This window comes from Bartonella sp. MR110HLJHH, assembly GCF_042194225.1.
GTDB lineage: Bacteria > Pseudomonadota > Alphaproteobacteria > Rhizobiales > Rhizobiaceae > Bartonella > Bartonella grahamii.
Window position 1 is genome coordinate 57,672 of record NZ_JBHIMQ010000006.1, and the last position, 47,975, is coordinate 105,646.

The window sequence follows — 47,975 nt, forward strand, 5'->3', positions numbered from 1 at the left end:
CGTCGTATGAATGCGCGTTATCGTAAAGAAGGCGATAAAAAATTGCATTTTGTTCATAGCCTTAATGGTTCTGGTACAGCTGTTGGACGTTGTCTTATTGCCGTGCTTGAAAATTATCAACAGGCTGATGGATCAATTATTGTTCCAGATGTTTTACAACCTTATATGGGAGGCATGCGTTGTATTACTGCTTAATTTTACGAAAGGAGAGACAATATGCGTTTATTGCCAAGAGGTGATGATATGCAAACGCAAGTTTTTGCCATTTTAAAAGAAGCAGTTTGTCAGTATGATAAAAGTGCACCTCCATTGGAGATTGAATGATACTATGGGGCAAAAGGGTATTTTACAATTTCGTGAGGAGTTAGCCGCTCTTGTACTGAAAATGCGTAGCAAAGGCATTGATGACGTGCGATTTTTTTCGGCATTAGAGAAAATTCCGCGTCAACAGTTTGTTTCTGCTCCTTGGTTTAATAGTGCTTATGATAATAAAGTTATTCCCCTTGAGTGTGGTGAATATATGGAACGTTTGGAAGAACAACTCTTAATTCTTTCGGCATTATCGTTGAAAAAAAGGCATCGCGTTTTAGAAATCGGTACAGGATCTGGTTTTTGTACTGCGCTTATGGCATGTCTGAGTGACCGTGTGACAACGATTGATCGTTATAAAACGCTTGTTGATTTGGCACGCCAAAAATTTCAAACTTTAGGAATTGAAAATATTATTATACGGCAGATTGATGGAAGTCATAGTGTGACAGGTTTGGGATCATTTGATCGCATTCTTATTTGGCCATCACGTTTTGATGAACCCAAGGAATTTTTAGAACTTTTAGCTGAAAACGGAATTCTCATTCAGGCGATAGGACCTGACGAAGGGGTACAAGCGGTGACGCGCTATACAAAAATTGGTAGTCGATTTGAGTGTTTAGAACTGTTTCAAGTGCGTTACCAACCTTTTATTAAAGGCATTGCGGAGATACTTTAATTTTTAAAAGTTAAGAAATAGCCGCAAATAGCCTACGTTAAATTCATTTTGATCTTATATAAAGATATTTATGAATAAAACATCTCATTTTAACTCTTCGGTAATTTAAAAAAGCTTTAATGGAGTGAGTTGATTATTGATGAGTGAGCAAAACGATGCGTTTAAAAGCTTTGGATAATATTTTCCAGCATAATTTTCAGAGAATAACTTTTTTAGCGGTGGTAACTATTGTTGCTGGTTGTAGTTCTGGTACACAGCGTTTTTCCAATATTGTCTCTCATCGTACGGTATCATCTCAATCAAATATATCGAGTACTATGTCTACAGATCCGCGAATGCTATCGTACGGTAGCGGTATGATACAAAGCACTGAATTGCCACCTGTGGAATCAAGCGATGATTCGTGGGGAGATGACAATTCTCCCTATAATTTTCCACATCAAGGTAGGATAACTTCTTCTGATGGTCGCGTTATGGGAGTCCCTCCACGTAATCTTGGAACACTTTCCCGTTCACAAATGGATAAATCTCCTATTTTTCGGCGGAACTCTTATATTGTCCAGAGTGGAGATACACTGCTCAGTATTGCACGACAAATAGGGGTTAGTGTTGAGGCATTAAAATTAGCAAATGGTATAAACAGCAATTCCATTTATATCGGTCAGGTACTTGTTGTTCCAAGCAGGCGTACATTAGCAGCTTCAAATGCACACACTAATAACGATTGGGCAGTGTCAAAAACAGAATCTGCATTCCAATCTCAAGTGATGTCCTCTATAAAAAACAAGAAGTCCTCTCCTATATATAAAGCGCCTGTAACAACGCCCCCTTCTGCAAAGATGAACAAATCAAGTTCTGAGAAAAGTTTTTCTAAACAGATGACGCAATTGAATCATGAGACTGGTTTATCAAGTACTGTTACGAATACCGATAATATGACGACTCCGCAAGCCACAGGAATTTCTAAGATGCGTTGGCCAGTACGAGGGCGTTTATTAAGCCAGTTCGGTCAAAAAAAGGGAACAGTAATGAATCGAGGAATAGATATTGCAGTGCCGGAAGGATCTTCGGTAAAGGCGGCAGAAAATGGTGTTGTTATTTACGCGGGAGATGGATTAAAAGAGCTTGGTAATGTTGTGATGATTCGACATGAAAATAATATTATCACTATTTATGGATGTAACAGTAAGCTTGTTGTTAACAAAGGACAAAGGATAAGACGTGGTGATGAGATTGCTAAATCTGGTGTTTCAGGAAATGTTAAAACGCCACGTGTCTATTTTGAGATGCGTAAGAATTCATTACCTGTTGATCCCCTTAAATATTTAGAAAACTAATTTATTGATGATTTTTAAATTTAAATAGTCTTATAGTTTATAGAAACTTCATGAAAAACAATTGATTTTCTTAAATCAATAACACTGCAGCAAAAAAATCATTGCTTTAAGGAGAGCAGTTCGTTGGGGTCGTTAGATATTACCATCTTTGTGTCTATGAAAGTGTAAAACAATAGTATCATACTTATTTGTCAGCTTTCAGTGTTTCAACGGCTCTTGCATTTGAGAGAAGCATGAAAAGAGATATTTCACGCCTTTCTTAAAAAGTTTTTATCTACAGGCTCATTTCATATGTGAGACGTGCAAAAAAATCGTTTTGATTAATTCAGAGGGTTTGAAATGAGAGCATTTTACTGTATTTATGTCTGTCATTCGATATCAAAAACGATAAATTATCTATATAAATTAAAGTTTTTTCATTAGAAAAATTATCTTGTATCATTTATTGAGTTAGTGAAAAGGTTTACATTGTAGGATATATAATAGGGAAAAATGAATCTATTTTTAAAGATTTTTCTCATTGTATTTTGGTATTCTGTCTCTTAAGGATTTATTGCATTTTTGTAAAGCTGTGATTAGATTATGTAGTTATTGCTTTTTATAATGAATTCTTTAAGAATTTTTTCTGAATCGGAATTTTATTTTAATAGAGTGGGGAATACCTGAAGTTTAACTATAGGAGATAAAAATGTTTATTACGAACGCTTATGCTCAAGTTGCAGGCGATGTTTCCGGTGGATTTTCATTTGTTAGCGCTGTCCCACTCATTTTAATTTTTGCAATTATGTATTTTTTTATCATTCGTCCACAGCGTACCCAAATGAAAAAACGCCAAGAAATGCTTAATGCAGTACGTCGTGGTGATACAGTTATAACGGGTGGTGGTATTATCGGCAAGGTTACGAAGGTTCACGACGAGAGTGGTGAATTAGAGGTTGCAATTGGTGAGAGTATGAATATTCGTGTTATTCGCTCAACATTAGCTGATGTGCGCGTTAAAGGTGAGCCGATTGCAGAAAAAAAATCAAAGCTTAATGCTAAAGCAGAAACACCACAAAAGTCTAAATCTAAAACGACAACGAAAGAAAATATGAGTGTCTCTAAAGAGAAAAAAGCTATATCAAAAGAAAATGAATCTTAAGGTGTAATGGCAGTTTATTACATTTTTTAAGCATTTTTATAAAAAGCTTGGCAAGATCAAGACAATTTCATTGGAAAAGTGGCTTTTATAGTGGATACAGAAAATCGAGTTTTTGTTTCCTTGAGATTATTAAAATAGTTGCTTTATTTATAGAATATTACGCAATTTTTTTCTGTTTTTTAAACAAGATCATTGTTTCTATAAAAAGAAACTTGTGAGTAAATAAACTGAGAAAACTTTTTAAAAGGTAGATTTATTTAAGCAGGTAGAGCATTTGATCGCGGTTTATTATCAAATTTTCATATACTTGCTGTATGAGAAGATTAAGGTTTTATATAAAATTTTCACTTCAATACTAGGCTATGGTTAACATATCAATGTTTGTATCAGTCTTCCTTTAATTTTTATGGTAAGAAGTAGCAAAGACAAAAATAAAGGGTGCTTTTTCATGTTCGATGCAATTCAAATTCGTGAAGCACATTTTCCAAGTCGCGCACCTATTGATGCTTATGGAAATGGTGGATTTCGTTTTGCTGATATGTCTCATAGAGGTTCTATTATTTGTGTACCATCGGGTATTTATGGTATTGACATGGCAGGGCCTATTCCCACTCAAGGGGATCTATCTCGTATTTTAGAAGAAGCTTCTGAAATCGAAGTTTTATTAATAGGTACTGGAATTGAATTATTGCGATTACCTGAAGAGTTACGGGTGCTTTTATGGGAAAAACGTATTTCATCAGATACAATGAGTACGGGAGCGGCGGTGCGTACATTTAATGTTTTATTGGCTGAAGATCGCGCTGTTGCGGCATTATTATTTGCGGTAGAATAGAGTATTGTTTAATAAAACAAATGCTCTCGTCTAGTATGAAAGACTTGTGTGATTATTTTACTGCGCCGTAAAATACCGTCGTTTAAAGTGGTGATAGAAGGGGAATAAAATATACATAACTTAACACATTAAGTGTTTTTAAATACAGTAGCAAGTATTCAGGGCAGAGCTTGTTCGTAGTTCAATGAATCACATGAGTGATCAACTCTTGGCACTTGAGACAGTTCATAAGAGGCATTTTTAATTCTTTCTTATACAGTTTTTACCTACAAGCCAGCCCCGCTTGTGACGTGCAAGGGAATAGTTTTGATTGATTCAACATGGAATTGGTTTGAAATGAAAGCATATCTACGATATTTGAGATTCTAATTTAACATATAAAACAATGAATTATCATTATAAATAAATGCGTTGATAGTAATAGAAACTCACCGAGAGCAATTGGATTTTTTACAAATTGGTATTGGTAAGAATCTTTGTCCTTTAGGGTGGGGAGGAGGTTAATGATTTGATGAAGTTTTTGTGATCAGTGCATTTTTATAAAATAACATTGTCATCTATTTAGTGAAAAAGTGTTTTGCGTTGTTTGTTATTCTAAGTTTTACTATGCATGTTACGATTAGTTTTTAGCTTTTTTTACTGCAAATGAAAACTTGAAGCCCGATAAGATAAGTTTTATCAGAAAAGTTATTTATTTAATTTTTTTCTTTCTAAAACGAAAAGTGACTAGAAAAGAAATTCTAATTCATAATACAGTTAAAAGACACATTTAAAAATCTTATTTTCTGAACTGTATTTGCTTATCCCTCATTTTTTAATATGAATAAAAAGAGGATATTAATTTCATTACTAAAAAAGGGACGTTAATAGGTTCAAATGATAGGCTCTCTTCCTTATTGTCTTGATATTTTACGTACCATAGATCGTGATCGCTATATATCGGTTTTATTTGCACCTAGAAAAAAGCGCCAAGCATTGGCTGCTCTTTATGTATTTAATGCTGAAGTTTCTCGTATTCGCGAAAGTGTACATGATCCACTCATAGGAGAAATACGGTTACGTTGGTGGTATGATTCTATTGCTCATGGTGAAATGCAAACGAGTGGAAATAATCCGATTTTGAGTGATTTATTGAAAGCAATAACTCTTTTTAATTTACCTAAGACAGCTTTTTTACGTTATTGTAATGCACAAATTTTAGATCTTTATCACAATCCAATAGAAACGCTTCATGATCTAGAGCATTATTGTGGTGAGACAGCAAGCATAATTTTACAGCTTTCTTGTCAGATATTAGATCCTGATACTGCACAAGAGTTTACAGATATCTATGAACATGGAGGGATTTCTCAAGGATTAAGCGGTGTATTGCGTCTTTTATCATTCATGCAATCACGATATCAATATTATTTACCTACTGATATATTAAAGGCTGTAGGAGTGAATAGGGAAGATTTGGAATCTCATCGTCTCAGTGATCAACAAAAGGATCGTATTGTTGAAGCTATGGTAGCATTATCGCGCGATCATTATACCAAATTTTACGAGTATTCTTGTGCTTTACCTAGAGTTCTTAAGCCAGCTTTTCTTCCATTGGTCATTGTTCCAGCTTCTCTTCAAAAAGCTATACAGCTGGGTGCTGCAATTTTTCAAGAGAGTGCAACGTTGCCATTGATATATCGCTATTGGTTGATAACAAGGGCAGCAGTAAGCGGCAATTTTCCAAAGATATTGTAAAAGAATATTACCACGTTGGAATGCGTAACATATAGACTGATTTTCTCATATGAAGATAAAAGGAGCTATGGTGTTTCCAAACCATTTTTTGTTATAAAAAATGTTGATGTTTTGGTTGTTATGAGCGCAAAAGAATAAGAAATTTTATGAGAGAAGTTATCTTGGCAGTCTATAAGTCTATAAAAACTCTTATTTTTGAGAAATTATAAAATCATAATTGATGATTGTTATGATTTATGAATATATTGATTTATAATGATAATTCGTTTTTTCTCATATTGAATGAGAGTCTTGAATAGAAAAAGATTTCTTCATTTTTATAATGAATTTTAAAAATAGTTTTTTGTATACTATAAGTTGGGTGTGTAAATGAAATCATTTAAAGAAAAAGCAATACGCTCCTTATGAATGAGTATTAAGAGTAGCAATATGATAAGCTATAAATGAATGACGATAGGGATGACATTTATAGCTTAATGGGTATAGCTTAGTGTGCGACAAATTTTACAACCTTTGGATGGATAATATTTTTTAATGCGTTGCAAAAACGACTCTACATTCCATTGACTATTTTCTCGCAAATCCATACATGCACTGATTTGCGAGAGAATTAATCATTATACAAATGTTGATCCTAAGATATGCAAACAAGAGACCTATCTTACCTCTTCAACTATAGACGAAGAGCTGATGGAAACTTTATCAAATAAGTTCTTTAAATTATGTACAACCTTTTTATTGGAGAGCGTTAAAGATCTGATTATAATTTGTGCTATTAATTTCCAAAGGATGTTCTTTATTGGCAATTTGTAGCATTTCTAGCTTGAGATCTTCTCTTATCATCATATCTATATTGGCGCGGACCTCAGTTGAAAGAGTATGAGGCGTGATATCTTTAGGCATGGTGACAGTCTTTATTTGATAAATGATACGGTTTGTTGCAAGTGGACCTTTTATGATGCCATAATGACCTTTGGGAGCAGAAAATAATGCTTTAATCCCTTCAACGCCAAGAGGGTCAGATGAGTCTTGACGCCGGAGGGCTGGTGTTGTTTGTTTTGTAACACCAAGGGTACGAGCAAGAGCAACAAGACTTTTTCCTTCCGTGAGCTGTTTGAGAGCATTTTGAGCTTTTTCATCAAGAAGACGTTGGATTTCCTCACTTTTCCATTGAGAAAGAACATCTAGCTTAGCCTCTTCAAGTGTTTTATCGCGGGCAGGAATAATTTTATCGACCTTATACCAGAGATATCCACCATTTTGAAAAGAGAGAGGATCAAGATCGACTCCTTCATTTGATTGATAGATGGCATTCAGTAAAATATCTTTTTGAGGTAAATCCGTGAGTGCTGCACCTTCAAGCGTTTTTCCCGTTTTATCAATGGTAATTGTGCGCAAAGATAACTTGTATTGGTCAGCTAGCTCTTTGAGAGAAGCACCCTCAAAACGAGCATTTTCAATGGCTACATAATTGTTACGGATATCATCAGTAGCACGATTTTTGGCAAGTGTTTGGCGAATATTTTCTTCGACCTTTTCAAAAGGAAGAGAGCTTGAGGGTTCAATATGCGTGACGCGAATGATAATAGGTCCCTGTAAGTCATTTATCACAGTACTGACTTGGCCTTGTTGAAGTTCAAAAATTTCAGAGGCTAGATGACTAGGAAGTTCATTTTCTGCGAGAGGACCTTTTTTTATGTCATTAAGAGTCTTGTTTTCAGCTTTTACCAGTTCATCAAAACTCAATCCATCAGCTATTTTTTTTGCTGCATTATCGGCTTCTTCACGTGAGGGGAATTGCAGTTCCTCGAATGTACGCTTTTCAGGCGTTACAAAACGTGAAGCATTTTGTGTATAATAGGCTTTTGCCTCATCTGTTGAGATATCTTTAGGTTTTACAAAATCATTAAGTTCCATAGATAGCAAAGAGACAGTGCGGTATTCTGGAGCACGAAATTGACTTTGATGTGTTTTAAACCATTTTTGTAGTGTTTCGTCATCAGGATCAGCAATTGTTTCCTTTTCTTTTAGATCAATAACAAGATAATCAGCAATACGCATTTCTCCTTGATAAAGAGCAAGTGCTTTATAAAAGAGATTGGGTGCTTTCATATCAGAGAGTAAAGCTGAAATAAGTTGGTTACGCTTTTCTTGTTTGGTGTAATAATTAAGAAAAGCACTTTCACTAATACGTAAATGCTGAAGATAGTTATAAAATAAATTTTTATCAAAAGTGCCATTTACTTGGAACATCTTATCAGAACCAATCGTATGAGCTATTGTATCTTTTGAAAGACTTATTTTCATTTTACGTACTTGTTCATCAAGTAATACATTTTGTTGTAATTGATTAAACACAAAAGCAGGAATTTGGTATTGCTGCATTTCATTTGCTGTAAACATTCGTCCAAGATAAGCAGCATGTGCTAAACGAGCGCTTTGATCGGCAAGTGCAAGACGATAATCATCGACAGTTACTCTGGACTTTCCAGAAGTAATAAGATCTCTTTCACTTTTTTTGTGTAACTGCGGTATTCCCCATAGAAGAATGAAGCATAAGAGTAAAATAGCAAGGAAAATTCTAGAAATCCAAGAATTTGTAGCATTTCTTATGATGTCAAGCATTGTTCAAGTCCATTTTTAATGTGAGTTATTATCAAAGCTAATGGAATTTGCAATAAAGAGATGAAAGATGCAAGCTTTAAAGACTTGCTTTCATGTTATAATTTGGTAACTACAGATAAACAATGTATTGTAAGAGCTCTTGAGGTGAAAATATGTCTCCAAATACTCGGCCTTTTCTTGCTGGAAATTGGAAAATGAATGGAACGAGTGAATCGCTTGGAGAGTTGCGTGCTATTGCTACAGGCGTTAGCTCTGATCTCAGTCATCTTTTTGAGGCACTTATTTGCGTCCCAGCAACGCTTTTATCTCGTGCTTCTGATATGCTGGATGGTGAAAATCTCCTTTTGGGAGGACAAAATTGTCATTTTGATGATCATGGTCCCTATACTGGAGATATTTCAGCTTTTATGCTTAAAGAAGCAGGAGCAAGTCATGTCATTATTGGGCATTCAGAACGTCGTACAGTGTATCAGGAAAATGATGCGATTGTCTGTGCCAAAGTGCAAGCTGCGTGGCGAGCAGGTCTTGTGGCCCTTGTGTGTATTGGTGAAACATTGGAGGAGCGTAATGATAATAAAGTGCTGGATATTCTCACGCAGCAGCTTGAAGAATCTTTACCAGATGATGCAACAGCAGAGAATACCATTATCGCTTATGAACCTGTTTGGGCGATAGGCACCGGCAATACAGCGACTCCAGAAGATATTGCAAAAGTACATCATTTCATTCGTGATAAGGTGCGTTCTCGTTTTAGTGATGAAGGCAATAAGATACGTCTGCTTTATGGTGGGTCCGTAAAGCCATCCAATGCATTTGAGCTTTTAAGCATTCCTCATGTTAATGGTGCTTTGATAGGTGGAGCAAGCTTAAAAGCGATTGATTTTTTAACTATTTGCGATGTTTGTCGTAAACTATAGTAGAGAAATTTGAGTTTCCCCTTGGATTGTGTATTATTTATGTGTAAATAGCTATGAAAGAGTTATTTGAAGAGCAGGGTTTATGCAAACAGTACTTATAATTATTCATTTGTTGATTGTGATTACTTTGGTTGGTGTTATATTAATCCAACCTTCAGAAGGTGGTGGGCTAGGTGTGAGTAATAGCTCAGGGTTGATGAAAACTCGTGGATCTCGAAACCCTTTAACACGTTTGACTGCTATTTTAGCCTGTTGTTTTTTTGTTGTGTCTATTGGGCTTACCGTGGTGGGTAATATATCAAATTCTAGTTCTGATATTTTAAAGCGTATACCGGTTAATTCAGAGCAGAATTCTACCAATAAAGCCTCAGAATCAGTCCCATCATCAGATGGTGAGTCTTCCCCTTCTATTCTTGAACAGCTAGGAGGCAATTCGAATTCTCCGCAGGAACAGAAACAGTCCACAAATCCTGAAGCAGAAAGCCCAGTTCCACCGGTTCTTGAAAACACAGTTCCGGATAACAGTACGAAATAGTTTTTTAAGAAAATATAGACTTTTTAAAAGGTGATTTTTTCACCTTTTTTATTTTAGAAGAAAAATTGTTTCTTTTTGCATTTTTTGCTGGAAAAATCATTATAAATTGCTTATCACCATAAGCCCATGGCACGTTATGTTTTTATTACTGGTGGTGTGGTTTCTTCCCTTGGAAAAGGCATCGCAGCGGCGGCGTTAGCAGCGTTATTACAGGCTCGTGGCTACCGTGTACGTCTTCGAAAACTTGATCCTTATTTAAATGTTGATCCAGGTACGATGTCACCTTATCAACATGGTGAAGTATTTGTGACCGATGATGGTGCAGAAACGGATCTTGACCTTGGTCATTATGAGCGTTTTACTGGGCGGTCTGCAAATAGCCAAGATAATATCACAACAGGGCGTATTTATCGCAATATCATTGAACGAGAGCGGCGTGGTGATTATTTGGGGGCAACAGTTCAAGTTATTCCTCATGTTACGGATGAAATTAAGAGATTCATTACGATGGGAAATGAAGAGTTTGATTTTGTTTTGTGTGAGATAGGGGGAACGGTTGGTGATATTGAAGCAATGCCTTTTCTAGAAGCGATTCGTCAGCTTCGCAATGAGCTACCAAGACAAAGTGTCGTTTATGTCCATCTCACATTAATGCCTTATATACCTTCGGCAGGTGAATTAAAAACGAAACCAACACAACATTCTGTCAAAGAATTGCAAGCAATTGGTATTTCTCCTGATATTTTGCTTGTACGTGCAGATCGATCTATTCCAGAAACAGAACGGTGCAAATTATCACTTTTTTGTAATGTTCGCTCCAATGCAGTCATTCAGGCATTAGATATGCCAACAATTTATGATGTTCCTATGGCATATCATAAGGAGGGGTTGGACTCTGAAGTTCTTTGCGCTTTTGGAATCGATTCGGCACCTTCTCCTCAGATGGATCGTTGGGAAGATATTACGCATCGTATTCACCATCCTGAAGGAGAAGTTACGATTGCTGTTGTAGGAAAATATACGGGTTTAAAGGATGCTTATAAATCTCTTATTGAAGCGATTGCGCATGGTGGTTTAGCGAATAAAGTAAAAGTTAATATTGAGTGGATTGATTCGGAACTTTTTGAAAAAGAAGATTCTGTTTCAGCTTTGCAAAAAGCCCATGGAATTTTGGTTCCAGGTGCTTTTGGGGCACGAGGGGCAGAAGGAAAGATTCGAGCAATTCAATTTGCACGAGAGCGTAAAGTTCCATTTTTAGGGATTTGTTTTGGGATGCAATTAGCTTGTATAGAGGCTGCGCGCAATATTGCACAGATTAAGAATGCTTCATCAAGTGAGTTTTGCGAAACAGAAAATCCAATTGTAGGTTTAATGACAGAATGGCTTAAAGGAGACGTTCTTGAAAAACGTACAAGAAACGGTGATCTCGGCGGATCAATGCGTCTTGGTGCTTTTGCTGCTGAATTAAAAGAAGAGAGTCATATTGCTCAAATTTATGGGATGACCAAGATTGTCGAGCGACATCGTCATCGGTATGAGGTCAATATTGATTATAAGGATAAGTTAGAACAGTGTGGTTTGATTTTTTCTGGGATGTCTCCTGATGGTATTTTACCAGAAACTATAGAATATGCAGATCATCCATGGTTTATTGGTGTTCAATATCATCCAGAATTAAAATCCCGTCCTTTTGATCCACATCCGCTTTTTTCTTCTTTTATTGAAGCCGCTGTAGAACAAAGTCGATTGGTTTAATGCATAAATTGGGTTACTTTGCTTTTGAGGGATAAAATGACTAAACCAAATGCCCGTGTGAAAGTTAGAAATATTATTTTTTCAAATGAAATGCCTCTTTCATTAATTGCAGGGCCGTGTCAGATGGAAAGTCGCGATCATGCTTTTGAAATGGCTGGTCGTATTAAAACAATTACCGATCAGCTTGGTATCGGGTTTGTTTATAAATCGAGTTACGATAAAGCTAACCGAACTTCTTTAGGGGCGGCACGTGGTATTGGTCTTGAAAAAGCAATGGCTGTTTTTTCTGATTTAAAAAAGGAGTTTGATTGTCCCATATTAACTGATGTGCATACAGAAGAGCAATGTACAATTGTTTCTTCTACGGTTGATATTTTACAAATACCGGCTTTTTTATGTCGTCAAACAGATCTTTTGGTAGCAGCCGCCAAAACAGACTGTGTTATTAACATTAAAAAAGGTCAGTTTTTAGCGCCGTGGGACATGGAGAATGTTTTAAAAAAGGTTGTTTACAGTGGTAATCCCAATGTTATGCTTTGTGAGCGAGGCACATCATTTGGTTACAACCGACTTATTTCTGATATGCGTTCATTGCCTATTTTACGTTCATTTGGTGCTCCTGTTATTTTTGATGCAACGCATTCTGTTCAAGAACCTGGGGGGCAGGGTGCTTCATCTGGTGGACAGCGTCAATTTGTTGAAGTTTTAGCACGTGCGGCTGTTTCTGTTGGGGTAGCAGGTATTTTTTTAGAAACGCATCAAGATCCAGATAATGCACCTTCTGATGGACCCAACATGGTTAAACTTGATAATTTAAAAAGATTGCTTGAGACTTTAATGGAGTTTGATTATCTGTCAAAGAAGTTGAATTAAGAAGAGAAAAAATATTTTATTAATAGGGCATTAGAAATGAATCGAGACTTTTATTGGATAAGGAAACACATATGACTATAATTGTCGATATCATTGGACGTGAGGTTCTTGATAGCCGTGGTAATCCAACGGTAGAAGTTGATGTTCATTTGGAGAATGGAGCTTTTGGTCGTGCTCTGGTTCCATCGGGAGCTTCAACAGGAGCACACGAGGCTATAGAGCTTCGTGATGGTGGTTTGCGCTATCAAGGGAAAGGTGTTGAAAAAGCGATTGCTGCAGTTAATGGCGAAATTCTTGAAGAACTTGGTGGGCGGGATGCAACAAATCAAATCGCTATTGATCAAGCAATGATTGCTTTGGATGGAACGCCAAACAAAGCCCGTCTTGGTGCCAATGCACTTCTTGGTGTTTCATTAGCTGTTGCGAAAGCAGCTGCGGATTCATTAAATTTACCTTTGTATCGTTATATTGGTGGTACACAAGCGCATATTCTTCCAACCCCTATGATGAATATTATTAATGGTGGCGTTCATGCTGATAATTTGATTGATTTTCAGGAGTTTATGATTATTCCTATAGGAGCCCCTACTGTAAGAGAAGCTATCCGTTATGGCGCTGAGATTTTCCATGCATTGAAAAAGCGTTTAAAAGATGCGGGTTATAATACCAATGTTGGTGATGAAGGTGGTTTTGCACCTCAATTTAAAAGTGCTGATCAAGCAATTGATTTTATTATGGAATCTATTACAACATGTGGCTACAAACCAGGGGAACAAATTGCCATTGGTTTAGACTGTGCTTCAACCGAATTTTATAAAAATGGTTCGTATTTTTATAAAGGTGAGGGGAAATGCCGTGACATCCAAGAGCAGGTAGATTATTTAGCGCAGCTTGTGAAAAATTATCCTATTATTACAATTGAAGATGGAATGGCTGAGGATGATTGGGAAGGTTGGAAGTTACTCACTGACACAATTGGAGAAAAATGTCAGCTTGTTGGCGATGATTTGTTTGTAACGAATTCAGCACGTTTGCGTGATGGTATCAAAATGGGGGTAGGCAATTCTATTCTCATAAAAGTTAATCAAATTGGTACATTGAGTGAAACACTTGATGCTGTAGAAGTAGCACATAAAGCAGGTTATCGTGCCATTATATCTCATCGTTCAGGCGAAACAGAGGATTCTTTTATTGCAGATCTTGCTGTTGCAACGAATTGTGGACAAATTAAAACAGGTTCTCTTGCACGTTCGGATAGATTAGCAAAATACAATCAACTTATTCGTATTGAAGAAATGCTAGGGGCCCAAGCGCGTTATGCTGGTGATTTATATCGTGTATAGTTGTGAGCACAAAATATGAAAGTATAAGATCATTTAGACTATGAAATTGAGATTTCTTATCAAAGGCATATACGCAATAATTTTTAAGTGTTTAAATTTATAGGGATTAAGATGAGAGGTATAATTATTAGTCAAGATCAAGGAACTTATCTCGTTTCGGGTGATGATGGTAAACGTTATCAGTTTGCGACTTGGGATTGGATGGGAAAGAATCCGCCAAGGATCGGTTATACTGTTGATTTTGTCTGTGAGGGGGGTGTTGTCAGTTCTGTTTTTCCATTGTTGAGACCAGGTACAGAGAATTCAAAGATAATGTTCGCACTCCTTTGTTGGTGTTCAGGTATCTTTGGTGTTCATCGCTTTATGGTTGGTAAAGTTCGGACTGGTGCTTTAATGCTGATTCTATCTTTATCATTGTTTGGATTGATAATTACCGGTATTTGGGCAATTGTTGATTTTATACTCATTCTTGGTGGAAGATTTACGGATAAAGACGGGAATCAGATTACAGATTTTTAAAAATTTATAATAAAAAGAAAATAATTAAGTTTACTTTTTATTTTGATCAATATAGTAAGCTGCATAATGCAAGATTGTTGTACTCTATTTCTTTAATGTGAGATATTAAGAGAAATATGCACAGTTGAATAAAAGTATTGAAAAAGGCTGTGCTATTTTATGTGGGTAAAACAACGGCGTAAATCCACTAAGGTGTGTTTTGTATTGCTGCTTATAGCTGCAGAAAACATTAGCTCATTGGGGGGATCAAAACTATTTTAATTTCACGTTTATCACGGCTGCTACAAATTTTATTTACACCGTGAGGTTAATCAGCATATTATAAAAAGAAATAATCTCTTTATGAATAACACATGAGGAGAAGCTTTATAGGTGGTCGAGGATGAAAGGTAAGATTATTGGTCAGGATCAAGGAGATTATTTTGTTTCTGGGGCTGATGGTAAGCGTTATCAATTTACGAGTTGGGATTGGTTAGGAAAAAAACCACCAAAAGTGGGTGATACCGTTGATTTTGTATATGAAGATAATGTTGTTAAATCTGTTCTCCCTCTTTTGAGTAAATCGCAGTCAGAAAAATCAAGATTGGCGATAGCACTTGTTTGTTGGTTTTTTGGATGGTTGGGAATTCATCGCTTTATGGCTGGTAAAGTTGGAACGGGCATTGCAATGCTTCTTATAACGATAACAGGTATAGGGCTGTTAGTTACTATACCGTGGTCGTTTATCGATTTTATAGTTATTTTATCCGGATATTTTAGGGATGAAAATGGGGATAAAATTATAAATTGGTAGAAATTTTAGAATAATATAAAATGTAAAGAGCTAAGAATTTTCTTTACTTTTAATGTTGTCAATATATTAATTTAATAATGTAAATTATTTTAGTCTATGTCTTTAAATGTGAAATATTAAAGAAAATTATGAATATTTAAATAAAACTATTGAAAAAGACTGTACTATTTCATATGAAAAAAGCAAAGGTGCAAATCGAACAGCGTGCTTTGTATTACCACTTGTAATTGCGGGAATTTTAAGTTGTTGGGGGATTTTTAGCTTTTTAAATTGTCATATATCACGGTGAATACAGACTGTATTCATGCTGTGAGGTTTATTCAACATATTATCATATTAGAAGAAAAGCTTCTTTATGAATAACAATTTTATAGGTGGTGAAGATGAAAGGTAAGATTATTGGTCATGATCAAGGAGATTATTTCATTTCAGGGGCTGATGGTAAGCGCTATCAGTTTGCGAATTGGGATTGGTCAGGAAAAACGCCGCCGAAAGTTGGTGACGTCGTTGATTTTGTGTGTGAAGGGGATACCATTAAATCTATTTTCCCTATCTTGACTGAAGGTCAGTCACAGCAATCAAAAGTGACGTTAGCGGTCGTTTGTTTTTTTCTAGGTGGACTAGGAATTCATCGTTTTATGGTTGGTAAAGTTGGAACGGGCATTGCAATGCTTCTTATAAATATAATAAGTGTAATACTTATAATAAGTGTAATATTTATGCCGGTAGGGCTTATAGGAGTTTTTTTGATAATTACACCTTGGGTATTGATTGATTTTATAGTCATTTTAACAGGAAATTTTAAAGACAAAGATGGGTGTAAAATCACAAGTTAGTGGGATATCCAATATTTGTAATACAAAAAGTGGGGCATTCAGCTTACTTTGATTGTATTTAAGGGGGGGATAAATTGGTGATAACAAATTGTTTGAGTGTATAGATTTGGTAATGAGGTATTAATCAAAATCGTGCATAGTTGGGCAAAATATTAAAAAATTTGTGCTGTAAAGACTGTGCTATTTTATGTGGACAAAGCAGAAACGTCGATCAATCAAAGTGCGCTTTGTACTACCTCTTATGACGGTGGGAGTCTTAAGCTATTTCAGTTATCACATTTATCATGGTGAGTATGGATTGTATTCACGCAGTGAAGTTAATCAGCATATTAGCGAATTAGAAAAGGAGCTTCATAAAATAGAAGCTGAGCGGATATTCATGGAAAAGCGTATTTCTCTTTTACGCAATGGACATATAGAAAAAGATATGCTGGATGAGTATGTCCGAAAGAATTTGAACTTTTCTAAGCCAAATGAACTGACAATCTTAATACCTTGAAATGATACCAAAGGTAAATGAAAAATCGCTTAATTTAAACAACAATCAGCAATGATATTGTTTAAGCCGATTGATAAGGCTTGTAACTTTTGTTCGTAAAGGTTATTCCTAAATAATCATAAAAGGGAGTTTAATATGGCAGAACGACTTAAAAAAAATTCTGCGTCGGTGGCGCGCACTGCATTATCAAGCACCACAAAGAAAGCACCAATAGCAGACTTTACAAAAGAAGAAGAAATTGATGCTTATCGTGAAATGCTTTTAATTCGCCGTTTTGAAGAAAAAGCAGGACAACTTTATGGTATGGGGCTTATTGGGGGATTTTGTCACCTTTATATTGGTCAGGAAGCCGTTGTTATAGGAACATTGAAAGCGGCAAAAGAAGGTGATCAGGTTATTACGTCTTACCGTGATCATGGTCATATGTTAGCCGTTGGGATGAGCCCACGTGGTGTCATGGCAGAATTAACGGGACGTCAAGGTGGCTTTTCCAAAGGGAAAGGTGGCTCGATGCATATGTTCTCTAAAGAAAAGAACTTTTATGGAGGACATGGTATTGTTGGTGCGCAGGTTCCAATTGGTTCAGGTTTGGCATTTTCGAATCAGTACCTTGGTAAAGATAATGTGACATTGGTTTATTTTGGTGATGGTGCCGCAAATCAGGGGCAGGTTTACGAAAGTTTTAATATGGCTTCACTTTGGAAGCTTCCTGTTGTTTATATTATTGAAAATAATCAGTATGCTATGGGAACGTCAGTTTCACGTGCATCTGCAGAAACTGATTTTTCCCGACGTGGTCTTTCTTTTGAAATTCCAGGTATTGTTGTTGACGGTATGGATGTTCGATCAGTAAAAGGAGCTGCTGATGAAGCGATTTCTTGGGCACGCTCAGGTAAAGGACCGATCATTCTTGATATGCAGACCTATCGCTATCGTGGTCATTCCATGTCTGATCCAGCAAAATATCGTTCAAAGGAAGAAGTCCAAAAAATAAAAGAGGAACACGATCCGATTGATCAAGTAAAAAGTCGGATTCTTAAGAAAAATTGGGCGAACGAAGATGATTTAAAGTCTATTGAGAAAGAGGTTCGTGCAATTGTTGCTGATGCGGCAGATTTTGCACAAAGTGATCAAGAGCCAGATGCTTCTGAGCTCTATACTGATATTTTAGTTTGATGCGAGGGAAGCAAGTATGTCTATTGATATTTTGATGCCGGCGCTTTCACCAACTATGGAAGAAGGTAAACTGTCTAAATGGCTCAAGAGAGAAGGTGATAAGGTTAGCTCTGGCGATGTTATTGCTGAAATTGAAACGGATAAGGCTACAATGGAAGTAGAGGCCGTTGATGAAGGTACTCTTGGTAAAATTTTTGTGCCTGAAGGTTCTGAAGGCGTAAAGGTCAACACTGTTATTGCGATTTTGTTAGAAGAAGGTGAGCGTGCTGAGGATATTTCGCAACCTACGGATACAGCACAAAAACCTAAGGAATCTCCTCTTTCTCTGCCTTCGTCAGTTCCGCAGGTTCCTACTTTTGATACGTCTCCTGATTTTGATATTCCAGCGGGAACACAAATGGTTACAATGACAGTTCGTGAAGCGCTTAATCAGGCTTTGGCTGAAGAAATGCGGCGTGATGAAAAAGTTTTTCTCATGGGGGAAGAAGTCGCGCAATATCAAGGTGCCTATAAGGTTAGTCAGGGTTTATTGGAAGAATTCGGAGAGCGCCGAGTTATTGATACCCCAATTACAGAGCACGGCTTTGCTGGGTTGGCTGTTGGGGCTGCTTTTGGAGGGTTACGTCCCATTGTTGAGTTTATGACCTTTAATTTTGCGATGCAGGCGATGGATCAAATTATTAACTCAGCAGCAAAAACACGTTATATGTCTGGTGGACAAATGACCGCTCCTATGGTTTTCCGAGGTCCCAATGGTGCGGCTGCCCGTGTTGGTGCTCAACATTCTCAATGCTACGCTGCATGGTACAGTCATGTACCAGGTTTGAAAGTTGTCATGCCTTATAGTGCTGCAGATGCAAAAGGTTTGCTGAAAGCTGCTATTCGTGATGATAATCCTGTTATTTTTCTTGAAAATGAGATTTTGTATGGGCATCAATTTGATGTCCCTCAACTGGATGATTTTGTTTTGCCTATTGGTAAGGCGCGTATTCATAAGTCTGGACAAGATGTGACGATTGTCGCGTGTGGAATTGGAATGCATTATGCCGTTCAAGCGTTGCCGGAAATTGAACAGCTTGGTATTGATGTTGAATTGATTGATTTACGAACCATTCGCCCGATGGATCTTCCAACAATTCTTTCTTCGGTTAAAAAAACAGGTCGTTTGGTAACAATTGAAGAGGGATTTCCTCAGTCATCCGTGGGAACTGAAATAGCAACGCGTGTTATGCAGCAGGCTTTTGACTATCTTGATGCGCCAATTGCTACGATTTCTGGCAAAGATGTTCCGATGCCTTATGCCGCTAATCTTGAGAAGTTGGCTTTGCCTAATATTGCTGAAATTATTGAGGCCGTTAAGGCTGTGACATACAGAGCATAACGGAGGAAAGCATAATGCCCATTAAAATTACAATGCCAGCGCTTTCCCCTACGATGGAAGAGGGAAATTTAACAAAATGGAATATTAAGGAGGGAGATAAAGTTTTCTCTGGTGATGTTATTGCTGAAATTGAGACGGATAAAGCGACAATGGAAGTCGAAGCCGTTGATGAAGGTAGGGTTGCCAAAATTGTTGTTCCTGCTGGAACACAAGGCGTTAAAGTAAATGCTTTAATTGTTGTTTTAGCAGAAGAAGGTGAAGATTTAGCTGAAGCTGCAAAAGTTTCAGAAGAAATCTCTTCTTCTACAAGACAAGAACCAGAGGACGTAAAACAGACAGATTCTCTGAAACAGACGGACTCAAAGGGTACAAAAATGTCTCATGAATCATCAGCTCAGCAATTAATGCAGCAAGATAAAAAGGAAGCGCGTCTTTTTGCCTCTCCCTTAGCGCGGCGATTAGCATCTCAGGAAGGTCTTGATTTATCCCTTATTTTTGGAAGTGGTCCGCATGGGCGTATTATCAAGCGCGATGTAGAAAAAGCTGTAAGTAGTGATATTTCTAAAGTGTCTTATTCATCACAAATAGGGGAGCTAGTAGCTACAGGTGCTTCTGACAAACAGATACTGAAACTCTTTAAAGAGGATGAATATACCTTCGCACCCCATAATAATATGCGTAAAACAATCGCAACACGTTTGATGGAATCAAAACAGAGAGTTCCACATTTCTATGTAACGGTAGATTGTGAACTTGATGCGCTATTAGCACTGCGTACACAACTGAATGCTGCTGCACCAATGATTAAGGGGCAGGAAGAAACTCAGCCTACTTATAAGCTTTCTGTTAATGATATGGTGATCAAAGCTGTCGCACTTTCTTTGAAAACTGTTCCTGATGCGAATGTCTCTTGGCTTGAAGGCGGAATGCTTCATCATAAACATTGTGATGTTGGGGTTGCTGTTTCTATTCCCAATGGATTAATTACGCCGATTATTCGCCATGCAGAGGAAAAGCCGTTATCCCTTATTTCCAAAGAGATGAAGGATTTTTCAAAGCGTGCGCGTGAGGGCAAGTTAAAAATGGAAGAATATCAGGGTGGAACAACAGCTGTATCAAATATGGGGATGTATGGTATAAAAAGTTTTTCGGCTATCCTTAATCCACCGCATGCGACGATTTTTGCGATTGGTGCAGGGGAAGAACGCGCCGTTGTTAAAAATGGTACATTAGTTGTTGCGACAGTTATGTCAGTTACAATTTCTGCGGATCATCGTGCTGTCGATGGTGCTTTAGCCGCAGAGCTCGCGCGGACTTTTAAGAAGATAATTGAAAATCCATTAGCAATGTTAGTTTGAACTGTTTAACAGTTCTTCACGTAAGTTGTGAGAGAGTGTGTTAAGAGAATAAAAACAAATTTAAGAGTTTGAAGAGCAATGTTATTGCTATTTCTGGTTTGGGTAAAGCATTTACGTGAAGCTTAAAGCAAAAGACATAAGATAATTCTGTGATGTTGTTTTGCAGTCTTAAGTTCAAAAAATGCATATCCGTTTTATATATATCCATGGAGGAATTACTGTGGCAAATCTTTATGATGTAATTGTGATTGGATCAGGTCCAGGCGGATATGTAACCGCAATTCGTGCAGCACAATGTGGTTTTAAGACTGCGATTGTTGAACGTGAACATTTGGGAGGGATCTGTTTAAATTGGGGATGTATTCCAACAAAGGCCCTTCTACGTTCAGCGGAAATGAAACATTTTGCTGAACATGCAAAAAATTATGGATTAAAAATTAATGGTTCAATTGAGGCAAACATCAAAGATGTTGTGGCACGTTCACGCGGTGTTTCAGCACGTTTAAATGCTGGCGTTGATTTTTTAATGAAAAAAAACAAAATTGATATTATCTGGGGTGAAGCAAAGCTTACCAAAGAAGCGAAGGGAAGCCATCCTGCGGAAATTATGGTTTCTTCATCCTCAAAACCGATTATGCAACCGCAAAATCCAGTCCCTAAAGGGACGTTAGGGGAGGGAACTTATCAAGCAAAGTATATCATTATTGCAACGGGCGCACGTCCTCGTGTCCTTCCTGGTATTGAGCCAGATGGAAAACTCATTTGGACTTATTTTGAAGCTATGATACCGCCAGCAATGCCAAAATCGCTTTTGGTTATAGGGTCTGGGGCTATTGGCATTGAATTTGCCTCTTTTTATCGTGATATGGGAGCTGAGGTAACTGTTGTTGAAATGATGCCCCACATCATGCCTGCTGAAGATATTGAAATTTCAACGTTTGCCTGTAAACAGTTAGAGAAAAAAGGTTTACGCATTCTTCGTCAAGCAAAAGTAACAAAGGTTGAAAAATCTTCTGATTCTGTGACTGTACATATTGATGTTCAAGGTAAAATAGAGTCAATGACTGTTGACCGATTGATTTCCGCTGTTGGGGTGCAAGGTAATATTGAGAATCTTGGTTTAGAAGCTTTGGGAATAAAAACCGATCGCGGGTGCATTGTAACCGATGAATGGAGTTGGACGGGGGTGGAAGGCATTTATGCTATTGGTGATGTAGCAGGTCCTCCTATGTTGGCACATAAAGCAGAAGAAGAAGGTGTGATATGTATTGAGCATCTTGCAGGTTTAAAGAATGCTCATCCGCTTGATAAAAGAAAAATTCCAGGGTGTACATATTGTACACCACAGGTTGCCTCTGTAGGGCTTTCAGAAGCTACAGCAAAAGAAGCAGGTTATGATATACGTATTGGTCGTTATTCTTTTGCTGCGAATGGCAAGGCGATTGCTTTGGGTGAAGATCAGGGGTTAGTAAAAACGATTTTTGATAAAAAAACAGGACAGCTTCTTGGGGCCCATATGGTAGGGGCTGAGGTAACAGAATTGATACAGGGTTTTGTTATTGCCATGAATCTTGAAACAACAGAAGAAGAATTAATGCATACTGTCTTTCCACATCCGACTTTATCGGAAATGATGAAAGAAAGTGTATTGGATGCTTATGGTCAAGTTTTAAACGCTTGATGACTGGATTGTGTGAAAGATTTTATATTTTTGATTGTTACTTCGTATTTATAAGGCAAAGGCTTAAATGGTTACGGTTGTTGATAGAGTTACAAATAGACGTTTGCGTCATCCTGAAAAGGCACATCGTCCTGATACAAGCGTTCAAAAAAAGCCAGATTGGATTCGTGTAAAAGCGCCAACATCACCAATTTATAAGGAAACACATGGTATTGTACGTACGCATAAGTTAGTGACTGTATGTGAAGAAGCTGGTTGCCCTAATATTGGCGAATGTTGGAGCCAGCGGCATGCTAGCTTTATGATTTTAGGTGAAATATGTACGCGTGCTTGTGCTTTTTGTAACGTTGCAACAGGTATTCCACTTGCCGTTGATGATAATGAGCCAGAACGCGTAGCCGATGCTGTTGCACGGATGGAATTAAAACATGTTGTCATTACATCTGTTGATCGTGATGATCTTGCTGATGGTGGTGCTGAGCATTTTGCAAAAGTTATTTATGCGATTCGTCAAAAAACTCCTAAAACAACAATTGAAGTTCTGACACCTGATTTTCGTCATAAGGATGGCGCTTTAGAAGTTGTTGTTGCTGCTAAGCCTGATGTTTTTAATCATAACTTAGAAACAGTTCCTTCTAAATATTTGAAGGTTCGTCCAGGGGCACGTTATTTTCATTCAATTCGTTTATTACAACGCGTTAAAGAACTTGATCCAACAATTTTTACAAAATCGGGAATTATGGTTGGACTTGGGGAGGAGCGAAATGAAATTTTGCAATTGATGGATGATTTGCGCTCTGCTGATGTTGACTTTATGACGATTGGACAATATTTGCAGCCTACACGAAAACATCATCCAGTTGTTCGTTTTGTGCCTCCTGAAGAATTTGAGTCTTTTGCCAAGATTGGTAAAGTAAAAGGATTTTTACATATGGCCTCCAATCCTCTGACGCGTTCATCTCATCATGCTGGAGATGATTTTGCTATTTTGCAAAAAGCGCGTGATGAAAAATTTTCCTTACAGAGATAAATATGCCGATTTTTACAATACATCGGCAGATCACCCATAGTGCCAGTGAAATGTTTGAGCTGGTTTCAGATATTGAGCGTTATCCTGAATTTTTACCAATGTGTGAGTCTTTGATAGTACGTTCTCGAAAAGAGTATGGGAAAAAAATGTTGCTTCTTGCGGATATGACCGTTGGCTATAAGATTATCCGTGAAACTTTTACGACTCAAGTATTTCTTCAGCCGGAAAAAAATCTTATAGAAGTTAAATATATTGATGGTCCATTCAAATATCTTGAAAATCGTTGGTCCTTTCATGATATTGAAAATACCAATGCATGTAATGTAGAGTTTTTTATTGATTATGAATTTAAAAGTAAAACGCTTGGATTAGTGATGGGCTCAATGTTTGATATTGCGTTTCGTAAATTCACCGACGCTTTTGAGAAGCGTGCGCATCAGATTTATGGCTCTACGATAACATAGTCTATTCTGTTATTTTTTAACAATACGTATTGCTTATAACAGCGTGAAGGTGAAAACTGGTTTTCATCTTTACTATTTGTTTTAATTCATCTTTTTCAGCTTTGAAAAGCATATTAAAGGAATATCATTTTAAATGATGAAGATGATGCACAGCTTTACGCTTTTGTTTCTCTTTTTTAATAGAGGCATATCCAAACAAAACGCCCAAATAGGACATGCTTGCGTCATACCCATTTCATAATAAATAGTAGAGATACTCGTAAAAGTATATAAATCAACATCTTTACACTTATGAAAAAGTCAGCCTGCACCATTGATTTGCCATCTCTCAAGATGTTGCGCGAGCTCTTAGCATTTGAGAGAGGTACAAGTATCCCTTTCTTTAATTATTTTATTTATACAGTTTTTTTCTTGTGGCGTGCAAGTAAATAAATTTGATTGATTCAACTTAAAGTTGTGGCACAATAAATCATTTTTTCAAGATGTTGACGATTATAGACTCAATGTGGAATAGAGAGCTTTGAAATTAGTATGGGGAATTCAGTGAAGCAATTCCAGAATCATTTTAAAAACATTTTCAACAGTTGCATGGCGGATAGCATTGCGGTTAAGATGACCAAAGTGCATTTCTTTGTGCAGAGTTTTATGATTTTTGTAAGCAACTGCGCAGTGCACAAGTCCTACAGGTTTATCAAGACTTGCTCCTCCTGGACCAGCAATTCCTGTTACAGAGACTGCAATGTCAGCTTGTGAATGTTTTAATCCACCCTCAGCCATTGCAAGAGCAACTTCTTTTGAAACGGCGCCATAGGTTCTTATAAGTTCAGCACAAACGCCAACAAGGCGTGTTTTAGATTCATTTGAATAAACAACAAATCCACAATCGAGAACATCTGACGAGCCTGCAATATTTGTGAGGCTTGCAGCAATGAGTCCTCCTGTACAAGACTCTACAGTTGTTAACAGCAAACCTTTTTGGCGAAAGATATTAAGGACTTCATGTGCTTGTTTTTCACAAAGATATGTCATTGGGGAAGTTCTCCTGAATAAAGAACGCTCGCTGTTGCAAGAGCAGCAATTCCTTCACCGCGACCAATAAATCCAAGCCTTTCATTTGTTGTTGCTTTGATAGAGATTCGATCAGGTGTTATTGAAAGTATTGTCATAAGCTTTTCTGTCATGGCATGACGATAGGGACCAATTTTAGGATTTTCAGCAATAATTGTGATATCAACATTGGCGATACGACCACTTGCTTGTTTTAGAATATCAAGAGCATGACGGAGAAAAATTTCTGATGATGCATTTTTCCATTGAGGATCAGAGGGAGGGAAATGTGTGCCAATATCTCCAGCACCTCGCGTAGCGAGCAGGGCATCTGTTAGCGCATGAAGAGCAACATCCGCATCGGAGTGTCCATTCAATTTTTTATGAAAAGGAATTTTTATACCACATAAAATAAGAAAATCACCATCCTCGAAAGAGTGAACATCATAACCATTGCCGGTGCGGATATCAGGAAATATTTGCATTTTCTTTTGGAGATATAAATGTGCAGTATTAAAATCTTCATGCCATGTAATTTTTATGTTGTTAGGATCCCCAGGAACGGTACGCATAGGAATTCCAAACCATTCGGCAATCGCAGAATCGTCAGTGAATTCTTTTTTGCAAGCTTGTTTTGCTTGTTTATGGGCCGCTAAGATATGTTCAAAGGGAAAACACTGTGGAGTTTGTGCACTATAAAGATGGGTACGGGGAATTGTTTCTAAAACATGCTGATTATTTATACGTTTAAGGGTATCAGAGATGGGCAGAACAGGAAGAACACCTTCTTGAGGTGTGATCGTGTTGTGAATGTTATCAAGAAGCTTGTTTTCGATAAAGGGGCGTGCACCATCATGAATATGCACATATTGGGGATTGAATTTTTTGAGTGCCTGAAGTCCATGTAAGGTAGAGATTTGACGTGTCCTGCCTCCTTCAACGATAATAAGGCGCTCTTTAAAATCGCCGATAGCTTGTTCACAGATTTGACGATCTTCTGGATGAATAACAAGGATAATTGTTGTGATAGCTGGATGCTGCAAAAAACAATGCACGGTATGATAAATAATCGGCTTTTGTCCTAGAAGCCGATATTGTTTTGGAATTTTATGGGGAGACCCTGCTCTTTCACCGCGTCCAGCAGCTAATATTATTGCTGCAATAGAAATACTTAATCTCCTCGTGTTATAATCTTAGTTTGCTTTTTTGTCATTAATTTTAAAATGATTTTGAAAGGATGGTTGTTGTAGATCAGCAAGGGATATCACGGATAACACCTCAAAAAAAGCATTTAATGCTTTTTGAAGTGCGGTATTTAAACCACAAAAATCAATCAAGGGGCAAGTCGGTTCTGCAGTATCGAAACATTCTGCGAGGGAAAAGTTGTCTTCTGTTACTTTCACAACATCAGCGACTGAAATCTCTGCTGCGGGTTTCGCCAACCTAACTCCACCATTGCGTCCACGCACTGTTTGTATAAAACCTGCTTGAACAAGCAGCTGAAGGATTTTAAATAAAAAAAGTTCTGAAACGGCATATGCTTTAGCAATTTCTGGAACACGACTGAGAGTTCCCTGATTATCTGCACAATACATGAGCATTCGAAGAGCATAATTTGTTTGTTTTGTTAATCGCATCTCATTTCCTTCGTAAAGTATCGTCGAACACAGTTTATTTTAAGATATTTTGCAAAATGTAGAAGTTCTTTCTCATTGACTATATTTGCCCTATTTTAAATGTAGTATTAGTATTGTCAATTTTTGCTACAAAAGGTTATATGAGAATAATGGGATAAGGGTATGTAAGCTCATGACGAATATAACATCTGTAACGAATCTTCAAGACATAGATAAAAATACTTATAACGATGAGTTGTATCGTTTAAGTAAGGTATATATTTTTTTAGGGATTACAATTATTGTATTGGCGTTACTTACGGCCTCTGTTTCATTTATTATTCTTATTGGATTAACCCCTGTTGTTCCCAGTAGAACAGTAACCCTTATTCTTATAGGGATTAATAGTTTTTGGGTTTTAGGGCTTATTGTCATCGTTTTTTATGAGATGATTCCGATTATTCGTGCTTGGCGTTCAAGGCGTGCAGGATCGCGTCTTCATGTGCGCCTTATTTCATTGTTTGCACTTGTTGCGACAATGCCGGCTGTTGCTGTAGCTCTTGTATCGGGTCCAGCACTAAATTTGGGACTTGATCGATGGTTTGATACAACAACGCGGCAAATTGTGGGCTCTTCTATTGATTTAGCAAATGCTTATGCAGATGAAATGCTTCAAAATTTAAAAAATTTATCCTACGCGATGGCATTTGCACTTGATAACAAAAAACTCTTAGAACGTAATCCGGCTGAATATAGGATGCAATTGACGCGTCATGCTATAGGACGCAATTTGCGTGGCGCATTTTTGTTAAGTTCTAGCGGAGCTATTTTTATATCGAGTGCTCTTGGTGATGAAGATAAACTGCCAATTCCTCCTTCCAATCTTATTGAACGTGCAACCAGTGCGAGGCCTTTTTCTTTTCAACCAGGCGTGCATGATTATTTTGGTATTATTTTAAAATTTACCAACATTCCAAACACATTTTTATATTTGGTGCGTGACGTTGATAAAGGTGTTTTATCTGCTTTGCGTTTAACAGAAGTCAATACAGATCGTTATCGTGATTTAAATGAAAATCGCCTGCTGACGCAAATTGCATTTGGTATGCTTTATTTATGTCTTTTTTTTAGTTTATTCCTATCGGCTATTTGGGCTGCTATTGCTGTCGCTGATCGCTTAGTACGTCCTATTCGTCTTCTCATTAGTGCTGCTGATGATGTTGCTACTGGAAATATGGAAATTTTTGTGCCAGTACGCGCGAAGGACGGAGATATTGGGCAATTATCCAAGACTTTTAATTACATGGTCAGTGAATTGAAAAGTCGGCGCAATGAGTTGATTGCAGTACGTGATCAAATTGATGAGAGACGGCGTTTTTCTGAAGCAGTGTTATCGGGTGTAACAGCAGGAGTAGCGGGTATAGATGATAATGGTGATATTACAATTATTAATCGATCTATTGAAGCGATGTTTGATATTCGCTCTGAACACGTTGTTGGACAAAGTCTTTTATCTTTAAGTGCTGAAATTTGGCAGGTTTTTCAGTTTGCACGTTCATTGGATCGTAAAAATCATCGTGAGCAGGTTACTTTAAACGTTGCAGGAAAAGAGCGTGTCTGTAATGTCCAAGTTACGATGGAAGAGGATGATGGACAGGGGCAATCTTGGGTCCTAACAATTGATGATATTACAGACCTTGTTGCAGCACAACGTACAGCGGCGTGGGCGGATATTGCACGGCGTATTGCACACGAAATAAAAAATCCTCTCACACCCATTCAGTTATCCGCTGAACGCATTCGTAAACGTTATAACAAAGTTATTACACAAGATAGAGAGGTCTTTGAGCGGTGTATTGAGACAATTATTCGACAGGTTGGAGATATTGGGCGTATGGTTGATGAGTTTTCCTCTTTTGCACGTATGCCCAAACCACAAATGCATATTTTAGATATACGAGAATTGTTGCGCGAAGCATGTTTCTTGATAGAAGTGACACGACATGATATTCATTTTGAGCAAGATTTAGGAAGTCTACCACTTATGGGTGCATTTGATAACCGTCTCATTGTACAAGCTTTTTGCAATGTGATCAAAAATGCGAGCGAATCCATAGATTCAGTTATGCGAGAGGAAAATATTCACGGTCATATTCTTATCCGTTCTTATCGTCAAGAGGAATGGGTGGTTGTGGATGTTGTTGATAATGGGAAAGGACTTCCTAAAGAGCAAAGACAAAAGTTATTAGAGCCCTATATAACAACGCGGGAAAAAGGAACAGGGCTCGGGTTAGCCATTGTGCGCAAAGTTATTGAAGATCACGGTGGTTCCATGGAGCTTCATGATGCACCGGAGAGTTTTTATGAAGGTCGTGGTGCGATGATTCGTTTGATGTTTCCGGCGGATGGGGGTAAGCAGGGTAGTATTATACAAGCCATAAATCATAAGATAGGGGAATAGTATGGTATCAGATATCTTGATTGTTGATGATGAAGCAGATATTCGTGAGCTTGTTGCTGGTATTTTAGATGATGAAGGTTATGAAACGCGTGTTGCTTGTAACTCTGATGAAGCATTGGCTCAAATTAGTGAGCGTATTCCAAAGCTCATTTTTTTGGATATTTGGCTACAGGGTAGTCGTCTTGATGGTTTAGCACTGCTTGATGAAATTAAAACGCAATATCCGGCTCTTCCGGTCGTTATGATCTCTGGTCATGGTAATATTGAGACGGCTGTTTCCGCTATAAAGCGAGGGGCATATGATTTCATTGAAAAACCTTTTAAAGCTGATAGACTTGTATTGGTTGCAGAGAGAACACTTGAAAACTCAAATTTAAAACGTGAGCTTTTAGAATTGCGAAAGCGTTCGAACGAGACATTAGAGTTGCTCGGAAAATCGACAGTTGTAAAAAATTTGCGTCAAATCATAGAAAAAGTAGCACCAACCAATAGTCGCGTCATGATAACAGGTCCTTCAGGGGCAGGAAAAGAGACTGTTGCACGAACTATTCATGCGCTCTCAACGCGTTCGAATGGGCCATTTGTTACAATAAATGCTGCAACGATTACTCCGGAAAGAATGGAAATAGAGCTGTTTGGTAGTGAAATGGAAGGAAGAGAGCGCAAGATCGGTGCCTTAGAGGAAGCTCATGGCGGTATATTATATCTTGATGAAATTGCTGACATGCCACGTGAGACTCAAGGTAAGATTCTTCGGGTGTTAACGGGGCAGACATTTGAAAGAGTTGGCGGCACAAAACGTGTTAAGGTGGATGTCCGTATTATTTCTTCGACAGCGCAAAATCTTGAAAACCTCATTTCCGATGGGCGCTTTAGAGAAGATCTTTTCCACCGTCTTTCCGTTGTTCCTATTGCTGTTCCGCCCCTTTCAGCGCGTCGTGAAGATATTCCAGAACTTGTACATCATTTTGTAAAAACAATATCACAGCAGGTTGGGATTAAACCGCGTGCAATCAGTGATGATGTGATTGCTATTTTGCAAACGCATGCTTGGCCGGGTAATGTGCGGCAATTACGTAATAATATTGAGCGTCTTCTTATTCTTGTGCGGGATGGTGATGGTCCTATAACAGCGGACTTTCTTCCCAGTGAAGTAAGTGATTCTTTGCCACGTCTTCAAATGGATTCAGATGAAAGTATAATGGATTTGCCGTTACGTGAAGCACGAGAATTGTTTGAAAAGAGATATTTAGTGGCACAGATTGGGCGTTTGGGTGGAAATATATCACGTACTGCTGAATTTATAGGCATGGAGCGTTCAGCTTTGCACCGTAAACTTAAAGCGCTTGGAGTTTCTTAAAGCGATGCGTGTTATTATTTGCGGAGCAGGACAGGTTGGTTATGGGATAGCAGAGCGTCTTGCTGCTGAAAATCATGATGTTACTGTTATTGATATTGAAACGAGATTAATTGAAAAGATTCGCGATACATTGGATGTGAGAGGTTTTGTTGGTCACGGTTCACGTCCTGAAGTTCTTTTGGCTGCAGATGCAGATAAAGCCGATATGTTGATTGCTGTCACTTTGTTTGATGAAGTCAATATGGTAGCTTGTCAAGTAGCACATTCATTATTTAATGTGCCCACAAAAATTGCTCGTATTCGTTCACAATCTTATTTAGAACCACGTTATAAGACGCTTTTTTCCAGAGAGAATATTCCCATTGATGTGGTTATTTCGCCAGAAGTTGAAGTTGGGGAAATGGTTTTGCGCCGTATTGCCTTACCTGGTGCGATAGATGTCCTTTATTTTTGTAATGATGATATTGTTGCGCTAGCCTTGGAATGTATGGAAGATTGTCCAGTTATTAATACACCTTTGCGTCAATTAACAGAGCTTTTTCCAGATCTTCATACGACGGTTACCGCTATTAAACGTGGTACGGAATTATTGGTTGCACATTCAGAAACGCAATTACGCGTTGGTGATATAACCTATCTTGTTGTTGCTCGTGATCAAATGCGCCGTGCTGTTGGGCTTTTTGGTCATAAAGAACAAGATGCCCACCGCATGATTATTGCAGGAGGCGGTCACATTGGCCTTTATGTTGCACAGGCTATTGAAAAGCGTTTCCATAAATTAAAATTGAAGATTATAGAATCGCATAGAGAAAGAGCTCTCACGATTGCTGATCAGCTTGAAAAAACAACAGTTTTATACGGTAACGTGTTAGATCCAGTGATTCTTCAAGATGCGGGAATTGATCAGTCCGATTTAATGATTACATTGACCAATCAAGATCAGGTTAATCTCTTAAGCGCTATTATTGCTAAAAGATTGGGCTGCAAAGCCAATATGGTATTGATTAATAATGTTGCCTATCAAGAATTTAGTCGTGCTGTTGGTGTGGATGCATATCTTAATCCCCATAGCGTTACAATATCGAGAATTTTGCAACAAATGCGCCGTGGACGTATTCGTTCTGTTCATTCAGTTTTTAATGGCCGAGCAGAAATTATTGAAGCTGAAGTGATGCAAACATCTTCATTGGTTGGTAAGTCATTATCAGAGCTCAATTTATCAGATGGTTTGAGAATTGGTGCAATTTATCGCAATAAGACAATAATACAGCTTTCGGCAGATACGCGCATTTTGTCTGGTGATAGAATAGTGATTTTTGCTCTTGCTGATAGGGTTCGTGATGTTGAACAACTCTTTCGCGTAAGTTTAGAATATTTTTGATATATTATCTATGGATATTTGTACTTTTTGGTATAGTGGACAATTAAGATTGGTGGATAGGCTTTGTTTGTCCTCAATGGTTAAAACTGGACAGCGCGTTAAGCTTTTTAGTTATGATAAAAAAATAGATAATCTTCCTGCCGGTGTTGAGTTGCATGAAGCCGAATCAATTTTACCACGCTCAGCAATTTATCGCCTTGACCCCGATTTTTCTGATGATAAACTAGGGTGTACAATTGTTCAGTTTTCGGATTTTTTTCGTGTTATGCTGATGAAATATCAACAAGGTGTTTGGTTAGATACAGATGTTTACCTTGTTAAACAATTTCATCCAGATGCGGATAAGGTTTGGTTGGCAAGAGAAAATAATACAAGAGTAGGCGTTTCTGCACTTTATTTTCCGCCTAATAACCCTATTATAAAAGTATTTGAAGATTATTGGGCAGGCACAGAAATTATTCCTCATTGGCTTGGGTTTAAGCGTCGTGTTTGGAGACCGTTCTGGTTAAAGAGGAAAAAATGCCGATTTTGCCGGGAAGTCTTGGCGTTACGATATTTGGCAATGATGGTATTTCGCGATTAGCAAAACGATATGGTTTTTTTCATGAAGCAAAGGAAAAGGAAACTTTTTATTATTGGACTGGGCGAAAAGCTGAACGTATTTTGAACCAGCTTTTGGCGTAAAGCCGCTTACAGATTCACGCTTGATAGGCTTTCATATTCACAGAAAGACAAAGACCACGAAAAGACCTCAGGAAGGAAGTTTTTACCATTGGGCGGTATCTCGCATTCCTGATGTTCATCATTTGTTTAAGTAGAGTTATTATTGCTATTTTAACTATTGGGATTTTAATCTATCTTAAACAGCTCTTGATTGTAGCTTGCGCAAGAGAGTAATGTTAACGTATGGATAAAAACATTGAATGTGTAAAGAGCGGTTGTTATATGAACGGAAAGTAAAAATATGAGTGATCCAATGAAAACAGCATTAAGCCTTGTTCCTATGGTTATTGAACAAACCAATCGTGGTGAACGGGCCTATGATATTTTTTCCCGTCTTTTAAAGGAGCGGATTATTTTTATTAATGGTCCTGTCGAAGATGGTATGGCAATGCTTGTTTGTGCACAATTGCTTTTCTTGGAAGCGGAAAATCCTAAAAAAGAAATTAGTCTTTATATTAATTCTCCAGGTGGTGTCGTAACATCTGGTATGGCTATTTATGATACTATGCAGTTTATTCGCCCTCCTGTTTCTACGCTTTGCATGGGGCAGGCGGCATCTATGGGGTCTTTATTGTTAACAGCTGGAGCAAAAGGTCATCGTTTTACATTGCCAAACGCACGTATTATGGTGCATCAACCATCTGGTGGTTTTCAAGGTCAAGCTTCAGATATTGAGCGACATGCGCAAGACATTATAAAGATGAAACGGCGTTTAAATGAAATTTATGTTCAACATACAGGTCAAGATTATGAGATTATTGAGAGAACTCTCGATCGTGATCATTTTATGACAGCAGAAGAAGCCAAAGCGTTTGGCTTAGTTGATGATGTTATACAATATCGTGCAGAAACTGAAAAAGAAGAAAAAGATTAAGAATTTTTATAGAAAAAACAGCTACTTTAAATCACAGAGTTTTATAAAAAATATCGCAAAATAAGAGAAACACCTAAAAATATTGAGACATGCATGGTTTTCTATATGTCTTTTAGTTTTCATGATGAAAAGCTTCCTTTGAAAAGGCAAAGTATTCATATATCGTGGTGAAAGGAAAGAAAAATGAGCAAAATTAGCAATAGCGGGAACGAATCAAAAAATACTCTCTATTGCTCGTTCTGCGGCAAGAGTCAGCATGAGGTGCGTAAGCTCATTGCGGGGCCTACTGTATTTATCTGTGATGAATGTGTAGAGCTTTGCATGGATATTATTCGGGAAGAAAATAAGTCTTCTGGGGTTAAGGTGCGTGATGGTGTTCCTACGCCACAGGAAATTATAACAGTTCTTGATGATTATGTTATTGGTCAGCAGCATGCAAAGCGTGTTCTTTCTGTTGCTGTTCATAATCATTATAAACGGTTGGCGCATCAGTCTAAAAGCAATGATATTGAGTTGGCTAAATCAAATATTCTTCTTGTTGGTCCAACGGGCTGTGGTAAAACTTATCTTGCACAAACATTAGCACGTATTATTGATGTGCCTTTTACGATGGCGGATGCGACCACTTTGACGGAAGCAGGCTATGTAGGTGAGGATGTAGAAAATATTATTTTGAAACTTCTTCAAGCTGCTGACTATAATGTTGAACGTGCACAACGTGGCATTGTTTATATTGATGAGGTCGATAAAATTTCTCGTAAAGCAGACAATCCTTCTATTACAAGAGATGTTTCGGGGGAAGGAGTTCAGCAAGCGTTATTAAAAATTATGGAAGGAACGATTGCTTCTGTTCCTCCTCAAGGTGGACGTAAGCATCCGCAACAAGAGTTTCTTCAGGTTGACACCACAAACATCTTATTCATTTGTGGGGGAGCTTTTGCTGGTTTAGAACGAATTATTTCAGGGCGTGGTGAAAAAACTTCTATTGGTTTTTCTGCGACCGTTAAGGCTCCTGATGAGCGTTGTGTCGGTGAAATTTTTCGTGATTTAGAGCCTGAAGATCTTATAAAATTTGGTTTAATACCAGAATTTATTGGGCGTCTTCCTATAGTCGCTACCTTAGAGGATTTAGATGTTAACGCCCTCATGCAAATTTTATCACAACCTAAAAATGCTTTAGTAAAGCAATATCAGCGTCTTTTTGAAATGGAGAATGTCGAGTTATCATTTCATGAAGATGCTTTACGTGTTATTGCGAAGAAAGCAATTGAACGTAAAACTGGTGCTCGTGGTTTACGTTCTATTATGGAGAAGATCCTTCTTGAGACGATGTTTGAGCTACCGGCTCTTGAAGGCGTTCAAAAAGTGGTTATTTCGAGTGATGTCGTTGATGGGAAAGCGCGTCCTCTTTATATTTACTCAGAACGTGCAGAAGATAAAGAAAATGTATCAGCATGATATTGTGCTAAGCACAATATGAAAGGTGGTAATGAACGGTATTTGATGGGTGTTTATAATAATATCATTATAATGCTTGATTTATGTATTAGTAATTACCACTTCATGTATTGTGAAGAGCTGAGGTTTTCTAAAGGTGGGCTGGTTGTTGTAGATAGCTCATAGGCTCCAGAAAGGAGAGTTATGCAATATATTGATGAAAAGACAGATGAAGTAAGAGATGGGGTTTATGCTGTTTTACCTCTTCGTGATATTGTAGTCTTCCCCCATATGATTGTTCCACTTTTTGTGGGCCGCGAAAAATCAATTCGTGCTCTTGAAGAAACGATGGCGGTTGACAAGCAAATACTATTGGTGACACAAAAAAATGCTTCTGATGACGATCCAAAATCAGAGGATATTTATCATATTGGTACATTTGCTAATATTCTTCAACTTTTAAAGCTTCCTGATGGTACTGTAAAGGTTTTGGTTGAAGGAACTGCACGTGCAAAAATTAGTCAATTTGCTTTAAGTGAAGGTTATCATCAGGCATATGCGGCTGTTACAGAAGAATCTAGAGAGGGTGATGTTGAGATTGAAGCTCTTTCAAGGTCAGTGATTGCTTATTTTGAAAACTATGTAAAGCTTAATAAAAAAATCTCTCCTGAAGTTGTTAATGCGATTGGTCAGATTGATAATCCTTCTAAGCTTGCTGATACGATTGCTTCTCATTTGATGATTAAACTTGCAGAAAAACAGGAAATATTAGAGCTCTTACCTGTACGGGCCCGTCTTGAACGTGTTTTGTCCTTCATGGAAGGAGAAATTTCTGTTTTGCAGGTTGAAAAACGTATTCGTTCGCATGTTAAACGGCAAATGGAAAAAAACCAACGAGAATATTATCTCAATGAGCAGATGAAGGCTATTCAAAAAGAGTTAGGGGCAGGTGATGATAGCCGAGATGAACTCTCTGAATTAGAAGAACGTATCAAGAATACAAAACTATCCAAGGAAGCACAGGAAAAAGCTGGGGCAGAATTGAGAAAATTACGGAATATGTCTCCTATGTCTGCAGAAGCGACAGTTGTCCGTAACTATCTTGATTGGTTATTAGCAATGCCTTGGGGTAAAAAATCTAAGATTAAAAACAATTTAGATTTTGCTGAAAAGGTCATGAATAATGAACATTTCGGTCTTGAAAAAGTTAAGGAGCGAATTATTGAATATTTGGCCGTACAAAGTCGCGCATCAAAGATAAAAGGTCCCATTATTTGTTTGTTAGGTCCTCCTGGTGTAGGGAAAACATCATTAGCGCGCTCTATTGCAAAGGCGACGGGGCGTGAGTATGTTCGTATCTCATTGGGAGGTGTGCGGGATGAAGCAGAAATTCGCGGACATCGTCGAACATATATTGGTTCGATGCCTGGAAAAATTATCCAGTCTATGAAAAAAGCAAAAAAATCTAATCCGCTTTTCTTGCTTGATGAAATTGATAAAATGGGACAAGATTTTCGTGGAGATCCTTCATCCGCTTTATTAGAAGTTCTTGATCCTGAACAAAATAGTACATTCATTGATCACTATTTGGAAGTTGAATATGATCTTTCTGATGTCATGTTTATCACAACTGCCAATACGCTTAATATTCCAGGTCCGTTAATGGATCGTATGGAAATTATTCGTATTGCTGGTTATACTGAATGTGAGAAAATGGAAATTGTTAAACAGCATCTTTTACCAAAGGCACTAAAAGATCACTGTTTGTCTAAAAAAGAACTCAATATTTCTGATGGAGCACTAAGGTCAATTATTCAGTTTTATACACGTGAGGCAGGCGTTCGTAACCTTGAGCGTGAACTCATGAAAATTTCCCGCAAATCTGTTACAAAAATTCTCAAAACGCATCAAAAATCTGTAAAAGTTACAGAAAGTAATATTCATGATTTCTTGGGTGTTAAACGTTATCATTACAATCAGATTGAAGGAGAAAATCAAATTGGTGTTGTGACAGGCCTTGCGTGGACAGAAGTCGGTGGAGAGTTATTGACCATTGAAGGAGTTATGATGCCCGGCAAAGGTAAGATGACTGTAACTGGAAATTTACGTGATATTATGAAGGAGTCCATTTCAGCGGCAGCATCTTATGTACGTTCTCGTGCTGTTGATTTTGGTATTGAACCTCCACTTTTTGAAAAACGCGATATCCATGTTCATGTTCCAGAGGGTGCTACGCCAAAAGATGGCCCATCTGCTGGGATTGCAATGGTGACAGCAATTGTTTCGGTTCTTACAGGAGTAGCTGTGCATAAAGATATTGCAATGACTGGTGAAATTACTTTACGTGGACGCGTTTTACCAATTGGTGGATTAAAAGAAAAACTCCTAGCAGCTCTTCGAGGAGGGATAAAAAAGGTACTTATTCCTGAAGAAAACGCAAAAGATTTGGTTGATATTCCTGACGATGTCAAAAATAATATGGAAATTATTCCGGTAAATCATGTGAGTGAAGTTTTGAAACACGCTTTGGTTCGTTTTCCAGACACTATTGAATGGAAAGAACCCTCTACGGTGGCTGTCCCAATCCGGTCAGAGGGCAGTGATAGTGAAGGAATACAGATTGCGCACTGATTCACTTATCTCATTTATAACGGCATTTTTTAGGTGGCAGAAGGCGTTGTTGAGGTTATTGTTCTGTTTTTTGTTGGAAAAAGTGAAAAATTCCGTGAATAACTGTGATTATTGCTAAAAAAACAATGTTTTGGATAAAAATAAGACTTCTGTTTGCTGTACTTTTCAATAAACTGACCAATAACATGATTAAGTCATGTTGTCAGGTAATATAGGGAAAGGAAATATTTTATGAATAAAAGTGAATTGGTTAGCTCCGTTGCTGAAAAGGCAGGTGTTTCGAAAGCGCAAGCTGGTGCTGTTGTTGATGCTTTTATGGCTTCTGTAACAGAAGCTTTGGCTTCAGGGGGAGATGTTCGTCTTCCAGGTTTTGGCTCTTTTGAAGTTTCTCATCGTGCTGCAACAAAGGGGCGTAATCCTTCAACTGGTGCTGAAATCGATATTCCAGCACGTTCTGTACCTAAATTTTCTGCAGGAAAAAGCCTTAAAGAAGCAGTTAATAAAAAATAATTTAAGCTACATAAAAAAAACCCGATTTATTTATAAGCGGGTTTTTTTTAGCACATGTATTATGCCCATTTTTCATATAACACGTTGAGATTTTTGCGGTATTTTTTATTTTCATGTATTACTTGTATTTTTGAAAATAATTTTAAGTGTTGTATAAAATACTGTCAGCTTAAAATATATTTTTTAGCCTTTTCAGTAAAATATTGCACTGTATTAGTGCAGTACCGGTGTGGCTTATAAAATGTAATGTTAACTTTTATTACGCTGAAGTGTTACGGTATTTATTTCAGAACAAGATCCGTAAATAGTATGAGGCAAAAAACTCTGTAAAGTCTATAAAAGTTATTATATACCACCATTTACGCTTAATAAAAGTGCATGTTGGTGCCGCCCTACTGTTTTTCTCAGTTCCTATAATGTTGCAATTAGCCCTCAACATCTGAGATGAGTGCATAAGGAATAGTTTTATTCTTTTACTTATACGCCAACCTTGCTTGTGACGCACCAAGAGGATAAGTTTTATTGATTTATTATAAGAGATTCTGAAATGAAAGAATCTTATGATATTCAGATTTCACTTTCAATATTGTGATTTTTCTTGGCATTTGAGAGGGAAGAGATAGATCCAGCTCTATCCTACAAATATTTTTTCCATATCCCTATTTCACTTGTGATATGCAAGCGAGCGTTTTTTCTTCATCACACAAGAGTTAAAGTGAGAGAATAACACAAATTTTGATGAAGGAAGTTAAAAAACAGAAAAATTACTCTTATAAAATAATGTATATTACGTAATATAAAAAATATTAATAGAGATAATACAGTATTGCTTGTTTATTTTCCATCTATTTAAATTTTTATTATTCATAATATATTGATATAATTATTTTATTTTTAGTCATTAAATCATATTAAATTGTTGATAGCGGTAAAGGTCTTTTATAGCCAAAAGTTATTTTACAAGCACCTAAATAATTAAATAAATGATGAAACGTAGAGTAGTATTTATTGATTGGGGGAGACAGTCTTTAAAAGGCTTTAGAATGATTTTTTCACGAGAGTCATAAAGATCTATTCAGTAGATGAGAGGCGAATCGTGTGTTTTTTATAAGGAACTCTTTGATTCTTTATCTGCTAACCACTGAGTACAATCATTGAGAGCTCTTGCTGTGATGGCTTGTTTTTTTACTAATTTTTTTTCTTTACTTGCTAAGCGTTTTCCTGAATGTCTAATAGAAGCAATAGGGGGAAAGAGTCCGAAATTGATATTCATTGGCTGAAAGGACTGTGTTTCTGCTTTTTCATCTATGATGTGTCCCCCTGTAATATGATTCAAAAGGGCTCCGAATGCTGTCGTTTGTGGGGGTAGGCAAGGGGAAATATGATGATATTCGGCAGCAGCAAAACGTCCAGCAAGAAGCCCTATTGCTGCTGATTCTACATAACCTTCACATCCGGTAATTTGCCCTGCAAAGCGTAGTTGTTTTTTTTGTTTTAAACGAAGGGTTTGATCAAGAATAATTGGCGAGTTGAGGTAGGTATTGCGGTGAAGACCACCAAGACGCGCAAACTCTGCTTTTTCAAGACCGGGAATCATTCTAAAAATGCGAATTTGTTCACCATATTTCAGTTTTGTTTGAAAGCCGACCATATTGTAAAGCGTTCCAAGTTTATTATCTTGGCGTAATTGAACGACAGCATAGGGTTTAACTGTAGGGTTATGGGCATTGGTTAAGCCCATAGGTTTCATAGGACCGTGTCTCAACGTTTCAAGTCCGCGCTCAGCCATAATTTCAATGGGGAGGCATCCATCAAAATAGGGCGTTTTTTCAAAGTCACGAAACTCTGTTTTTTCAGCATTTTTTAATGCTTCAACGAATGTTTTATATTGTTCTTTGTTGAGGGGACAATTAAGATAATCTTTTCCTGTTCCCTCAGGACCAATTTTATCATAGCGAGACTGATACCAACAAATGTTGATATCAATACTATCGGTATGGATAATAGGTGCAATCGCATCAAAAAAAGAAAGAGCTTTTATACCGGTTATTGCTTGTAATTCTTGAGCAAGTGCAGGTGATGTAAGGGGACCCGTTGCAATGACAACATGTTTCCAAGCTTTAGGAATTTCTTGAACTTCTTCACGTTTGATTGTTATAAGAGGATGGTTTTCGATTGCTGTCGTAACGGTTTTTGAAAATCCATCACGGTCAACAGCAAGGGCACTACCTGCGGGAACTTTGTTGGCATCAGCAGCTTTCATAATTAACGATTTCGCTAATCGCATTTCAGCATGTAAAAGCCCTACGGCATTTGTTAATGAATCATCGCAACGAAATGAATTTGAACAAACCAGTTCTGCCAAATTATCGGTTTTATGGGCATCTGATTTTTTTTCGGGTCGCATTTCATGCAAAACAACAGGAATTCCTGATTGAGCGATTTGCCAGCTTGCTTCACACCCCGCAAGACCACCACCGATGATATGAATTGGGATATCGAATGTCTTTAACATAATTGACTTTTAGCGTAAGCAGTTATGTATGAAAAGCATAGATTTTGTTTTTTTTAATATATTTGTTTGCTTTTTTCCCGTAATTAATGGTATAGAGACGCCGCTTGTATAAGGTTATTAGCTTGTAAGTTTGAGCGGATGTGGCGAAATTGGTAGACGCACCAGATTTAGGTTCTGGCGGGAGACCGTGGGGGTTCGAGTCCCTCCATCCGCACCAAAGCAATCCCTTAAGTGCTACGGATTTCTACGTGTCTGAAATTCCGCTTCATGGTAAATGTAACACTCGAAGTGTTAGAATGTAATGATTATTAGAGTGGGTTTATCCCTCTCCTTAGGAAAATGAAGGTGTTTAATGCAGGTTACCGAGACGCTTAATGAAGGACTGAAGCGCGAAATTAAGATCGTGGTTCCAGCGAAAGATTTAGAAGAAAAGCTGAATGAAAGATTGGATGATACCAAGGGAAAAATCAAGCTTAATGGTTTTCGTCCCGGTAAAGTGCCTAGTGGGCATTTGCGAAAAATGTATGGTAAATCCTTTATGGCGGAGATTCTCAATGAGATACTCAGTGATGCGCCTCGGTCTATTTTAGCAGATCGCAATGAACGTGCAGCGATGCAGCCAAAAATTGATATAGATGAAGATGAAAAAATTCTAGATGGCAAAGCTGATTTTACTTTTAGTTTAAAGTATGAAGTTTTACCAAAAATTGAAATTAAAGATTTTGAACATATTAAGGTTATCCGTGAAATTGCAACTATTCCTGAACAGGATATTGATGATCAAATCAATCGCGTCCTTTCTTCTACGCGTAATTATTCCCTAAAAGAGGGGGCTTCTGAAGAAGGTGATCGTATTACCATAGATTATCAAGGTAAGCTTGAAGGCGTTCCATTTGAAGGTGGGGCAGATAGTGATGCACAACTGATTCTTGGATCAAAACAATTTATTCCTGGTTTTGAAGAGCAATTGGTTGGTGTGAAAGCTGGGGATGCAAAAACGATTTTTGTTAAATTTCCTGATGATTACAGTGCAGCACATTTGTCCGGACGGGAAGCAGAGTTTGACATTACTGTCAAAGCTGTCTTTAAACCAGATGAATTAAAAATTGATGATGAAGCAGCACAAAAAGTTGGTTTAGAGTCTCTAGATCGCTTACGTGAGGTCGTTCGTGGGCAGATTGAAAGCCAATATGGTTCAGTGACACGTCAAAAAGTTAAGCGTCAAATTCTTGATGCTTTAGATGCTGATTATAATTTTGAGATTCCTGAGGAACTTTTAGAGATTGAGTTTAACAATATATGGGCTCAGGTTAATGATGATTTGAAAAAGGCTGGGCGCAGTTTTGAAGATGAAGGTATTACAGAAGAAAAGGCACGGGAGGAATATCGTGTCCTTGCGCAACGTCGTGTTCGTCTTGGTTTGGTGCTTTCTGAAATTGGAATGAAGGTTGGTGTTAAAGTTAGTGAGGATGAGCTAAAAGCAGCCGTTTTTGATCAGGTTCGCCAGTATCCTGGACAAGAGAAAGAGATTATGGATTTTTTCCGCAGGACTCCGGAAGCTGTTGAAAATCTACGTGCTCCGATTTTTGAAGAAAAGGTCATTGATCATTTATTAGCACAGATAAAAGTCACAGATAAAGAAGTGACGGTTGAAGAGTTGATGAAAGAATATGACGAATCAGATGTCCCTGAAGAAAAGCCGGCAAAGAAAAAGTCTGCAGTGAAAGAAACGTCTACAGAGAAAACATCAGCTAAGAAAAAAGCTCCTAAAAAAGCTTAATATTTATGCAAACAGAAAAAGCCCGATAGAATCGGGCTTTTTGTAAGATTTATATCCTAGGATTGCACTGAGAGAATGGTTTTAGATAAGCCATGAGTATATTTTAAAATATTGGTAGTGGATTGGCAATGAGCATCATTGATACGCGTACTCCTGATTCTAAGCGTTTTATTTCTGGAGTTACAGGTGATTGGGAAGTCATCATTGGCATGGAAGTTCATGCGCAAATCATATCAAATTCAAAACTTTTTTCAGGAGCATCAACCAAATTTGGTGCAGAGCCAAACAATCATGTATCACTTATTGATGCAGCCATGCCAGGTATGTTGCCTGTTCTTAATCAAGAATGTGTCCGTCAAGCGGTTCGAACGGGGTTAGGGTTAAAGGCGCATATTAATTTAAAATCTGTTTTTGATCGCAAAAATTATTTTTATCCAGATTTACCGCAGGGGTATCAGATCTCTCAATTTCGCTATCCCATTGTGGGAGAGGGAAAGATTATCATATCTGTTGGTCCAGATTCGAATGGCCAATTTGAGGATATTGAAGTAGGAATTGAGAGGTTGCATCTTGAACAGGATGCTGGAAAATCGATGCACGATCAACATCCAACGATGTCTTTTGTAGATCTTAATCGTTCTGGTGTTGCTCTTATGGAAATTGTTTCCAAACCTGATATGCGCTCATCAGATGAAGCCAAAGCCTATATGACAAAATTGCGTACGATTGTTCGTTATTTGGGCACTTGCGATGGCAATATGGATGAAGGTTCTATGCGTGCAGATGTCAACGTATCTGTTCGTCGTCCTGGTGAAAATTTTGGAACGCGCTGTGAAATTAAAAACGTTAATTCTATTCGCTTTATTGGTCAAGCCATTGAGTATGAAGCGCGTCGTCAGATCGCAATTTTAGAAGATGGAGGCGTCATAGATCAAGAGACTCGGCTTTTTGATGCGGCTAAAGGTGAAACGCGCTCTATGCGCTCAAAAGAAGAAGCACATGACTATCGTTATTTTCCTGATCCTGATCTTTTACCATTAGAATTTGATCAAGCGTTTGTGGATGCTTTGGCAGCAGACTTACCAGAATTGCCTGACGCTATAAAAGCACGTTTTGTTAAGGAAATGGGATTGACAGTGTATGATGCTTCCATTCTTGTGACAGAAAAGGCTATTGCTGATTATTTTGAAGAAGTAGCACGTGGGCGTGATGGCAAAATAGTTGCCAATTGGGTGATTAATGACCTTTTAGGGGCTTTAAATAAAGATAATTGTGAGATTGAAGAGTCACCGGTATCGCCAAATCAATTGGGAAGCATTATTGATCTCATAAAAGAAGGAGTTATTTCTGGAAAAATTGCCAAAGATCTTTTTGAGATTATTTGGAATGAGGGGGGAGATGCACGCCAAATTGTAGAAGAGCGAAATATGAAGCAGGTGACAGATACAAAGGCAATTGAAAGAGCAGTTGATGAAATCATTGCTAATAATTCTGATAAAGTTGCGCAAGCAAAACAGAAACCCGCTTTAGCTGGTTGGTTTGTTGGACAGGTAATGAAAGCAACAGGTGGTAAGGCAAACCCTCAAGCTGTTAATGAATTGGTTAAGATGAAACTTGGCATAGATTAAATTTTATGGGGTGGAGAAGAAGCCATACATATGATATCTTCTTGAAATTAAGGGATAGCACGTTATCCTATCAATTGGAATTGTAGCTGAATTTACTAGTAACTTTTTCGGTAATTTCAATCGTTAACAGTTTTATTCCAACGATTAATTTCATGAGCGCACTAAATGAATGGAATAGCAGATGGCTCGTTTTTTTAAGCAAATCTTCACATGGTGGAATGGCAATACCATTGGTACGCGTTTTTTCACATGGCGCAAAGGTAAGCGGATAGGGGAAGATCAATTTGGAAATATATATTATGAAGGGGGACTTCATAAGGATGGTTATCCGCACCGTTGGGTTATCTATAAAGACTATTCTGAGGCCTCTACTATTCCACCAGGTTGGCACGGCTGGATTCATCATCGCTGTGAGTGCCCACCAACACAGGAGGATTATCATCCTTATGAATGGGAAAAGCCTCATGTTGCAAATATGACAGGAACAAGTGAGGACTATCGACCAAAGGGGGCTATCACCTCCAATGGAGAGCGTTCTTGTGTGCATGAAGATTATGATGCGTGGTCACCTAAAAAATAAAAGATTTTAGTGTGTGCGTGTATTTTTGTCTTATTTGACTCTATGTTATGAAAAGAATTATTTTTTAAGATGCGATTGATTTTGATATGATGAGATTTTTTTTATTGTTAGGGGTGAAGCATTTTATATATATTTCTTTAATGGGAGTTTTAGTATTTTTATCCTTAAATAGTGGAGTGCGGGCTGAGCGTATTAGCAATGGAATTGCTGTTTTTGCAGGTCTTGACAAAATCACGGGGCGGACCACACGTTTTGAAGTTACTCTTGGTAAAATTTATCAGTACGGTGCATTACAGGTGACGCCACGTGCGTGTTATACGAACTCTAAAGATGAACCAACGCGTACAACTGGTTTTGTTGAAGTCAATGAAGTGACATTAGATAAAAAAGTACGGCGTATTTTTACAGGATGGATGTTTGCAGATAGTCCTGGTTTGAACGCTGTTGAGCATCCTATTTATGATGTGTGGTTAAAGGATTGCAAGCAGAATTCTCAAGATCTTCCTCTTCAATGATTAGTGTGTTATCTATTATAATACATTGATTTATAATGGCCCTTTATCATTTTACAACTTAATAAGAGGTTCAATTTCCTATGATTGCCTCATTTAAAATTTTTCTATATTGAATTAATCCAAATTATTCTCTTGCGCATTACAAGTGGCGGATGTGCAGATAAGATTCTCTAAGATAAGGAATAAAAATTTCCTTCATGAACTGTTTAAATTCAAAGAGGCATCATTAAAATAAACATATTTTGCAGTGTTTCATAAGAGACAGTTCTTGAATTATATTTGTTAGAGGTTGAAATGAAAGGCTTGTTGATATTTGTTAAAGAGATGAACTGAAGCTTTTGCATTTATGAGGGAAACAGACTATCAAGTGAGTAGTTCATCATGAAACACTAATGAATATATCTAGAGAAAGCTGTGTTGATAGTTTTTTCTCATAGAGATGTCGTTTTTCATTCAAAGAGTAGAAGCAATGCAAGCTATATTAATGGAAAAATTGAGATTTAAGATTATTTAAAGTTTATCAATCGAAGTATAGTTTGGTTATAAAATGCAATGATCAGTATGTTTCTAGTAAAAAAACAATGTTTATATATTTTTATTATACACCACCTCATAAGTGAGTTTGTCTATTCGTAAGTTCTTGTATATTACATGATAACTTCACATTTAAATAAGCAGGATACCGCTAAGTTTGTAAATCATATTCTTGATATCCGTGCTTTTTAAAATCTTTTGTATAAAATACACGTGTTTTCATGTAGAGCTATTGAAAATTTAAAAAGGGGCTTCGAAGAGGCGTTGAAAAGATTCTGCATCACTGGGAGTGGTATATTTATTTTGTATAAAGAATAACCCATTCTCTAAAGAATACGAGATTTTATAAAATGAAAGTTTCTAGTCACCAACATAATAATGTTTCTCGATTACCGAAACAACCTAAAGAACCCTTGTTGAATGTTCCATTTATTATAGTTGTTTTGATAGCATTTTGTTTTTGTCTTTATTGCATTTCTCAGTATTTTTTTTCTCATAAGGTTTATGTTGAAAGTCTTGAATTTTTTTCATTTATACCAGCATTGTTTAAGAGGGATCCTGTAGCACTCTGTTATACCATGGTGAGTTATTCATTTATGCATAGTAGTTTTAAACATGTTGCTCTTAATATGGTTTGGCTTTTGGTTTTTGGCTCTCCTTTAGCAAGGCATTTTGGTGTTTTACGTTTTTTAATTTTTTGGGTGTTAACGGCTGTTATTTCTGTTTTGACTTATTTTACATTTCATCAAGAAAGTACCATATCACTTATTGGGGCGTCAGGTGCCGTATCTGGAATGATGGGAGCTATTGCACGTTACGGTTTTTCTAGTGGTTATCTATCTGTTAATGCGCAGAACGAAAATTTTTTGGGACCTTTATTGTCCGTCAAAAAAGCTCTGTGTTCTAAGGGGGTACTTGTTTATATGAGTGTATGGCTGACGGCTGATTTTATCATAGGTATTTCTTCTATTTTGTTTGAAGAAAATGGCATCTCAATAGCATGGGAAGCTCATATTGGCGGGTTTCTTGCGGGTTTTTTGTTGGTTGGTTTTTTTGATGTTTCACAAAAAAATTAAAAACTAGAATCTAAGATATTTATGTGCCACATAAAGCGCTATTGTTGCTGCATTTGAAACATTTAATGATTTAATATTTCCAGGCATATCAAGGCGTGTTAAAGCGCAAACGGTTTCACGTGTTTTTTTACGTAAACCTTTACCTTCTGCTCCTAAAACAAGAGCAATTTTATTCCCTGTTAATGCTGTTTCTAGAGGTTTGTCCCCTTCTGAATCGAGACCAAAGCTTGTAAAACCTGTTTGATGAAGTTCTTGAAGAGCTTCAGCGAGGTTTCGTACGGTAATATAATGAATCATTTCCAGAGCTCCAGATGCCGCTTTCGCAAGAACACCGCTTTCGTGGGGAGAGTGACGGCAAGTTGTAATAAGCGCTTTAGCTTTCAATGCAACTGCAGAGCGCATAATAGCGCCAACATTATGCGGATCGGTAATTTGATCCATGACAATGACCAGATCAGTATTGGTTAGTTCCGAAAGTTTGCATGGTTTGAGGGGTAAAGTTTCCAAAACAATACCTTGATGAACAGCCTCACTTCCAACAAGCGAATCAAGATATTTGGGGGTGCATAATGTAACAGAGCAAGGATAATCTGATTCGGATATATTTAATCGTTTTAAGGCATTTTGTGTAACGTAAAGACATTTTAAAATTCTTTTTGGGTTTTCTAAAGCTGCCTGAACAGAATGAATGCCATAAAGATGGATGATCCCTTGCTGTAAAGAAGCAGCTTTCTTCTTTAGGTGTGTAAAAGATCGAGAAGGAGAGCCTTTTGTATCGCGATATCGGCGACGTAAACGAGCATAATGAGAATTTTGTGATGTTTTTTCTTTCATAGCTTCTTTATAGCGTGTTAATAAGAAAAATAGAGAGAAAAAATCTGTGATTTAAAGTTATGAGCAGGAAATTTGTACAGAATTGTATTTATTCTGTTGACAGATACAATAGTAATCGTCATAACCACTTCGCAATCAGATTGAATTGAATGGGTATTCAAGATGGTTTTCGTAATGTCTCATTGCGCGACTTTACCGGTGTAATGGAGGGGTGCCCGAGTGGTTAAAGGGGGCGGACTGTAAATCCGTTGCGTATGCTACGTTGGTTCGAATCCAACCCCCTCCACCATTCATCGAAGGAGAGTTATTATGTGAGTCAAGCGGGTATAGCTCAATGGTAGAGCAGCAGCCTTCCAAGCTGAATATGCGGGTTCGATTCCCGCTACCCGCTCCAAATAGTTGTTGGTGATTGGGCAAATAGGTATGATGGAGGATATTCCATTTATAGATTGGGTGGGGTTTTCCGTCTAAGAGTTGTGGTGATTGAGCTGGTTACAGCCTAGTCGGATTGAGTTTTGCAGGACTGTCCCTAGGTGCTAACAAGAATAGGGAATAAAACAAGAGATTAATAGCGATGGCGAAGAGCAAGTTTGAACGAACAAAACCGCATGTTAATATTGGTACGATTGGTCACGTTGATCATGGGAAGA

General features: G+C 37.6%; 39 protein-coding genes, 3 tRNA genes and 2 pseudogenes (1 of these 44 only partly in view). 38 read left to right on the forward strand and 6 right to left on the reverse strand.

The features are described 5' to 3' along the window. The 6 genes from serS to ACFIKB_RS05080 all read left to right on the forward strand — a co-directional run. Nucleotides 1-195, forward strand: the end of a protein-coding gene (gene serS / locus ACFIKB_RS05055; protein ID WP_375636511.1) for a serine--tRNA ligase. 1,083 nt of this gene lie to the left of the window's left edge; only the last 195 of its 1,278 coding nucleotides appear in the window; its start codon lies beyond the left edge, outside the window; its stop codon occupies nt 193-195. 133 nt (nt 196-328) lie between these two features. Beyond that, on the forward strand, nt 329-988 hold the full coding sequence (locus ACFIKB_RS05060; RefSeq protein WP_375636528.1) for a protein-L-isoaspartate(D-aspartate) O-methyltransferase: 660 nt from the start codon (nt 329-331) through the stop codon (nt 986-988). 155 nt (nt 989-1,143) lie between these two features. Further along, the gene (locus ACFIKB_RS05065) at nt 1,144-2,325 is read left to right on the forward strand and encodes a peptidoglycan DD-metalloendopeptidase family protein (RefSeq protein ID WP_375636509.1); all 1,182 of its coding nucleotides are present in this window, start codon (nt 1,144-1,146) and stop codon (nt 2,323-2,325) included. Nucleotides 2,326-3,013: 688 nt separating this feature from the next. Then, nucleotides 3,014-3,466, forward strand: coding sequence for a preprotein translocase subunit YajC (gene yajC, locus ACFIKB_RS05070; RefSeq protein WP_375644901.1), 453 nt, complete (start codon nt 3,014-3,016; stop codon nt 3,464-3,466). A gap of 448 nt (nt 3,467-3,914) precedes the next feature. Continuing rightward, nucleotides 3,915-4,301, forward strand: a complete 387-nt coding sequence (locus tag ACFIKB_RS05075) for an Mth938-like domain-containing protein (protein WP_012754989.1) — start codon at nt 3,915-3,917, stop codon at nt 4,299-4,301. Between the two features lie 876 nt (nt 4,302-5,177). Next, complete coding sequence (locus ACFIKB_RS05080) at nt 5,178-6,038, forward strand: phytoene/squalene synthase family protein (protein ID WP_375652969.1); 861 nt, start codon at nt 5,178-5,180, stop codon at nt 6,036-6,038. A 735-nt stretch (nt 6,039-6,773) separates the two neighbouring features. Here ACFIKB_RS05080 and ACFIKB_RS05085 read toward each other — a convergent pair. Continuing rightward, entirely contained in the window at nt 6,774-8,663 is a 1,890-nt protein-coding gene (locus ACFIKB_RS05085) for a peptidyl-prolyl cis-trans isomerase (RefSeq protein WP_375652971.1), read from the reverse strand. A 152-nt stretch (nt 8,664-8,815) separates the two neighbouring features. Between ACFIKB_RS05085 and tpiA the strand changes: the two genes are divergently transcribed. The 15 genes from tpiA to ACFIKB_RS05160 all read left to right on the forward strand — a co-directional run bounded on the left by tpiA (nt 8,816) and on the right by ACFIKB_RS05160 (nt 23,823). Continuing rightward, entirely contained in the window at nt 8,816-9,580 is a 765-nt protein-coding gene (gene tpiA, locus ACFIKB_RS05090) for a triose-phosphate isomerase (protein WP_375652972.1), read from the forward strand. Nucleotides 9,581-9,662: 82 nt separating this feature from the next. Beyond that, the gene (gene secG, locus ACFIKB_RS05095; RefSeq protein ID WP_273788352.1) at nt 9,663-10,115 is read left to right on the forward strand and encodes a preprotein translocase subunit SecG; all 453 of its coding nucleotides are present in this window, start codon (nt 9,663-9,665) and stop codon (nt 10,113-10,115) included. A gap of 126 nt (nt 10,116-10,241) precedes the next feature. Then, on the forward strand, nt 10,242-11,870 hold the full coding sequence (locus ACFIKB_RS05100) for a CTP synthase (protein ID WP_026500351.1): 1,629 nt from the start codon (nt 10,242-10,244) through the stop codon (nt 11,868-11,870). 36 nt (nt 11,871-11,906) lie between these two features. Then, nucleotides 11,907-12,743, forward strand: a complete 837-nt coding sequence (kdsA, locus tag ACFIKB_RS05105; protein WP_375636499.1) for a 3-deoxy-8-phosphooctulonate synthase — start codon at nt 11,907-11,909, stop codon at nt 12,741-12,743. A gap of 71 nt (nt 12,744-12,814) precedes the next feature. Further along, nucleotides 12,815-14,086: a phosphopyruvate hydratase gene (gene eno / locus ACFIKB_RS05110; RefSeq protein WP_273788350.1), complete on the forward strand. Its 1,272-nt coding sequence runs from the start codon at nt 12,815-12,817 to the stop codon at nt 14,084-14,086. Nucleotides 14,087-14,197: 111 nt separating this feature from the next. Next, complete coding sequence (locus ACFIKB_RS05115) at nt 14,198-14,605, forward strand: TM2 domain-containing protein (protein ID WP_273788349.1); 408 nt, start codon at nt 14,198-14,200, stop codon at nt 14,603-14,605. A 382-nt stretch (nt 14,606-14,987) separates the two neighbouring features. Next, nucleotides 14,988-15,398: a TM2 domain-containing protein gene (locus tag ACFIKB_RS05120; RefSeq protein ID WP_273788348.1), complete on the forward strand. Its 411-nt coding sequence runs from the start codon at nt 14,988-14,990 to the stop codon at nt 15,396-15,398. A 383-nt stretch (nt 15,399-15,781) separates the two neighbouring features. After that, nucleotides 15,782-16,234, forward strand: coding sequence for a TM2 domain-containing protein (locus tag ACFIKB_RS05125; RefSeq protein ID WP_375628670.1), 453 nt, complete (start codon nt 15,782-15,784; stop codon nt 16,232-16,234). Between the two features lie 187 nt (nt 16,235-16,421). Further along, the gene (locus tag ACFIKB_RS05130) at nt 16,422-16,733 is read left to right on the forward strand and encodes a septum formation initiator family protein (RefSeq protein WP_012754998.1); all 312 of its coding nucleotides are present in this window, start codon (nt 16,422-16,424) and stop codon (nt 16,731-16,733) included. 135 nt (nt 16,734-16,868) lie between these two features. Further along, nucleotides 16,869-17,909 carry a pyruvate dehydrogenase (acetyl-transferring) E1 component subunit alpha gene (pdhA, locus tag ACFIKB_RS05135; RefSeq protein WP_273788346.1) on the forward strand — a complete coding sequence of 347 codons (1,041 nt, stop codon included), beginning with the start codon at nt 16,869-16,871 and terminating at the stop codon, nt 17,907-17,909. Between the two features lie 16 nt (nt 17,910-17,925). Then, the gene (locus ACFIKB_RS05140; protein WP_375652973.1) at nt 17,926-19,290 is read left to right on the forward strand and encodes a pyruvate dehydrogenase complex E1 component subunit beta; all 1,365 of its coding nucleotides are present in this window, start codon (nt 17,926-17,928) and stop codon (nt 19,288-19,290) included. Nucleotides 19,291-19,304: 14 nt separating this feature from the next. Beyond that, a complete protein-coding gene (locus tag ACFIKB_RS05145; protein WP_375652975.1) occupies nt 19,305-20,648 on the forward strand; it encodes a pyruvate dehydrogenase complex dihydrolipoamide acetyltransferase in 1,344 nt (447 codons plus the stop codon). A 220-nt stretch (nt 20,649-20,868) separates the two neighbouring features. Beyond that, nucleotides 20,869-22,329 (forward strand): dihydrolipoyl dehydrogenase, encoded by a 1,461-nt coding sequence (gene lpdA / locus ACFIKB_RS05150; RefSeq protein ID WP_375636493.1) that lies wholly within the window; start codon nt 20,869-20,871, stop codon nt 22,327-22,329. A gap of 67 nt (nt 22,330-22,396) precedes the next feature. Then, nucleotides 22,397-23,359 carry a lipoyl synthase gene (gene lipA / locus ACFIKB_RS05155; protein WP_273723360.1) on the forward strand — a complete coding sequence of 321 codons (963 nt, stop codon included), beginning with the start codon at nt 22,397-22,399 and terminating at the stop codon, nt 23,357-23,359. 2 nt (nt 23,360-23,361) lie between these two features. Beyond that, complete coding sequence (locus tag ACFIKB_RS05160; RefSeq protein WP_273788342.1) at nt 23,362-23,823, forward strand: type II toxin-antitoxin system RatA family toxin; 462 nt, start codon at nt 23,362-23,364, stop codon at nt 23,821-23,823. A 540-nt stretch (nt 23,824-24,363) separates the two neighbouring features. Here the strand turns inward: ACFIKB_RS05160 and ACFIKB_RS05165 are convergent. From ACFIKB_RS05165 to rirA, 3 genes are read right to left on the reverse strand one after another with little or no spacing between them, the layout of a single operon-like run. Beyond that, nucleotides 24,364-24,852, reverse strand: coding sequence for a CinA family protein (locus ACFIKB_RS05165; protein WP_375636491.1), 489 nt, complete (start codon nt 24,850-24,852; stop codon nt 24,364-24,366). Continuing rightward, nucleotides 24,849-26,039, reverse strand: a complete 1,191-nt coding sequence (locus ACFIKB_RS05170; RefSeq protein WP_375652979.1) for a bifunctional 2-C-methyl-D-erythritol 4-phosphate cytidylyltransferase/2-C-methyl-D-erythritol 2,4-cyclodiphosphate synthase — start codon at nt 26,037-26,039, stop codon at nt 24,849-24,851. The genes ACFIKB_RS05165 and ACFIKB_RS05170 overlap by 4 nt, the downstream gene beginning before the upstream one ends. 24 nt (nt 26,040-26,063) lie before the next feature. Further along, nucleotides 26,064-26,507, reverse strand: coding sequence for an iron-responsive transcriptional regulator RirA (rirA, locus tag ACFIKB_RS05175; protein ID WP_273788340.1), 444 nt, complete (start codon nt 26,505-26,507; stop codon nt 26,064-26,066). A 172-nt stretch (nt 26,508-26,679) separates the two neighbouring features. Here rirA and ACFIKB_RS05180 point away from each other — a divergent pair, with 172 nt between their 5' ends. The 8 genes and pseudogenes from ACFIKB_RS05180 to ACFIKB_RS05215 all read left to right on the forward strand — a co-directional run bounded on the left by ACFIKB_RS05180 (nt 26,680) and on the right by ACFIKB_RS05215 (nt 37,863). Then, nucleotides 26,680-28,947: an ATP-binding protein gene (locus tag ACFIKB_RS05180; RefSeq protein WP_375636489.1), complete on the forward strand. Its 2,268-nt coding sequence runs from the start codon at nt 26,680-26,682 to the stop codon at nt 28,945-28,947. 1 nt (nt 28,948) lies between these two features. Continuing rightward, complete coding sequence (locus ACFIKB_RS05185) at nt 28,949-30,307, forward strand: sigma-54 dependent transcriptional regulator (RefSeq protein ID WP_012755009.1); 1,359 nt, start codon at nt 28,949-28,951, stop codon at nt 30,305-30,307. Nucleotides 30,308-30,311: 4 nt separating this feature from the next. Beyond that, nucleotides 30,312-31,688 carry a Trk system potassium transporter TrkA gene (gene trkA, locus ACFIKB_RS05190; protein WP_375652976.1) on the forward strand — a complete coding sequence of 459 codons (1,377 nt, stop codon included), beginning with the start codon at nt 30,312-30,314 and terminating at the stop codon, nt 31,686-31,688. Between the two features lie 10 nt (nt 31,689-31,698). Next, nucleotides 31,699-32,506, forward strand: a pseudogene (locus tag ACFIKB_RS05195) (hypothetical protein). A 146-nt stretch (nt 32,507-32,652) separates the two neighbouring features. Then, on the forward strand, nt 32,653-33,285 hold the full coding sequence (gene clpP, locus ACFIKB_RS05200) for an ATP-dependent Clp endopeptidase proteolytic subunit ClpP (protein WP_012755012.1): 633 nt from the start codon (nt 32,653-32,655) through the stop codon (nt 33,283-33,285). Nucleotides 33,286-33,468: 183 nt separating this feature from the next. Beyond that, nucleotides 33,469-34,743 (forward strand): ATP-dependent Clp protease ATP-binding subunit ClpX, encoded by a 1,275-nt coding sequence (gene clpX / locus ACFIKB_RS05205; protein WP_012755013.1) that lies wholly within the window; start codon nt 33,469-33,471, stop codon nt 34,741-34,743. A gap of 183 nt (nt 34,744-34,926) precedes the next feature. Next, nucleotides 34,927-37,353 (forward strand): endopeptidase La, encoded by a 2,427-nt coding sequence (gene lon, locus ACFIKB_RS05210; protein ID WP_375652977.1) that lies wholly within the window; start codon nt 34,927-34,929, stop codon nt 37,351-37,353. Between the two features lie 231 nt (nt 37,354-37,584). Then, nucleotides 37,585-37,863: an HU family DNA-binding protein gene (locus ACFIKB_RS05215; RefSeq protein ID WP_012231443.1), complete on the forward strand. Its 279-nt coding sequence runs from the start codon at nt 37,585-37,587 to the stop codon at nt 37,861-37,863. 1,105 nt (nt 37,864-38,968) lie between these two features. Here ACFIKB_RS05215 and trmFO read toward each other — a convergent pair. Then, the gene (gene trmFO, locus ACFIKB_RS05220) at nt 38,969-40,378 is read right to left on the reverse strand and encodes a methylenetetrahydrofolate--tRNA-(uracil(54)-C(5))-methyltransferase (FADH(2)-oxidizing) TrmFO (protein WP_273788337.1); all 1,410 of its coding nucleotides are present in this window, start codon (nt 40,376-40,378) and stop codon (nt 38,969-38,971) included. 134 nt (nt 40,379-40,512) lie between these two features. Between trmFO and ACFIKB_RS05225 the strand changes: the two genes are divergently transcribed. The 6 genes from ACFIKB_RS05225 (at nt 40,513) to ACFIKB_RS05250 (ending at nt 46,491) form a co-directional block, all read left to right on the forward strand. Continuing rightward, nucleotides 40,513-40,595, forward strand: a tRNA-Leu gene (locus ACFIKB_RS05225). A 135-nt stretch (nt 40,596-40,730) separates the two neighbouring features. Next, the gene (gene tig / locus ACFIKB_RS05230) at nt 40,731-42,158 is read left to right on the forward strand and encodes a trigger factor (RefSeq protein WP_375647569.1); all 1,428 of its coding nucleotides are present in this window, start codon (nt 40,731-40,733) and stop codon (nt 42,156-42,158) included. A 128-nt stretch (nt 42,159-42,286) separates the two neighbouring features. Next, nucleotides 42,287-43,786 carry an Asp-tRNA(Asn)/Glu-tRNA(Gln) amidotransferase subunit GatB gene (gene gatB, locus ACFIKB_RS05235; RefSeq protein WP_375644893.1) on the forward strand — a complete coding sequence of 500 codons (1,500 nt, stop codon included), beginning with the start codon at nt 42,287-42,289 and terminating at the stop codon, nt 43,784-43,786. Nucleotides 43,787-43,967: 181 nt separating this feature from the next. Further along, nucleotides 43,968-44,366: an NADH:ubiquinone oxidoreductase subunit NDUFA12 gene (locus tag ACFIKB_RS05240; RefSeq protein ID WP_012755018.1), complete on the forward strand. Its 399-nt coding sequence runs from the start codon at nt 43,968-43,970 to the stop codon at nt 44,364-44,366. Nucleotides 44,367-44,455: 89 nt separating this feature from the next. Continuing rightward, on the forward strand, nt 44,456-44,881 hold the full coding sequence (locus ACFIKB_RS05245; RefSeq protein ID WP_375652980.1) for a DUF2155 domain-containing protein: 426 nt from the start codon (nt 44,456-44,458) through the stop codon (nt 44,879-44,881). Between the two features lie 884 nt (nt 44,882-45,765). Further along, nucleotides 45,766-46,491 carry a rhomboid family intramembrane serine protease gene (locus tag ACFIKB_RS05250; protein WP_375636474.1) on the forward strand — a complete coding sequence of 242 codons (726 nt, stop codon included), beginning with the start codon at nt 45,766-45,768 and terminating at the stop codon, nt 46,489-46,491. Nucleotides 46,492-46,494: 3 nt separating this feature from the next. Here the strand turns inward: ACFIKB_RS05250 and ACFIKB_RS05255 are convergent, their stop codons facing one another. Then, nucleotides 46,495-47,325, reverse strand: coding sequence for an RNA methyltransferase (locus ACFIKB_RS05255; protein WP_026500346.1), 831 nt, complete (start codon nt 47,323-47,325; stop codon nt 46,495-46,497). A gap of 205 nt (nt 47,326-47,530) precedes the next feature. Between ACFIKB_RS05255 and ACFIKB_RS05260 the strand changes: the two genes are divergently transcribed. The 3 genes and pseudogenes from ACFIKB_RS05260 to ACFIKB_RS05270 form a co-directional block, all read left to right on the forward strand. After that, nucleotides 47,531-47,614, forward strand: a tRNA-Tyr gene (locus ACFIKB_RS05260). A gap of 31 nt (nt 47,615-47,645) precedes the next feature. Continuing rightward, nucleotides 47,646-47,719: transfer RNA gene (locus ACFIKB_RS05265), tRNA-Gly, on the forward strand. Nucleotides 47,720-47,899: 180 nt separating this feature from the next. Then, a pseudogene (locus ACFIKB_RS05270) lies at nt 47,900-47,975 on the forward strand (elongation factor Tu); the annotation flags it as partial.

Bases quoted from the DNA above. Each gene is read 5' to 3' on its own strand.
- clpP (WP_012755012.1), top strand. From the start codon at position 32,653: ATGAGTGATCCAATGAAAACAGCATTAAGCCTTGTTCCTATGGTTATT.
- ACFIKB_RS05245 (WP_375652980.1), top strand. From the start codon at position 44,456: ATGAGATTTTTTTTATTGTTAGGGGTGAAGCATTTTATATATATTTCT.
- rirA (WP_273788340.1), bottom strand. From the start codon at position 26,507: ATGCGATTAACAAAACAAACAAATTATGCTCTTCGAATGCTCATGTAT.
- eno (WP_273788350.1), top strand. From the start codon at position 12,815: ATGACTATAATTGTCGATATCATTGGACGTGAGGTTCTTGATAGCCGT.
- ACFIKB_RS05180 (WP_375636489.1), top strand. From the start codon at position 26,680: ATGACGAATATAACATCTGTAACGAATCTTCAAGACATAGATAAAAAT.
- ACFIKB_RS05085 (WP_375652971.1), bottom strand. From the start codon at position 8,663: ATGCTTGACATCATAAGAAATGCTACAAATTCTTGGATTTCTAGAATT.
- ACFIKB_RS05185 (WP_012755009.1), top strand. From the start codon at position 28,949: ATGGTATCAGATATCTTGATTGTTGATGATGAAGCAGATATTCGTGAG.
- ACFIKB_RS05120 (WP_273788348.1), top strand. From the start codon at position 14,988: ATGAAAGGTAAGATTATTGGTCAGGATCAAGGAGATTATTTTGTTTCT.
- clpX (WP_012755013.1), top strand. From the start codon at position 33,469: ATGAGCAAAATTAGCAATAGCGGGAACGAATCAAAAAATACTCTCTAT.
- tpiA (WP_375652972.1), top strand. From the start codon at position 8,816: ATGTCTCCAAATACTCGGCCTTTTCTTGCTGGAAATTGGAAAATGAAT.
- trmFO (WP_273788337.1), bottom strand. From the start codon at position 40,378: ATGTTAAAGACATTCGATATCCCAATTCATATCATCGGTGGTGGTCTT.
- trkA (WP_375652976.1), top strand. From the start codon at position 30,312: ATGCGTGTTATTATTTGCGGAGCAGGACAGGTTGGTTATGGGATAGCA.
- ACFIKB_RS05080 (WP_375652969.1), top strand. From the start codon at position 5,178: ATGATAGGCTCTCTTCCTTATTGTCTTGATATTTTACGTACCATAGAT.
- ACFIKB_RS05075 (WP_012754989.1), top strand. From the start codon at position 3,915: ATGTTCGATGCAATTCAAATTCGTGAAGCACATTTTCCAAGTCGCGCA.
- ACFIKB_RS05250 (WP_375636474.1), top strand. From the start codon at position 45,766: ATGAAAGTTTCTAGTCACCAACATAATAATGTTTCTCGATTACCGAAA.
- ACFIKB_RS05130 (WP_012754998.1), top strand. From the start codon at position 16,422: ATGTGGACAAAGCAGAAACGTCGATCAATCAAAGTGCGCTTTGTACTA.
- ACFIKB_RS05100 (WP_026500351.1), top strand. From the start codon at position 10,242: ATGGCACGTTATGTTTTTATTACTGGTGGTGTGGTTTCTTCCCTTGGA.
- ACFIKB_RS05255 (WP_026500346.1), bottom strand. From the start codon at position 47,325: ATGAAAGAAAAAACATCACAAAATTCTCATTATGCTCGTTTACGTCGC.
- ACFIKB_RS05160 (WP_273788342.1), top strand. From the start codon at position 23,362: ATGCCGATTTTTACAATACATCGGCAGATCACCCATAGTGCCAGTGAA.
- secG (WP_273788352.1), top strand. From the start codon at position 9,663: ATGCAAACAGTACTTATAATTATTCATTTGTTGATTGTGATTACTTTG.
- ACFIKB_RS05215 (WP_012231443.1), top strand. From the start codon at position 37,585: ATGAATAAAAGTGAATTGGTTAGCTCCGTTGCTGAAAAGGCAGGTGTT.
- ACFIKB_RS05060 (WP_375636528.1), top strand. From the start codon at position 329: ATGGGGCAAAAGGGTATTTTACAATTTCGTGAGGAGTTAGCCGCTCTT.
- yajC (WP_375644901.1), top strand. From the start codon at position 3,014: ATGTTTATTACGAACGCTTATGCTCAAGTTGCAGGCGATGTTTCCGGT.
- pdhA (WP_273788346.1), top strand. From the start codon at position 16,869: ATGGCAGAACGACTTAAAAAAAATTCTGCGTCGGTGGCGCGCACTGCA.
- lon (WP_375652977.1), top strand. From the start codon at position 34,927: ATGCAATATATTGATGAAAAGACAGATGAAGTAAGAGATGGGGTTTAT.
- kdsA (WP_375636499.1), top strand. From the start codon at position 11,907: ATGACTAAACCAAATGCCCGTGTGAAAGTTAGAAATATTATTTTTTCA.
- ACFIKB_RS05065 (WP_375636509.1), top strand. From the start codon at position 1,144: ATGCGTTTAAAAGCTTTGGATAATATTTTCCAGCATAATTTTCAGAGA.
- ACFIKB_RS05145 (WP_375652975.1), top strand. From the start codon at position 19,305: ATGCCCATTAAAATTACAATGCCAGCGCTTTCCCCTACGATGGAAGAG.
- ACFIKB_RS05125 (WP_375628670.1), top strand. From the start codon at position 15,782: ATGAAAGGTAAGATTATTGGTCATGATCAAGGAGATTATTTCATTTCA.
- gatB (WP_375644893.1), top strand. From the start codon at position 42,287: ATGAGCATCATTGATACGCGTACTCCTGATTCTAAGCGTTTTATTTCT.
- ACFIKB_RS05240 (WP_012755018.1), top strand. From the start codon at position 43,968: ATGGCTCGTTTTTTTAAGCAAATCTTCACATGGTGGAATGGCAATACC.
- ACFIKB_RS05140 (WP_375652973.1), top strand. From the start codon at position 17,926: ATGTCTATTGATATTTTGATGCCGGCGCTTTCACCAACTATGGAAGAA.
- ACFIKB_RS05165 (WP_375636491.1), bottom strand. From the start codon at position 24,852: ATGACATATCTTTGTGAAAAACAAGCACATGAAGTCCTTAATATCTTT.
- ACFIKB_RS05115 (WP_273788349.1), top strand. From the start codon at position 14,198: ATGAGAGGTATAATTATTAGTCAAGATCAAGGAACTTATCTCGTTTCG.
- lipA (WP_273723360.1), top strand. From the start codon at position 22,397: ATGGTTACGGTTGTTGATAGAGTTACAAATAGACGTTTGCGTCATCCT.
- tig (WP_375647569.1), top strand. From the start codon at position 40,731: ATGCAGGTTACCGAGACGCTTAATGAAGGACTGAAGCGCGAAATTAAG.